General features: G+C 68.6%; 42 protein-coding genes and 8 pseudogenes. 31 read left to right on the top strand and 19 right to left on the bottom strand.

The features are described 5' to 3' along the window. Window positions 1–411 precede the first annotated feature (411 nt). Window positions 412–1,389, bottom strand: coding sequence for an AraC-like ligand-binding domain-containing protein (locus tag ACT2CW_RS48740; RefSeq protein ID WP_445519547.1), 978 nt, complete (start codon window positions 1,387–1,389; stop codon window positions 412–414). Window positions 1,390–1,752: 363 nt separating this feature from the next. Between ACT2CW_RS48740 and ACT2CW_RS48735 the strand changes: the two genes are divergently transcribed. Continuing rightward, window positions 1,753–2,886 carry a hypothetical protein gene (locus ACT2CW_RS48735; protein WP_445519548.1) on the top strand — a complete coding sequence of 378 codons (1,134 nt, stop codon included), beginning with the start codon at window positions 1,753–1,755 and terminating at the stop codon, window positions 2,884–2,886. A gap of 295 nt (window positions 2,887–3,181) precedes the next feature. Next, window positions 3,182–4,482, top strand: a pseudogene (locus tag ACT2CW_RS48730) (IS701 family transposase). A 543-nt stretch (window positions 4,483–5,025) separates the two neighbouring features. Here the strand turns inward: ACT2CW_RS48730 and ACT2CW_RS48725 are convergent. Then, window positions 5,026–5,328, bottom strand: a pseudogene (locus ACT2CW_RS48725) (VOC family protein); the annotation flags it as partial. Window positions 5,329–5,788: 460 nt separating this feature from the next. Here ACT2CW_RS48725 and ACT2CW_RS48720 point away from each other — a divergent pair. Continuing rightward, on the top strand, window positions 5,789–6,622 hold the full coding sequence (locus ACT2CW_RS48720; RefSeq protein ID WP_445521253.1) for a PIG-L family deacetylase: 834 nt from the start codon (window positions 5,789–5,791) through the stop codon (window positions 6,620–6,622). A 238-nt stretch (window positions 6,623–6,860) separates the two neighbouring features. Here ACT2CW_RS48720 and ACT2CW_RS48715 read toward each other — a convergent pair whose 3' ends face one another. After that, entirely contained in the window at window positions 6,861–7,814 is a 954-nt protein-coding gene (locus tag ACT2CW_RS48715; RefSeq protein WP_445521252.1) for a LysR family transcriptional regulator, read from the bottom strand. Between the two features lie 131 nt (window positions 7,815–7,945). On the opposite strand from ACT2CW_RS48715, the gene ACT2CW_RS48710 reads away from it, so the two are divergent. The 5 genes from ACT2CW_RS48710 to ACT2CW_RS48690 all read left to right on the top strand — a co-directional run bounded on the left by ACT2CW_RS48710 (window position 7,946) and on the right by ACT2CW_RS48690 (window position 13,462). Beyond that, window positions 7,946–8,857, top strand: a complete 912-nt coding sequence (locus ACT2CW_RS48710) for an ABC transporter substrate-binding protein (protein WP_445521251.1) — start codon at window positions 7,946–7,948, stop codon at window positions 8,855–8,857. Then, window positions 8,854–9,789 (top strand): amino acid ABC transporter permease, encoded by a 936-nt coding sequence (locus ACT2CW_RS48705; protein WP_445521250.1) that lies wholly within the window; start codon window positions 8,854–8,856, stop codon window positions 9,787–9,789. Before ACT2CW_RS48710 ends, ACT2CW_RS48705 begins: the two co-directional genes overlap by 4 nt. A gap of 8 nt (window positions 9,790–9,797) precedes the next feature. Next, complete coding sequence (locus ACT2CW_RS48700) at window positions 9,798–10,550, top strand: amino acid ABC transporter ATP-binding protein (protein ID WP_445521256.1); 753 nt, start codon at window positions 9,798–9,800, stop codon at window positions 10,548–10,550. 110 nt (window positions 10,551–10,660) lie between these two features. Beyond that, window positions 10,661–11,821 (top strand): NAD(P)/FAD-dependent oxidoreductase, encoded by a 1,161-nt coding sequence (locus ACT2CW_RS48695; protein ID WP_445521249.1) that lies wholly within the window; start codon window positions 10,661–10,663, stop codon window positions 11,819–11,821. 171 nt (window positions 11,822–11,992) lie between these two features. Further along, entirely contained in the window at window positions 11,993–13,462 is a 1,470-nt protein-coding gene (locus ACT2CW_RS48690) for an FG-GAP repeat protein (protein ID WP_445521248.1), read from the top strand. Between the two features lie 150 nt (window positions 13,463–13,612). On the opposite strand, the pseudogene ACT2CW_RS48685 reads toward ACT2CW_RS48690, so the two are convergent. The 3 genes and pseudogenes from ACT2CW_RS48685 to ACT2CW_RS48675 form a co-directional block, all read right to left on the bottom strand. Next, window positions 13,613–14,943, bottom strand: a pseudogene (locus ACT2CW_RS48685) (MFS transporter). A 187-nt stretch (window positions 14,944–15,130) separates the two neighbouring features. Then, on the bottom strand, window positions 15,131–15,976 hold the full coding sequence (locus tag ACT2CW_RS48680) for a hypothetical protein (protein ID WP_445521247.1): 846 nt from the start codon (window positions 15,974–15,976) through the stop codon (window positions 15,131–15,133). Window positions 15,977–16,516: 540 nt separating this feature from the next. After that, window positions 16,517–17,890: a M20 family metallopeptidase gene (locus ACT2CW_RS48675; protein WP_445521246.1), complete on the bottom strand. Its 1,374-nt coding sequence runs from the start codon at window positions 17,888–17,890 to the stop codon at window positions 16,517–16,519. A 51-nt stretch (window positions 17,891–17,941) separates the two neighbouring features. Here ACT2CW_RS48675 and ACT2CW_RS48670 point away from each other — a divergent pair, with 51 nt between their 5' ends. The 4 genes from ACT2CW_RS48670 (at window position 17,942) to ACT2CW_RS48655 (ending at window position 20,851) form a co-directional block, all read left to right on the top strand. Beyond that, the gene (locus ACT2CW_RS48670) at window positions 17,942–18,154 is read left to right on the top strand and encodes a hypothetical protein (RefSeq protein WP_445521245.1); all 213 of its coding nucleotides are present in this window, start codon (window positions 17,942–17,944) and stop codon (window positions 18,152–18,154) included. Window positions 18,155–18,232: 78 nt separating this feature from the next. Further along, a complete protein-coding gene (locus ACT2CW_RS48665) occupies window positions 18,233–18,859 on the top strand; it encodes a hypothetical protein (RefSeq protein WP_445521244.1) in 627 nt (208 codons plus the stop codon). 113 nt (window positions 18,860–18,972) lie between these two features. Then, the gene (locus ACT2CW_RS48660; RefSeq protein WP_445521243.1) at window positions 18,973–19,599 is read left to right on the top strand and encodes a TetR/AcrR family transcriptional regulator; all 627 of its coding nucleotides are present in this window, start codon (window positions 18,973–18,975) and stop codon (window positions 19,597–19,599) included. A gap of 493 nt (window positions 19,600–20,092) precedes the next feature. Then, the gene (locus ACT2CW_RS48655; RefSeq protein WP_445521255.1) at window positions 20,093–20,851 is read left to right on the top strand and encodes a VOC family protein; all 759 of its coding nucleotides are present in this window, start codon (window positions 20,093–20,095) and stop codon (window positions 20,849–20,851) included. A gap of 138 nt (window positions 20,852–20,989) precedes the next feature. Here the strand turns inward: ACT2CW_RS48655 and ACT2CW_RS48650 are convergent. Further along, window positions 20,990–21,136, bottom strand: a pseudogene (locus ACT2CW_RS48650) (IS481 family transposase); the annotation flags it as partial. Between the two features lie 765 nt (window positions 21,137–21,901). Further along, entirely contained in the window at window positions 21,902–23,086 is a 1,185-nt protein-coding gene (locus ACT2CW_RS48645; RefSeq protein ID WP_445521242.1) for an LLM class flavin-dependent oxidoreductase, read from the bottom strand. Between the two features lie 266 nt (window positions 23,087–23,352). Here ACT2CW_RS48645 and ACT2CW_RS48640 point away from each other — a divergent pair, with 266 nt between their 5' ends. From ACT2CW_RS48640 to ACT2CW_RS48570, 15 genes are all read left to right on the top strand, one after another. Then, window positions 23,353–23,685, top strand: coding sequence for a hypothetical protein (locus tag ACT2CW_RS48640; RefSeq protein WP_445521241.1), 333 nt, complete (start codon window positions 23,353–23,355; stop codon window positions 23,683–23,685). Beyond that, the gene (locus tag ACT2CW_RS48635) at window positions 23,685–24,251 is read left to right on the top strand and encodes a flavin reductase family protein (RefSeq protein WP_445521240.1); all 567 of its coding nucleotides are present in this window, start codon (window positions 23,685–23,687) and stop codon (window positions 24,249–24,251) included. The genes ACT2CW_RS48640 and ACT2CW_RS48635 overlap by 1 nt, the downstream gene beginning before the upstream one ends. Continuing rightward, complete coding sequence (locus tag ACT2CW_RS48630; RefSeq protein ID WP_445521239.1) at window positions 24,248–24,706, top strand: nuclear transport factor 2 family protein; 459 nt, start codon at window positions 24,248–24,250, stop codon at window positions 24,704–24,706. Before ACT2CW_RS48635 ends, ACT2CW_RS48630 begins: the two co-directional genes overlap by 4 nt. Before the next feature lie 213 nt (window positions 24,707–24,919). Then, window positions 24,920–25,408: an oxidoreductase gene (locus tag ACT2CW_RS48625; protein ID WP_445521254.1), complete on the top strand. Its 489-nt coding sequence runs from the start codon at window positions 24,920–24,922 to the stop codon at window positions 25,406–25,408. A gap of 117 nt (window positions 25,409–25,525) precedes the next feature. Continuing rightward, entirely contained in the window at window positions 25,526–26,314 is a 789-nt protein-coding gene (locus ACT2CW_RS48620; protein ID WP_445521238.1) for an NAD(P)-binding protein, read from the top strand. 85 nt (window positions 26,315–26,399) lie between these two features. Then, window positions 26,400–27,188 carry a DeoR/GlpR family DNA-binding transcription regulator gene (locus tag ACT2CW_RS48615; RefSeq protein WP_445521237.1) on the top strand — a complete coding sequence of 263 codons (789 nt, stop codon included), beginning with the start codon at window positions 26,400–26,402 and terminating at the stop codon, window positions 27,186–27,188. 845 nt (window positions 27,189–28,033) lie between these two features. Then, window positions 28,034–30,445: a glycoside hydrolase family 31 protein gene (locus tag ACT2CW_RS48610; RefSeq protein ID WP_445521236.1), complete on the top strand. Its 2,412-nt coding sequence runs from the start codon at window positions 28,034–28,036 to the stop codon at window positions 30,443–30,445. Further along, window positions 30,442–30,582 (top strand): hypothetical protein, encoded by a 141-nt coding sequence (locus ACT2CW_RS48605; protein ID WP_445521235.1) that lies wholly within the window; start codon window positions 30,442–30,444, stop codon window positions 30,580–30,582. The genes ACT2CW_RS48610 and ACT2CW_RS48605 overlap by 4 nt, the downstream gene beginning before the upstream one ends. An 18-nt stretch (window positions 30,583–30,600) precedes the next feature. After that, on the top strand, window positions 30,601–32,466 hold the full coding sequence (locus ACT2CW_RS48600) for a glycoside hydrolase domain-containing protein (RefSeq protein WP_445521234.1): 1,866 nt from the start codon (window positions 30,601–30,603) through the stop codon (window positions 32,464–32,466). After that, the gene (locus tag ACT2CW_RS48595; protein WP_445521233.1) at window positions 32,463–36,092 is read left to right on the top strand and encodes a beta-galactosidase; all 3,630 of its coding nucleotides are present in this window, start codon (window positions 32,463–32,465) and stop codon (window positions 36,090–36,092) included. Before ACT2CW_RS48600 ends, ACT2CW_RS48595 begins: the two co-directional genes overlap by 4 nt. Next, on the top strand, window positions 36,089–39,310 hold the full coding sequence (locus ACT2CW_RS48590) for a beta-galactosidase (RefSeq protein WP_445521232.1): 3,222 nt from the start codon (window positions 36,089–36,091) through the stop codon (window positions 39,308–39,310). Before ACT2CW_RS48595 ends, ACT2CW_RS48590 begins: the two co-directional genes overlap by 4 nt. Window positions 39,311–39,493: 183 nt before the next feature. Continuing rightward, the gene (locus ACT2CW_RS48585) at window positions 39,494–40,936 is read left to right on the top strand and encodes an alpha-L-fucosidase (RefSeq protein WP_445521231.1); all 1,443 of its coding nucleotides are present in this window, start codon (window positions 39,494–39,496) and stop codon (window positions 40,934–40,936) included. 5 nt (window positions 40,937–40,941) lie between these two features. Further along, on the top strand, window positions 40,942–41,886 hold the full coding sequence (locus ACT2CW_RS48580; protein WP_445521230.1) for a hypothetical protein: 945 nt from the start codon (window positions 40,942–40,944) through the stop codon (window positions 41,884–41,886). After that, complete coding sequence (locus tag ACT2CW_RS48575; protein WP_445521229.1) at window positions 41,883–42,794, top strand: beta-glucosidase; 912 nt, start codon at window positions 41,883–41,885, stop codon at window positions 42,792–42,794. Before ACT2CW_RS48580 ends, ACT2CW_RS48575 begins: the two co-directional genes overlap by 4 nt. Window positions 42,795–42,804: 10 nt before the next feature. After that, window positions 42,805–45,927: an alpha-N-acetylglucosaminidase gene (locus tag ACT2CW_RS48570; protein WP_445521228.1), complete on the top strand. Its 3,123-nt coding sequence runs from the start codon at window positions 42,805–42,807 to the stop codon at window positions 45,925–45,927. Between the two features lie 122 nt (window positions 45,928–46,049). On the opposite strand, the gene ACT2CW_RS48565 is transcribed toward ACT2CW_RS48570, so the two are convergent. Further along, window positions 46,050–46,439: a TetR-like C-terminal domain-containing protein gene (locus ACT2CW_RS48565; protein WP_445521227.1), complete on the bottom strand. Its 390-nt coding sequence runs from the start codon at window positions 46,437–46,439 to the stop codon at window positions 46,050–46,052. A 32-nt stretch (window positions 46,440–46,471) separates the two neighbouring features. On the opposite strand from ACT2CW_RS48565, the pseudogene ACT2CW_RS48560 reads away from it, so the two are divergent. After that, window positions 46,472–46,773 (top strand): annotated as a pseudogene (locus ACT2CW_RS48560) (winged helix-turn-helix domain-containing protein); the annotation flags it as partial. Then, the gene (locus ACT2CW_RS48555; RefSeq protein WP_445521226.1) at window positions 46,773–47,858 is read left to right on the top strand and encodes a HAMP domain-containing protein; all 1,086 of its coding nucleotides are present in this window, start codon (window positions 46,773–46,775) and stop codon (window positions 47,856–47,858) included. The pseudogene ACT2CW_RS48560 and the gene ACT2CW_RS48555, both read left to right, overlap by 1 nt. A 68-nt stretch (window positions 47,859–47,926) precedes the next feature. On the opposite strand, the gene ACT2CW_RS48550 is transcribed toward ACT2CW_RS48555, so the two are convergent. Then, complete coding sequence (locus tag ACT2CW_RS48550; RefSeq protein ID WP_445521225.1) at window positions 47,927–48,241, bottom strand: VTC domain-containing protein; 315 nt, start codon at window positions 48,239–48,241, stop codon at window positions 47,927–47,929. Window positions 48,242–48,904: 663 nt separating this feature from the next. Here ACT2CW_RS48550 and ACT2CW_RS48545 point away from each other — a divergent pair. Next, window positions 48,905–49,180 (top strand): annotated as a pseudogene (locus ACT2CW_RS48545) (transposase); the annotation flags it as partial. Window positions 49,181–49,209: 29 nt separating this feature from the next. Here the strand turns inward: ACT2CW_RS48545 and ACT2CW_RS48540 are convergent. Both ACT2CW_RS48540 and ACT2CW_RS48535 read right to left on the bottom strand, forming a co-directional pair. Further along, complete coding sequence (locus ACT2CW_RS48540) at window positions 49,210–49,428, bottom strand: PLD nuclease N-terminal domain-containing protein (RefSeq protein WP_445521224.1); 219 nt, start codon at window positions 49,426–49,428, stop codon at window positions 49,210–49,212. Between the two features lie 192 nt (window positions 49,429–49,620). Beyond that, the gene (locus tag ACT2CW_RS48535; RefSeq protein ID WP_445521223.1) at window positions 49,621–50,079 is read right to left on the bottom strand and encodes a cupin domain-containing protein; all 459 of its coding nucleotides are present in this window, start codon (window positions 50,077–50,079) and stop codon (window positions 49,621–49,623) included. A gap of 162 nt (window positions 50,080–50,241) precedes the next feature. Between ACT2CW_RS48535 and ACT2CW_RS48530 the strand changes: the two genes are divergently transcribed. Continuing rightward, a complete protein-coding gene (locus tag ACT2CW_RS48530) occupies window positions 50,242–50,880 on the top strand; it encodes a TetR/AcrR family transcriptional regulator (RefSeq protein WP_445521222.1) in 639 nt (212 codons plus the stop codon). A 418-nt stretch (window positions 50,881–51,298) separates the two neighbouring features. Here ACT2CW_RS48530 and ACT2CW_RS48525 read toward each other — a convergent pair whose 3' ends face one another. From ACT2CW_RS48525 to ACT2CW_RS48495, 7 genes and pseudogenes are all read right to left on the bottom strand, one after another. After that, the gene (locus ACT2CW_RS48525; RefSeq protein WP_445521221.1) at window positions 51,299–52,243 is read right to left on the bottom strand and encodes a C45 family autoproteolytic acyltransferase/hydolase; all 945 of its coding nucleotides are present in this window, start codon (window positions 52,241–52,243) and stop codon (window positions 51,299–51,301) included. A 234-nt stretch (window positions 52,244–52,477) separates the two neighbouring features. Next, window positions 52,478–52,635: pseudogene (locus ACT2CW_RS48520) on the bottom strand (IS256 family transposase); the annotation flags it as partial. 56 nt (window positions 52,636–52,691) lie between these two features. Beyond that, window positions 52,692–53,318: a DUF1349 domain-containing protein gene (locus ACT2CW_RS48515; protein ID WP_445521220.1), complete on the bottom strand. Its 627-nt coding sequence runs from the start codon at window positions 53,316–53,318 to the stop codon at window positions 52,692–52,694. A gap of 149 nt (window positions 53,319–53,467) precedes the next feature. After that, window positions 53,468–53,935, bottom strand: coding sequence for a hypothetical protein (locus tag ACT2CW_RS48510; protein WP_445521219.1), 468 nt, complete (start codon window positions 53,933–53,935; stop codon window positions 53,468–53,470). Beyond that, a pseudogene (locus ACT2CW_RS48505) lies at window positions 53,932–55,181 on the bottom strand (IS256 family transposase). The gene ACT2CW_RS48510 and the pseudogene ACT2CW_RS48505 overlap by 4 nt, the downstream one beginning before the upstream one ends. 1,111 nt (window positions 55,182–56,292) lie before the next feature. Continuing rightward, complete coding sequence (locus ACT2CW_RS48500; RefSeq protein ID WP_445521218.1) at window positions 56,293–56,517, bottom strand: hypothetical protein; 225 nt, start codon at window positions 56,515–56,517, stop codon at window positions 56,293–56,295. Window positions 56,518–57,217: 700 nt separating this feature from the next. Further along, on the bottom strand, window positions 57,218–57,671 hold a 454-nt coding region (locus ACT2CW_RS48495; protein ID WP_445521217.1), incomplete at its 5' end, for a transposase.

Genomic DNA, 57,671 nt, shown 5'->3' with positions numbered 1-57,671 from the left:
CGCCCACCACAGACAGCGGCGAGCTGATGCTGCGATGTGACGCCCCGGTAGAGCGTTGCTCCATTCTTGACACTGACGCGTTCGAGACCACGAGTGCTGATACGGTCACCATCGGCCGACGCTCCTGTAGCCACGAGGACCACACTGCTGATCGACATGGCGATGACTGATAGCAACCTGCCTATGCGGCGCACGAGATTCCCCTCTCTTCAGTTCCGGTCCTTGGGCAGCCACTGCGGTATTCGACGATCCGTCGAGGGCTGGCCTACTGCTGGTGCGCCCGAGTGCTCCAAGAGCCAGTCCTGTCCATGTCACGGCGTGCCGTAGGCGCATGGAATCACTCCGATATCGTTCCCCGCACTGCTGGGCAAGACGACTTCCGTGTCCCCGCGCCAACAACTCAGTGCTTGTCTAGGACGTCATGGCTAAGGACTGTTTGACTGATCGGCTTTCAGAATGCCGAGAGCCATAGCATCCAGCCTTGTCATTCCGCGCAGGGTTGTTGCCAATTCGCGCACGTCTTGGGCGGCAGGTGTCTGTAGTCCCTCGGGGGATCCCGTAGGTGGCCCGGAACAGGCGGGTGAAGTGGGTGGGGTTGGTGAAGCCCCAGCGTTCGGCGATGGCTTGGATGGGGCGGGTGTTCAGGCGGGGGTTGGTCAGGTCGAGGCGGCAGCGGTCCAGACGGCGGTGGCGTATCCAGGCTGCCGGTGATGTGTCGTCTTCGGCGAGCAGCTGCTGGAGGTGGCGCAGGGAGATGTGGTGGGCGTCCGCGATCGTTTGGGGAGGCAGGTCGGGATCGGCGAGGTGCTGCTCGACGAACACGTTGATCTGGGCCCGCAGGGCACTCCTGCGGGCCTCCGGGCTCAGCGTCACCTCAGCCTCCAGGCAGCCGGCGAGCGCGGACGCCAGGAGATCCAGGGTGACCGAGGCGAGGGTGGGGATGTCGGCGGAGATGAATTCGCCGGCGCGCGCGTTGAGGTCGACCAGCCAGCGGGCAAACACCCCGCCCATGCCGCAGCGCCCGCTGATCGGGACTGCGATCAGGCCCTGCACCGTCTTCTCTGGCAGCGGCAGCATCCGGCGAGGACACTGCACGATCAGTTGCGACCAGCTGTCTTGAAGGGCGTGGCGGTGGGCATGGTAGAGATGGCTGCTGTCCAACACCATGAGGTCGCCAGCGCCCATGGCCGTGTCACTCCCGGCCATGGACAGAGCCCCCTTCCCGCCGAGAATGTAGCTGATCTGGTACACCTCGGGGTCGGACTGCCGGATCATTTTCGCTGTCCGCGTGATCTCCAGATGGGGGAAGGCAACCGCCGACAGCTGGACCTCGCCCAAGTCCAGGACGCGTATCTTGGCTCTGAAGTCGTCATGGTCGTTGCTGCGCATCCGGGTGCGCATGTGCGCTTGTCCAGTGGCTTCTTCCCACACTGCGAAGCGTTCCGGCGCTGCCACAGCCTCCGTGCTGAACTCCCTCAGCAGCATTCCCCAGCCCCCCGTTGCCGGTTCCCCTGCGGCTTCGAACGTGGCATGGGGAGGTACACGCAGTCCAGCAGCACTTTGGTCACATGTGCCGCCAGGCACCTCCTGGCAGCAGCGAAGTCTAAAGATCAAGAGCATCGAGGATCAGAAACAGCTTCTGACCCAAGAAGGCCACTACGTAACGTGCGGTCAACAGGATCCTCCACTCTTGTCGGCGCCGTCCCGGTAGTCGGTATGGTGGGTGGTTTCCAAACCGATGGGGGAGTTGACGTGTGGGGAATCAACGGTCGTCAGGGGAAGGCCTTATGCGGCGGTGGCCTCGTGCTGCTTCTGACAGTGGTTCTCACAGGTTGTGGGGGCGGCGATGGGCAGTCCGAGGGTCTGGCCGGATCAGCGGCCGGTGCGCCGAAAGGGTCAGCGTCCGGTTCGTCGGCGGATTCCAGGACAGGGCTGCTCTACCGGGACAAGGAAGTCTCGCTGAGTAATGTCCAGGCGATCAAGAACGGATGCCCGTCTGACTTCAACTTTTACGTGGAGTTCGCTGACAGCGGGCCGCGCGTCCTCGGGCCCCATGAGTCGAACCCGCGCCTGAACGACGAGGGGGACCAGACGGACGAGGGCAGGCCACCTGTCCTGTCCTGGGAGCCTCCCTGCTCCTGGGACAACGAGGTTTTGGACTTCGACGACGTGCCCGTCGCCAAGGTTGCCGCGGACGCCGGGGACCTCGACCAGGCGGGCTGCCAGGATGCCGCCCGGGCAGCGGTCGGCAACGGCACGCACATCGACCGCTACAAGACCGGGGCCCTGGCGCCGGGGGACCGGTTCTGCGAGGACTTCGCCGCGGGCGGCCGCGTGGTCCTCCTGCGCGTGGTGAAGGTGAGCGGATCCCCCGTCGGGGAGCTGACGTTGTCGGCGACCGTGTGGGCCGGGCCGGCGAAGACCGAGGGCGCGCCGGCGCAGCCCGGCGACAAGGTCTACGAGAACCAGCCCGTCACGGTGTCCGACGACGTGGCCAAGGCGCGCGGCTGTGTCCTTGGCAGCCTTGGGCTCGGTTCGGACATGCCGGTCGTTACGTACAGGAGCAGACTGAACGGCGGCGGGGGAGACATCGAGTACTCCCCGAGCTGTCTGGTCGGAAGTCCGAAGATGTGGTTCCGCGGATACGTGGCCCGGGTGGAGGGCACCGCCGACCTGGGCCTCACCGCTTGCCAGGACGCTGCGGCGCGCAGCGAGAGCAACGAACTCGAGATACCGGTCTCCGAACTGCGGACCGGGGACCGATTCTGCAGGTTCGACAGTCTCGACAAGGACGTCGCTCAGCTGAAGGTGACCGCCGTAACCGCCAAGCGCCCCGCCTCGGTGACTTTCTCGGTCACCCGCTGGAAAGCTCCCGAACCGTCGTAACAGCAAGGAGCGCAGGTCCTGACCGGGACGCAGGTCCTGACCGGGACGCTGGCCTTGAGAAGCATCGCCCTCCTGCCTGCTTCGGGCGGATCCGCCCGAAGCAGGCGATCCCCTGACCTGCAAGAGCCAGGCCAGATGAGAAATAGGTTCTATACTCCAGTCTGGTTTCGTGATCTTGCGGCGGACCCGGCTGGGAACGGGTACGGCCACCGCGTGATCATCAGGGGTTGTGTGGACTCCTGAAGATCGTGCGGTGGCCGCAGGCCATAGCGTAGACCCTGCCCGCTGGCGAGCGATGTTCGACCAGGCCATGGCTCGGATCGCTGAACGGTTCGGCCGAGTTGATCCGCGAGCCACCGCCCGCGCCTATCTTCTCGGGCTGCTGTCGAATGTCGAGCGCAAGAACTGCTGGCAGCTGGCTGAACAGGCCGGTCACACCCGGCCCGGGCCGATGCAGCGCCTGCTGCGCTACGCCCGCTGGGACGCCGATACCGTCCGTGATGACCTGCGCGCCTACGCCGTCGACCACCTTGGCACCCACGGCGGTGTTCTGGTCGTGGATGAGACCGGCTTTGTGAAGAAGGGCCGGGCCTCGGCGGGGGTGCAGCGGCAGTACACCGGTACCGCAGGACGCATCGAGAACAGCCAGGTCGGCGTGTTCCTCGCGTTGGCCACCGTGCGGGGGCGGGCGCTGATCGACCGCCCGCTCTATCTGCCCGAGCACTCCTGGTCTACCGATCCCGGGCGCCGCCACGCGGCCGGGATACCCGACGAGGTGCAGTTCGCGACCAAGCCCCGCCTGGCCCAAGAGATGATCGCCGCCGCGCTGGACGCCGGCATCACCGCCTCCTGGGTGACCGGCGACGCAGTCTACGGCCAGGACCCCAGCTCCGCGCCGCTCTGGAGGCACGGGGCCTGGGCTACGTGCTGGCCGTCGCCTGCTCCACCCGGGTCCGGGTCAACCACGGCCGCACCCGGATCCGCGCCGATGTCCTCGCCCGCTGTCTGCCCGCCACGGCCTGGCAGCGGCACAGCACCGGGGCAGGGGCGAAAGGCCCGCGCTACTACGACTGGGCCTGGATCCACACCGGCACCGATCATCACCGCCACTTGCTGATCCGCCGCAACCGGACCACCGGTGAACTCGCCTTCTATCTGTGCTGGTCACCCACCAAGGTGCCCCTGGCGGAACTGGTCCGCGTCGCAGGTGTCCGCTGGAGCGTGGAGGAGTGTTTCCAGGCCGCCAAGGGCCAAGTCGGCCTCGACCATTACCAGGGTCCGGAACTGGACCGCATGGCACCGGCACATCACGCTCGCCATGCTCGCCCTGGCCTTCCTGACCGCCGTCGCCGCCATCACGGCACCGGACCGGACCACCGACCCGGACCCCCCATCCGCTGCAGCGATCCGATCACGTTGACCGTCCCGGAGATCCACCACCTGCTCGTCATTGTCCTCAGCCCACCGGCCGTCACCGCGGCCAGACTGCTGCACTGGTCCACCTGGCGCAGACGCCACCAGGCAACAGCCCAACGCAGCCACTACCGACGGCGGTCCCTTGACGAACTTGCTCCCACGTGGTGCCTGTCGGCGTGACGATCGACGCAGCCGCAGGCATCGCGCGCGCCATCACCCGACCGCAAATCCAGCAAAAGGTTGCCAATGTGCTGGCAGCGAGGCCCGTGTAGCCGTCTGCCAACTGACGGAGGCCGCCGGGCCACGCTGGAAGGAACGGCGGAAGTCCGCGCGGACTCGGATGCAGAAGCCGCGCTATGCCGATCGCTACGGACGTATGCTGGTGCCTGATCCGGGGCGCGTCGTGATTGAGATCGTGATCGAACGAGCCACGGGTCGAGCGGTGCTTCCTCATCTCGAAGGTCGCGGACACCTCGGCGTAGGGTGGGGTCCGGCTCGCGAGCATGGGGTGGTAAAGGGCGCGTCCGCGGGGCCGGGCGGAAGCCCTCCGCGTGCGGGTGCCGGGCGATTGCCTCGGAGCGATGTCCCTGGCCGACCAGTTCGCGGGCGGTCTCGCCCGTGGTGGTTCTCCCTCCGGCCCAGGTGACGGTGACGGTGCCCGGACGTCTCGGGCGGCGGCCTCAAGGGTCGCCTCGGGTGCAGTTGACGTCGTGTGCCGGGCGGGCCAGAGCCATCGGGATCGCGGTGATCGGTGACAAAGGTGGCGCCGAGGCCCAGCAGCCGTTCCACCTCCTGTTCACGCGAGGTCTCTGGGCGCAGACACAGATGGATCCGGTTCTTGATCGTCTTGGCCTCGGGCACCTGGTTGAAGTGCAGCACTGGTCCCTCCGCCAGCAGCACCTGAGCCTCCGGATCACCCGGTTTGTCCTCCGGGTGCAACGGGCGGCCGGTCACCCTGCTCCAGAACCGGGCCAACTCGTAGGCATCCGCACAGTCAATCGCCACGTTCTGCAATACCGAGACCATGTGCGTGAGCCTTCCTGATTTCCACTCCAGACGCCACCGAGTTGCGCTCGTTCTTCGACGCATACAGGTCGGGGTCGAGCTCCTTGCGGGGCCCGGCGGTCCGCGGTTGTGCCGTGTACCCCATCGGCTGACCAGCTCACAGCCGCTGTGTCCGACGACCCACGCAGGCGGTAGCCGTAACGGTCAGCTCACCGGTGTTCCCACCGGCTTCACCGACCTGGATTCTCCGACCGGAGGGCTGCACCCCGGCCAACTGGTCCTCATAGCCCGCGACGCCTTGGGAAGGCCAAGCGGCCACGCCGGGAACAGCCGGTCCGGCCGGCAGCGTTGCATCGACCGAAGGACCGGCGTCGGACGGGTGGGAACAAGGCCATCCGCCCCAACAGGACCGGGCCCCAGGACCGCGGAACGCTCGCCGCGCACTTGGATCAAGACGTTTTTCTTGCAGGAGGACTGTTTCATGACTGACCGGTCCTTGACGCTGATGGCAGTGCACGCCCACCCCGACGACGAGGCCACCGGGACCGGAGGGGTCCTCGCGCGATACGCGGCGGAAGGCATCCGTACGGTTCTCGTGACGTGTACCGACGGCGGTTGCGGTGACGGACCGGGGGGTGTCAAGCCGGGCGAACCCGGGCACGATCCGGCGGCGGTCGCCTTGATGCGCCGTCAGGAGCTCGAGTCGAGCTGTGAGGTCCTGAAGATCAGCGATCTGGAGATGCTGGACTATGCCGACTCCGGGATGACGGGCTGGCCGAGCAACGACGCCCCCGGATCCTTCTGGCAGACCCCCGTGGAGGAGGGCGCGGCCCGGCTCGCGGAACTCATGCGGCACTACCGGCCCGATGTGGTCGTCACCTATGACGAGAACGGCTTCTACGGCCACCCCGACCACATCCAGGCCCACCGCATCACGATGGCGGCGTTGGAGATGACCGAGCTGACCCCCAAGGTGTACTGGACCACGATGCCCCATTCGGGGATGCGGCGGTTCGGCGAGATCATGCGCGAGTTCCATGAGGACATGCCGGAGCCGGATCCCGCCGAGGCCGCCGCGATGGCGAAGATCGGCCTCCCCGACGATGAGATCACCACGTGGGTGGACACCACCGCGTTCAGCGGCCAGAAGTTCGACGCGCTGGCCGCGCACGCCAGTCAGGGCGAGAACATCTTCTTTCTCAAGATGGGCAAGGAGCGGTTCGGCGAGTTGATGGGCATGGAGACCTTCGTGCGTGTCCAGGACGCCACCGGCGCGGCCGTACCCGAGAACGATCTCTTCGCCGGACTGCGCTGACCCGACCGTCCGACCAGGGCCTGGGAATCTCATCAGCCGCACAGCGCGATCGAGCGCGTCACACATCTGGAGGCTTATCCACGCGGGCTGCCCTCCGGCAGCCCGCGACTACCTGGCAACCGTACAGCCGGGAGACCTGCGGGTTGCCGACTCGGAAGGTGCCCAGTCCGCGCGCCAGATCCGGCGACAGCCCAGGTCACCAGCCGACACCAACGTATCGCCGCCGGCGCACCGCTGTTCAGCCGGTGACCACGGGGCACTCGCCTTCGCCCCGCTCGGGCAGCGCGGCCGCGGCGGTGTGCAGGAGGGCGATGGCCTGGGGGAGGAAGGGGTTGGGGTCGGTGGTGCGCCGGGTGGCATAGACCCGACGGGTGTGGGCGGGGTCGGTGAGCCGGACGAGGCGGGTGCCGGACGCGTCGGGTGAGGCGGAGGTGTCCACGACGGCGAGTTCCGGTGCGATCGCCACCCCCAGGCCCTGCCGGACCAGTTCGTAGGGCAGGTTGTAGTCGTTCGTACGGAAGAGCACCTCGGGCAGGAAGCCGCCGGCCGCGCAGATGTGGCGCAGGCAGTAAGCGGCGTCGGTGTCCTCGTGGTAGCTGATCCAGCGCTCGTCCCGCAGGTCGGCGAGGCGGATGTGCGGCCGACCGGCGAGGGGGTGTGCCGCAGGGAGGAGGAGGTAGAGCGGCTCTTCCCGTACCAGCGTGTGTTCCAGGCCCTCGGGCCAGCTGTGCGGTACCACGCCGTACTCGAAGATCACGGCGAGATCCAGCCGCCCCTCCAGCACCGCGGGCACGGTGATGTGCGGGTCGCCTTCCTCGTAGCGGACGTCGACCTCGGGCCGGTCGCGGAGGAACCCCGTCAGCACCGTCGGCACCAGCCGGAACCCCGCGGACCAGAAGCTGCCCAGCCGCAGTCGCCCTCGTTCGGCCGCGGCGTAGGCGCGCATCTCGTTCTCCGTCGCCGACAGGTCGGCCAGCAGCCGTCCCGCGCGCAGGGCGAGCTGGAGCCCGGCCGCGGTGGGGCGCACGCTGCGCGGTGAGCGCTCGAAGAGCGGGACGCCCAGGGCGCGCTCGACGGTGGAGATCTGCTGGGAGACGGCGGAGGGGGTGTAGCCGAGGCGCTGGGCGGCCGTACGGAACGAGCCCGCGGCGACCACCTCGCATATCGCCTGAAGCTGCGGCGGAGTCAGCATCAAATGAACTTAACACTCCGCATGGAAACGTTCATTCTCCCTGTTCTTGCCCAGGCCGCCGCCATCCCGCAGATTGGGCGTTCACCAGCCCCGCGCCGGTCCTCTGACCAGCGGCCCAGAAGGGAGGCACCGTGCTCGGAAGGCATGCGCGAGCCCGCGCCACCGCACTTCCCCTCGCGCTCGCGACGCTGCTCACGTTGACCGTGACGGCCTGCGGCGGCACCACGACCGTCAATCAGTCCAAGGTGCCCGAGCAGCGCGTCGACCCCGCACTCCGCGCCCTGCTCCCTCGGGATATTCGCGACAAAGGATCCATCACTTCGGCCGTCGGCAACGACTACCCGCCGCTGTCCCTCCTGGACATCGACAACAAGACCGTCATCGGCGCCGAACCCGACCTCATTCACGCGGTCGGCCAAATCCTCGGCGTCCGCGTGCGCCTGGTGCAGGCGAACTTCGACAGCATCATCGGCGGTGTCCGATCCCAACGCTACGACGTGGCGATCCAGGCCATGCTCGACAAGAAGGAGCGCCAGTCTCAGGTCACGTTCGTCGATTACATGAAGACCAGCAGCTCGATCCTCGCCTCCAGCAAGGCCGCCGGGAACATCCGCTCCCTCACCAGCCTGTGCGGCAGCCAGGTGGCTGTCGAGCAGGGCACCTCGCAGGTGGACGACGTGGCGGCGCAGGCCGAGAAGTGTGCGGCGAACGGCGAGCCGGAGCTGGAGAAACTGGTCTTCCCCGACTCCGTCGGCTGCTTCCAGGCGCTGTCCACGGGCCGCGCCGACGCGTTCGTCGGCGGCACCCCCACCGTCGTCTACCAGGCGGAGATGTCGCACGGCAGGTTCCGCACGGCCGGTGAGCCGTACCGTTTCCTGCCCTACGGAATCCTGATCAACAAGGAGGAGCCGACCTTGGTACGGGCTGTCCGCGGTGCCCTTCAGAAACTCATCGACAACGGCACCTACGCGAAGATCCTCAAGCAGTGGAACATCGGGTCCGGAGCCCTGAAGCGCGCCACCGTGAACGGGGGTGCGGCATGACCGAGACCCTTATCCGGGCGGACTCCGGCGACGCCGCCGAGTCCCTGCGCCCCGTCCCGCCGCGCCGTCCGGGGCAGCGCGCCGCCGCGGTCGTCGTGGCCTTCCTGCTGGTCTTCCTCCTGGAGGGCTGGATCACCAATCCCCGTATGCAGTGGGGGACCGTCGGCGAGTTCCTCTTCTCGCCGGTGATCATGGAGGGGCTGCGGACCACGCTGCTGCTGACCTTCCTCGCCATGGCACTCGGCATCGTCGGCGGTGTCGTCCTCGCCGTCCTGCGGATGTCCGCCAACCCGATGCTCTCCCGGCTCAGCTGGTGCTACATCTGGCTCTTCCGCGGCACCCCGCTGCTGGTCCAGCTCCTCTTCTGGTATTTCCTCTCCGCGGTCGTCCCCACCATCGGCCTCGGCATCCCCTGGGGGCCGACATTCGTGCGGGCCGATACGAACGACCTCATCACCCAGCTCACCGCCGCCGTCCTCGGCCTCGGGCTGCACGAGGCGGCGTACATGGCCGAGATCGTCCGCGCGGGCATCACCTCCGTCGACGACGGCCAGAACGAGGCCGCCCAGGCGCTGGGCATGTCCCGCGGGCAGACCCTGCGCCGCATCGTGCTACCGCAGGCATTGCGCATCATCATCCCGCCCACCGGCAATCAGGTGATCTCCATGCTGAAGACCACCTCGCTGGTCTTCGCCATCGCCGTGCCCGAGCTGCTGACCTCCATCCAGGGCATCTACTCACGCAACTTCCAGCAGGTTCCGCTGCTGGTCGTCGCCTGCTTCTGGTACCTCGTGGCGACCTCCGTGCTGGGCGTCGGCCAGTACTACCTGGAACGGCGCTTCGGCCGCGGAAACAGCCGCGACCTGCCGCCCACCCCGCTCCAGCGGTTGCGCGCCGCGGCCCGGAACCACCGTAAGGAGAGCGCACATTGACACCAGCCGTGATCAGAGCCGAGAGCGTGCACAAGAGCTTCGGCCGCAGCCATGTGCTCAAGGGCATCGACCTGACTGTCGCCCCCGGGGAGGTGATGTGCCTGGTAGGCCCCTCCGGGTCCGGCAAGTCCACCTTCCTGCGCTGCGTCAACCATCTGGAGACCATCGACCGGGGACGCCTGTACGTCCGTGACGAGCTCGTCGGCTACGAAGAGCGGGACGGCAAGCTCCACGAGCTGAGCGAGAAGGCCGTCTCACGACGCCGCCAGGGCATCGGCATGGTCTTCCAGCGCTTCAACCTCTTTCCGCACATGACCGCGCTGGAAAACGTCATCGAGGCCCCCGTCCAGGTCAGGAAGGTGCCGAAGAAACAGGCATACGAACGCGGCGCGGAACTGCTCGACCGCGTCGGCCTCGCCGACCGGGCGGGCAGCTACCCCGCCCAGCTCTCCGGCGGCCAGCAGCAGCGGGTGGCCATCGCCCGCGCCCTGGCGATGAAGCCCGAACTGATGCTCTTCGACGAGCCCACCTCCGCGCTCGACCCCGAACTCGTCGGGGAGGTGCTGGAGGTGATGCGAGCGCTCGCCGACGACGGCATGACCATGGTCGTCGTCACCCACGAGATGGGCTTCGCCCGCGAGGTCGGCGACTCGCTGGTGTTCATGGACGACGGAGCCGTCGTCGAGACCGGCCCGCCGGCGGACGTGCTGGGCGACCCGCGCCACGAACGCACCCGCGCCTTCCTCAGCAAGGTTCTCTGACCACCCCGCCGGATTCCCCGACCCTCCCCGGCAAGGTTTCCGGCAAGACTTTCCGGCCTCGGGCGCGCTCTCCGACCGCCCCACACCCGACCGCCACCGAAGGAGTCTCCATGACCCGTGCCCTCGTCATCGGTGCCGGAGTGATAGGCGCCGCCACCGCCCACCGCCTGGCCGAGGCAGGTGTCAGCGTCACCGTGCTCGACGCCGGCGGCCGCACGCCGGGCACCTCCAGCGCTACCTTCTCCATCGACGTCACCCATCTGAAGACCCCCCACTCCTACTTTCTGCTCAACCGGCGCAGCGCCGCGCTCCACCGGGAGCTGGAGCGCGAGATCCACGCGGACACAGGAGCCGTTGGCTGGCGCCATCCCGCGCCGCTCGTCCAGTGGGGCCACACCGAGGAGGAACAGCGCGTCCTCCGCGCGCGTGCCGAGCGCCTCGCAGGCTGGGGGCACCCCTGCCGCACCGCCGACCCCGGCGAGCTGCGTACTCTCGCACCTGCCGTCGACCCCGCCTCCTGCCGCGCCACCGAACTCGTCGTGCACGACGACGCCGCCTGGTACGACGCCCCCCTCCTGGCGCGCACCCTCCTCGACCGGGCCGCGGCCCTGGGCGCCGACATCCGCTACGACAGTCCCGTCACCGCCTTGCTGCTGGACGGTGAGCGGGTACGCGGCGCCGAGGCACGGGGCCGACGCTTCGAGGCCGACCACATCGTCAACTGTGCGGGCCCCGACGCCGGACGCGTCGCCGAACTGGCCGGGGTACGGCTGCCGTTGCGCCAGATCCCCGGTCTGGTGGGCGAGTCCGTCCCGCTCGCCGAGCCGCTGCGCGCCATCCTCGCGACCCCCGGCGTCGATCTGCGCCCCGCCCCGGGCAACCGGGTCTGCGCCATCTCCTGGCCGGTCGACGCCCTCCTCGCCCCGACCGCGTCAACTGATGTGCCGCCCGAAGCGGACCTCCTCAGCCGGTGCGCCGCGATCCTGCCCGCCTTCCGCTCCCTGGGGGGTACCCGGATCGGTGTCCGCCCCGTTCCCGAAGACGGCCGCCCCCTGGTCGGCCCGCATCCGCAGGCTCCCGGCCTCTACACCATCACCACCCACAGCGGCGTCACCCTCGCTCCGCTCCTCGCCGCCCTCGCCGCCGCGGAACTCACCACTTCCCTGCCCGAACCCACCCTGGCTCCTTACCGGCCCGACCGTGACACCTCACACCCCATCCGGGACGAAAGCCTGGCAGTGATGAGCGGACACCGCGCTGAAGCCGGTTGATTTCTCACGTCTGATGACCCGGACGCCATCGGCTACGCCGCCCATGTCCGCTCGGATCGAGCCCGCCCACCGTTAACCCGGCGCCAACCACCGGTGAACTCCGTACAACCAGCTCCGCCCGCCGACGGTCACACCAGACGACCCGCACCCGTCGACCGAGTGGGAGCCTCCGTGCCACACAGCAGCCGCATCCTGACGTACGCCATCGCAGCCGGCGCCGTGGCCACCGCGGGGTTCGTGTTCCCGTCCGGCGCCACCGCTGCCGCACCCCGCAGCGCCACGAGCGACTTCAACGGCGACGGCTACGCGGACCTCGCCGTCGGTGTCCCGGACGGGACCGTCGGCGGCCAGGCCAAGGCCGGGTATGTGAACGTCGTCTGGGGCGGTCCGAAGGGCGTCGGCGCCCACGGAAGCATCCGTGTCACCCAGGCCACTCCCGAGGTTCCCGGCACCCCGGAGGTGGGCGACCGCTTCGGCGCGTCCGTGGCCCTGGCGGACCTCGACGGCGACGGCATCGCGGAACTGCTCGCCGGTGTCCCCGGCGAGGACGTCACCGACCGCGGTACGGACGCGGGCATGGTCAGCGCCATAGGCGGCTCGCCGGACGGGCCGGGACCGGGGACGACGGTCCTGACCGGGCCGTCGCCGTCGGCTGCGTACGGCACATCGGTCGTGGCGGCCGAGCTGACCGGCGACGACGAAAAGGAGATCGTGATCGGCGGCACGGACAAGGTCGTCGCCCGTGTCATCCAGGGTGAGGACAGCATGATCACCACCGTCGTCGCCGCCCCGATGGGCGGCCGCGCCCCCGTCCTGACCACCGGCGACTTCGACAGCGACGGTACGGTGGACCTGGCCGTGGCGTACTGGACCGCGGGCAACCCCAACACGCAGTCTCATGTACGACTGTGGAAGTGGGACGCCGACCGGTCCGAGATGGCCAACTTCTGGAACACGGACAACGCCGGCGTGACCGCCCTGGCCGCCGGCGACTTCGACGGTGACGGCCACGACGACCTGGCTCTCGGCGAGTGCCGTGAGATCGCCGACGAGAACATCGACGACCCGTGCGGCCCCGAAGAACTCGCCAGGGGCGGCGGCATCCACCTCCACTACGGAAGCCCCGCGGGCGGCCCGTTCGGCAGCCGCGCCCAGACTCTCAACCAGGACACGGCGGGTGTCCCGGGCGTGGCCGAGGACGGCGACCGCTTCGGCGCCGCCCTCGCGGTCGCCGACGTCAACCGCGACGGCCGCGACGACCTGATCACGGGCGCTCCTGGTGAGGCCATCGGAAGCAAAGCGGGGGCGGGCGCCGCATGGCTGCTCTCCGGCGGCGCTCAGGGCCTGCTCGACGCGGGTGGCGCCGCCACATCCGTCTCCTGGAACCAGGACACGCCCGGTGTCCCGGGCGTCGCCGAGGCGGGCGACACCTTCGGCGCGGCGGTCGCCTCGGGTGACTGCGACGCCGACGGGGTACCGGATGTCAAGGTCGGATCGCCTGGCGAGAACGCCTCCCTGGGCGCCGCATGGCTCTTCCGCGGCGGCTCGGCCGACGGCTCGACGGCCCTCTCGCCCCGTACCCTCGGCCTCCCGAACCTGTCCACGGCCCAGAAATACGGCAAGCCGCTGAGCAGCCGCTGAGCGCGCCCTACGAGCGTCGTACCGGTTCGCCGGTAGCGCGCGGCATGGGTCCTCGGGCGCGGCTGCCTGCCTGCGGCATCGCTTCCGGTCACCCGTGCTCGTCAAGCGTCCGCCAGCTGCCACTCGACAGAGCCCCCACCAGCCGTCGGATCATGACCTCCCGGCCCCCGCGGAGCCGCGTGCCGTCCTGCCGCGTCCGGCCATGGCCAGCAGCAGTGCTCCGGTGATGGCGATGACGACCGCGGTCGTGAACGCTGTCGTCCACGAGTGTGCGTGGTCGACCACGGCTCCGGTGATGAGCGGGGCGAGGAAGCCGGCGCACCCGGCGATGAACTGCACGACGCCGGCGACGGTGCCGTAGCGCGGCCCGGGCACCTCCTCGGCGACCACCGTCCAGTACTGCGCACCCGTGAAGTAGAGCAGGAAGATGATGACCGTCATGAGCGCCACGGCCTCGACGGCGCTTCCGACGAACCCGATGCCGCCGAACAGCGCCGCCGAGAGGATCAGGCAGATCACGATCGTCCAGCGGCGTACGGTGGCGGCGGCGCCGAGGCGGCGTACGAGCCAGTCCGTGGCGATGCCGCCCGCGATCATGCCGATGCAGCCGCCGATCCATGGAATGGCACCGGCGACGGCCAAGTGGTCCAGGTCGATGCCGCGCTCGCTGACCATATAAGTGGGAAACCAGGTCAGGAAGACGTTGAGGATCCAGGCGTAGCCGAAGTAGGCCAGGGCCGTGGCCCAGATGACCGGCCGGGCGACGTAGTGCCATACGCCCGGCAGCGCCGACGGCTCGGTGCCGCCCGCCTTGTTTCCTGCCGTGCCCTCTCCGGCCGTGTCTTCGTCTTCCTGGATGTGGTCTTCGGTATCGGGGGTCTTGCCCGTTGTCACCGCTTCGCCCTCCGGGCCGCGGATCTCGCGCAGTTCCCCGGGTTTCATCCAGGGGTGCCGCTCAGGGGTGTCCCGTACGACGGCGAACCAGCCGACTGCGAAGAGCACGCCGACCATGCCGAAGATGATGAAGGGCGCACGCCAGTTGCCGTTCGTCGCCTCGATGATGGCGACCACGATGGGGGTTCCGACGGCTCCGCCGAGGGGTGTGGCGGCATTGGCGACACCGATGGCCGTGCCGAGCTCCCGCCTCGGGAACCAGGTGTTCATCAGCTTGGCGGTGACGGTTGCCTGGGGGCCTTCGGCGGCGCCGAAGAGAATCCGGATGATCAGGAAGCTGATGAATCCGGCACCCGCCGCCGTGGCGGCGGTGAAGGCGGACCAGGCGAGAACCGCCCAGCCCATGGCCTTGCGGGGCCGAAACGGTCGGCGGCCCAGCCGCCGATGAGCCCGAAGGGCGCGTAGGAAACGGCGAAGATGCTGAGGATCCAGCCGAACGCGGTCTCGGAGAAGCCGTATTCCTCGATGATGTACGGCGCGGCGACGCCGATGGCTGCCCGGTCCGCGTAATTGCGGCCCAGCACCATGAAGTTGGCGGCGAGTACGGCCCAGCGGGTACGCAGTGTGGGTGGTCGGTCGCCGTCGGAGCGCCGGGGGCGCCCTTGGACAGGGTGGGGGAGGGGGAACTGGACACGGGTGGTGATCCTTCCTGGGGACGGTGCGGCCGGAGCGGGGGGACTCCGGATCGGGTGGCGGGGGAGGAGGACGAGTCGCTCAGAAGAAGCAGCGGGCGGTGTCCACGACGCGGTAGTCGTCGTCGACGACGGGCACGAGCTGCCACTTGTCGTGCGCCGTGCAGGGGTGCGAGATGCCGAGCGCGAGCAGATCGCCGACACGGGGGCCGCTGCCCGGCGGGAAGCGCAGGAAGGCGTGCTGGTCGTTGAGAGCGGTGATCCGCCAGTGGCTGAGGGATTCGGCATCACGCGTGGTGGTCCGCGCCCAGGCGTCCCGTGCCCCGGCGTGCCGTGGCCGGTGGGCGAGGGGTACGGGGAGTCCCTCGTCGAAGGGGAGGTCACGGCGGCCGGCGTCCAGCAGCGCGAGACCCTCCTCGGGGGTGGAGATCACCTGGGTCCACACCTCGATGGCGGGCGCCAGCCGCGGTGTGCCGGGCGCTTCCCGGGCCAGCCGCGCGTAGAGCCCGTCGTCGTGGGAGGAGTAGGCGCCACTGCGTAGCAGTAGCCGTACGGGACGGCCGTTCGGGGTGTTCTGGGTCAGGCCCGGCTGCCGGCCCGGCGCCGCGCCGTTCCCACCCCAGCCGTGGGCGAGTTCACGGGCGACGATGTCGTAGTAGATGCTTCCGCCGCAGCTCACCAGCCACTCACCCGTACCGGCACGGGTGTCCAGCAGACCCTCGTCGGCGATACCGGACATGGCGGCCCGGACGGTGCGCAGGAACCCGGGGACCTCGGCGAGAGCCTCGGGGGTGCGGGCGTGGCTGACGCTGCCCTCGTAGGCGGCGACACCGACAACCGCGAGGGCGGGCTCGGCGGCCGCCGCTCGGGCGACGGCCAGCACCTGCGCACGGGTGCGGCAGCCTGTACGGCCGCCCGCGTGCCCCACCTCCACGAGTACGGGGAGCGGTGGGCCGCGCCGGTCCAGGGCCGCGCCGAGGAGGCGGACGCCCTCGATGCCGTCGACGTACGCGGAGAACCCGAACTCCGATCGGCGGCCATCTCACGCTGTATCCAGCGGGCGAATCCGGTATGCATCAGTGGATTGGCGCAATGGATGCGGCGGGCGCCTCCGGCTCGGTGGACACGGGCCTGGTGAGGGGTGGCAACGGTGACGGCCCATGCGCCGAGGGCTTCCTGACGTGCGTACAGGGCGGGGGAGAGCGTCGTCTTGCCGTGCGGGGCGAACAGCGCGCCATGCTCGACGCAGAAGGCCGCGAGTGCTTTGAGGTTCGCGTCCAGCGCGTCTTCCTTGAGCACCATGACGGGCCATTCGAAGCCGTCCTCGAAGAGGCGGTAGCGCTGGGATGGGATCTGCGCGCTGTGATACCGCGCCGCTTGCGGGGGGAGTGCCTTGAACCGCCAGCCGACGTGGCCTTCGGCGAGGTTTTCACTGTGCGGGCCGGCCCGGGTGGCGCCGCGGGGTGCGTCAGTCACCGTCGCCGCCCGGGGCGCGGCCGGAGCCGGTGGTGAGCAGCGTGACCAGTACGTCGGTCGCCCTGGTCAGCTGGCTGAGTTCGATGAACTCCCGGGGGGTGTGGGCTTCGGTCATGGAGCCGGGGCCGAAGACGACGGAGGGTATGCCGGCCCGGCAGATCTTGCTGGCGTCGGTGCCGTGGCCCACGCCAACGCCCGCCGGGTCGAGGCCATGGGCGACCAGGGCACGGCCGACCTCCGCGGAGAAAGCGGCGCCGGCACCGTCGTCCTGCGCGGGGAGGGCGTAGTCGACGACGTGTGGCGGTGCCACCTCCACGAGGCCGGGGAAGCGGCTCTCGAGCTCGTCCTTCAGCTCCCGCCACACCTGCGTGGGCTCCTCGCCGCCCACGGTGCGACGGTCGATGGTGATCTCGCAGCGCTCAGGCAGGACGTTGGGTCCGGAGCCGCCGGATACCTGTGTGGTGACCAGGGTGGGTGCGCCGACCAGCGGCCGCTGCTGCCGGGCCAGCCGGGTGGTGACCTCGTCGCGTAGGTAGCGGACCACCTCGGCGGCCGTCTCGACCGGGTTGACCCGCCCTTCCGGGAGGGAGCTGTGCCCGCCGGGTCCGGTGGCGACGATGCGGCAGCGCATGACGCCCTTGTGTGCCACGACAAGGGCGAGGCTGGTCGGTTCGCCGACGACGGCACCGGCGCAGCGTGCGGCGAATCGACCGCTGCCGTCGCCCGTGGTGTCCGTCCCTCCTTCCGGACCGAGGAGGTGTGTCACGCCTCGGTAGCGGTGCTCCTCGTCGATGACACCTGCCAGCACGACCGTGCGCTCGGGCGGGCGCCCGGAGGCGGTGATACGGGCGAGCGCCGAGAGGAAGGCGGCCAGCGGCCCCTTCGCATCGCAGGCGCCGCGCCCGTACAGGCGGCCGTCGCGGACGTGTGCGGTGAAGGGGTCGAGGGCCATCCCTTCGGTCTCGACGGTATCCAGATGTGTCTCCAGCAGGAGCCACTCGGCGGTGCGGCGTCCCGGCATGGTGGCGACGACGTTGCAGCGACCGTCGGCGACCTCCTCCAGTCGGGCGGTCATGCCCAGGCGACGGCAGTAGTCCGCGACGAATTCCGCGAGGGGAGTCTCCGCCGCGACGGCCTGCTCACGAGGGTTGACGCTGGGTATGGCGACCAGCTCGGCCAGCAATGCCTCGCCGGTACTGCATTGCAAAACGTTGCGTTGCATTTGGCTGACGCCGCCGCCGTGTCGGCGGAGCACCTGCCAGTGGCGGCGGCCGAGACCCAGGTCGGCCAGGGTGGTGTCGAACTGGGTTTCCAGCAGGTTGTGCAGGTGCTTGAGCCAGTAGCCGATCGGATTGGGCGTGCCCATCGATATCCCTCCCGGGCCAGCCGACTGGCGGCACGGGCGCTGGACGCGGGGTTGCTTCGGCGCGAAGCCGACCAGCGTGACGGACGCCGTTCCCTGCTCGTCCTAACCGACGAAGGCGCCGACGCTCTCGCGGCAATCCGAAACTTCCGGCGCCGGGTCATCGCCGAGGCCACAGCAGGCTGGCCCAGCCTCGACCGGGACATGCTGGCCAGGCTGCTGACCCGCTTCGCACAGAACTACGCCCAGGTGACGGCCGCCAAGTAGCGGTGGCAGCCCACCAGGGAGGAGTCAGGTCACCCCGGTCCTCTCACTGGGTGTCGATGTCGAACTAATCTTCTGGCCATGGCCTTACGACCTGACGAGTTCTACGACCACGCGCTTGCCGCTGCGGATGGTGAGCGTCGGCTCCCGCTCGCGCGCATGACAGGGTGGGATATCAGCCCGTTCGAACGGGACGGATTGCGCGTCGCGCCGCTGCGCCCCCCGGTGCTGCCCGAGCCTCCGCGACGCGGCGAGGACCCGTCGAACTGCGGGGCGTGCCGTGACCGAGACGATGGGATCTGGTTCAACGACAGTTGGCGGCTCACCCGGATCACGGGAGTTGGTGTGCCGTTGGTGCTCATGCTGTATCCGCGTGAGCACTATGACATGGCTGACCTGCCCGATGACCTGGCAGCCGAGCTGGGGGTCCTGTGCACTCACATCGTCCGCCACGTGCAGGCTCTGCCACACATTTCGCGAGCCCACGTCTACCGCATCGGAGATGGAGGCGCACACCTGCACATCTGGTTCTTCGCTCGGCCCGAGGGACAGACCCAGCTGCGCGGGTCATGGATGCCCGTCTGGGACGATCTGCTGCCGGAATACCCAGCAGATGTCGCAGAGGCAGATGCGGCGATCGTGGCAGACGCATTGGTCGCCTCCATCGGAGGCCGTCGCTCGGCTGCCGGCGAATCGCCGCACGACTGATCACTGGTACCGCCTGCTCGTGCTGGCCAAGAACACCCGTCAGGCTTCCACACTCCAAGGGCAGAAGCCCGGGCCGGGCCGCGGCCGGGCGGCTGGATGGTAAGAATAGGTACGTGTCGAAAGAGTCCCAGGTCAGCGCTCCGCGCATGCGCAACCGTTGGGGGGAGGGCGAGCGGCTGCGCGGGGAGATCCTCGCCGCGGCCAGCCGTTTGCTGTCCGAGCTCGACGGGGAGGACGGACTGACCATCCGCGGCGTCGCCCGCACCGTCGGTATCGCGCCGGCCAGCATCTACCAGCACTTCACCGATCGTGCCGCGCTCGTGGCGGGCCTCACCGACCACGAGTTCGCCCGGCTGCACACCGCGATGGAGGCGGCCGAGGATCGCGTGGACTCCGGCGATGTGGTGGGCCGCGTGCGGGCGATGCTCCACGCCTCCTGCCGGTTCGCGATGGACAACCCGGGGCACTACCGGCTGATGACGGCCAACGGGCCGCCCCGGACCGCGCCCGGCGTCCGTCAGGCCGGGCCACTGGCCGACGTGATCGACCTGCTCGTCGCCGGCTTCGCGCGCTGCGCCGCGGCGGGGGTCGCACTCCGGGTGCCCGCGGAGCGAGCTGCCGTGATCGCGTTCGTTGGTGCGCACGGTCGCGTCGCCCTCTTCCAGAACTCCGCCAAGCACACCGATGCGGACTCCGTGATGTCGTTCGTCGACGAGTTCGTGTCGCTCATTTTTGCCTGAAACGCGGCGTTTTCTCCCACTTCATCCCAGCCGTTCTTCGCTGCGGTGGCCGATCTTGACCAGGACGGTGGACGAGTGCCCTCAAGATTCCTAACATCTGTTCAGTAAGTCTCTGAACAATCGTTTGGTAACTTTCTGTAGGAGAACTGCGATGTCAAAAGTCGCGCCCGACGTGCCCCGGTACCCGATGACGCGGGCCGTTGCCCGTTCGACCCGCCGCCTGAACTCCATCGCAGGCTGTGGGAGGAGCCGGTGTCCGAGGTGCGGATCTGGGACGGCGGCGAGCCGTGGCTGTTCACGCGGTACGACGACGTCCGCGCGCCGCTGGCCGATCCGCGCGTCAGCTCCGATTCGACCCGGGACGGGTATCCGGCGCAGTGGCCGGGGATCAAGGCCCGTGCCAGTCCGCGCTGCTGGAGCACCCAGACCAGATCGCCGCAGTCCGCCACGGTGACGACGCCCTCGTGGCGAATGCGGTCGAGGAACTGCTGCGCTGCCTCAGCATCGTCCCCAGCGGACGGCGGCGCATCGCACTGGAGGCTCTGGAGGTCGGCGGGCAGCGGATCCGCAAGCGCGACGGGCTGATCGCCGCGGACAACGTGGCGAACCGCGGACCGTCGCGGTTCCCCGAACCGGACCGGCTCGGGAGGAGACAGGACTTGCCCACTACGACGGTGGCGTCTTCGCCGATGCCATCGCGAACACGATCTTCCCGCTCGGCGAGGACGTCTACCTGGAGGTCGAGGCGGTGACGGCCCCCGCAGCCGTGCGGGATGCGGGGGCCGCCTGGTTCGACCGGGCCATCGCGGACGGCGACCGGTGGATGTTCTGGAGCCTGCGCGCCGACACGCTTGAAGAGATGGCCGCGGTCGCGCAGCGGCTCGGCGGCGAAGTGGCGCGGCTTCCGGGACGCATCCAGCCCGACGGCACCCAGCGCATCATCACCACCGCGCCCGGCCCCGGCCGCGCGCTCGACACGTGCTGGCGCCGGGGGCTGCCGAACTGGTTCTACCGGGAGGACCCGGCCACCAACCCGGATCGCGGGGCGACCGAGCGCGGTGATCGCGGGGTGGCCGTGACCCGGCTGGAGATCGGCGCTGACGCCGGGGAACTGCGGGAGCACATCGGTGCCGAGACCTTCGAGCGGCTGCCGCTGGTGGTCGTGCCCGGCCGACCGGGCGTGCGTGCGGTCACGGTGCGCACCGCGTCGGGGCGCGAGGTGACGCTGCGCAGGGACCCGGCCGACTTGTAGAGCCGCGGGGTCTACCTCACCGAGGGCTTCTGGCGCTCCAGCAAACCCAACGGCGCGGTCGGCCGCCGAGTGCGGCGTGCGGCCGCGCGTGTTGTGTTTCGTACCGGTCGGGGTGGTGAGCGGGTCAGCCCGGGTCGTAGACCGGTGGCACGCGCCGTTGTCGGTGAGGCAGCGGCGGATCGGTGTGATGTCGTGGGCGGCGAAGAAGGCAACTGCCCGGTGCCGGAAGGCGACCGTGGTGATGCCCTTCGCATCGTCCAGGGCCTCGGTGTAGGCGAGCCGGGAGGAGCGGCCGAGTGGTCTGGTCCCGCCGTGCGCGCGCCGGTGGGCGTGCCACTTGGCCCGGCAGCGGCGGGAGAGTCCGGCTTCCGCGGCCACATGCGCGATCGGACGTCCGGCGTCGATCCGCAGACACAAGGTCACGCCCTGGCGTATCGGCCGAGCCGGCGCCGGCCGCGTTGATGAGTCCCGACCGGGGCGGGAGTCTGTCTGCTTCCTGCGCGACGGCGACCATGTGTTGGCCGAGATCGGAGATGACCCTTTTCTCACCAACGCCGAGGTCGCTCGGGGGCAAGCAATCAGCGTGTGCGCCAGCCGTCACCAACGCCACCACGCTGTCGTCCGGTCCGTCGTTCCGTTCAACGATCACTCCACGCCACTCGCCTTCGACCCCGCTGCGACACGGTTGCGACGCGGACAACGGGAGGTCACCGTGCGTCGCACATGTCCGAGCGGAGCTTCCCCGCCGCCCCGCGCGGCACCGGCGTGCCCGGCACATCCTGCGCCAGATGCTCCGGGACCCCTCCCGACGGGAGCGGGTAAGCGTGTCGAGCCGCTCCATCCACCGGGGCATGGCCCGTCAGCGCCGTAGGACGTCGGCCATGGCGGAAACGTCGGGCGGCCGGGGAGCGGCGGATTCGGCTCGACGCCGGAAAAGGGGCGGAGACCTCGTGAGCCTCACCCACACGGCCGACCGACGCCTCCGCTGCTCCTCAGTCAGTGCGAACGGACCATGACCGCGTCCGGGGCGAGTCCGAGGGACTGGAATGATCAGTCGGTCGCCACGGATTTCGCTTCCTGCTCGGCGGCGTGCTTGTCGCTCGCCGCCCGGAGTGCGGCCGCCTGACGAGCGTGCAGGTCGTCGTGGTGGCCGCGGGCCCATCGCTCGCTCGCCCGCAGCCGCGCGTTCTGGTTCTGGAAAACCGGCATGACGTGTTCGGCGAAGAGTTCGCACGAGCGCTTCGTCGCATCGAACCGTGCCCATTCGTTGCCCATGATCAGGTACGTGCCGAAGCCGCCGTCGCTCATCTCCTGAAGCCGCCGGATCTGCTCGATCGCGTCGTCCGGTGTGCCGATCACGCCGACTCCGCTGTCGACGACCCATCGGATGCGCTCCTCAGTCGTGGTACCGGCCGGGGAGAACTGCGGGGATGCCGAGACGTTCTGCATGTAGTCGAACCACAGGTCGATACCGTGACGGACGTCCTCGACCGCTTGCTCGCGCGTCTCGGCGATGTGCATGGGCCCCAGCAGCCGCCACGTCGAGCGCGGTGCGGCGGGCGCCCCGAACTCCCGGGCCCGTTCCTCGACGATGCGGCGGTGGCCCGCCAGCGCGTCGGTTCCACCCTGCATCGTCGCGGCGATCGACATGAGGGACAGTCCGTGCTTGCCCGCGATGCGAGGTCCGCTCGGTGACACCACCGCGGCGACGGCGACCTCGAGGTCCGAGTACGGCTTGAGCTGGACCATGGCGTCGTTCAGGGTGTATCGGCCGGTCTTGACCGAGATTGGCTCGTCGGAGTGGATCAGGTGCATGAGGACGTCGACGTCGAGTTCGAATGCGTCCCGTTGCTCCGACGGCTCGATACCGACCATCCGCGCATCGGTGGGGAGAGCTCCGGGGCCGAGGCCGTACATGGCGCGGCCACGGGTCAGATGGTCGACGAAGATCATGCGCTCGGCGGCCCAAAGCGGATTGTGGTACGGGAGGGAGAAGACGCCCGTACCGAGCTTGATGTGCCGTGTCTGCGGCGCGCAGTGCGCGATCATCGTAATCGGATCGCCGATGAGCTCGCACCCGCACGAGTGGTGCTCGCCGAACCACACCTCGTCGAAACCCAGCATGTCGTAGTGCTTGACGAGTTCCACGTCCCGTCTCAGCGCCCATGTGGGGTTCTGGGTGTTGGGGAGGTGAAAGGGGGTGAGGAAGATGCCGAAGTTCATCCGATCAGCCATGATGTCTCCCGCTCTCTCCATCGCGGCGGACCGCGGCGAACAGCGATGAGTGAATCGACTTCAGTTTGAACCTTAAGTGCGGTGCATCAGATCGTCAATAAGCCTGTAGCATGCGCGCTACTTGCGATTGACGGCGCCCGGAGCCACATTTAACTTTGAGCTCGCTTAGGTTCAACCATGCGTCCTGGACGACCCCTGACACCGGCCGGTACCCGGGAACCGCCCGACGTCCGGCCGTCGGACGCCGTCGAGCGAGGGGAACCTTCATGTATGTCCAAGTCGACCTCCGGACACCAGCCGCCACTTCCGTCGAGCTACAGGAAGCCGACGACTTCCGCGCCTTCAAACTCGTTGTCCTGACTCCGGACAGACGCCCGGACGGCCTCGAAGACGCACTCCGGGACGTGGGCTCGATCGGCCCAGATGGGCACGCGTACCTGCGGATCGATGCCATCCGCCGGCTCGCCGGCAACACTGCCGAGGACCTGGCGTGGACGACAGCCTTCGACCAGATGATCGACTACGCGCGCTCCCGCGGGTGGGCCACCTGTGACGCCACGCTGCGCGCACACCAAGAGCTGCGCCAAGGACCGGCGTGATGGCTCCCACCCCCACCCCGCCCTCCGCGGCGATGCCCCGGACCACGCCGCCACCCGACGACTTCCGCCGCGTCATCGGGCACTTCGCCAGTGGCGTCACCGTCGTCTCGACATGGCGGGACGGCCGGCCCTGCGGCACCACCGTCAGCGCGGTCAGCTCCCTGTCACTCGATCCACCGATGCTCCTGGTGTGCATGAACGAGCGGTCCGCCACGGCGCGGGCGATCAGCGCTTCAGGCCACTTCGCCGTGAACATCCTGCGCGAGGACCAGGCCGCGACCGCCGAACGGTTCGCACGCAAGGGCGATGACAAATTCGCGGGAGTGCCCATCTGCCGGGAGCCCGGCGGACTGCCCTTGCTGGTGGGAGCTCTGGCCACTCTGGAGTGCCGGGTGGTGAGGGAGGTCGTCGGAGGCACGCATTCGGTGTTCCTGGCGGAGGTGGACCGGGCCCGCGCCCGTGCAGGGTCTCCACTCGCCTATTTCCGAGGCCGCCTCGGCAGTCTGGACTACGAACTCTGGAGCTCCGCACCGCAACGGGCGACCGCTCGGGAGGAGGACCGATGAGCACTGACCGAGTGACTGGCGGCACCGGCGCCCAGGCGACCGGAGCCGAAGTGCTGCGCCGTTTCATCGACGCCATCAACACCTGGGACTTCGATGCGATCCGCGACATCCTTGACCCCGACTGTGTCTTCGAAATGCCGTTCGCGCCCGGTGACTTCCCTCGCCGCATCGAAGGGCGGGCCGCCACCGTGGAATTTCTCAGCGCCATGCCGGACTTCATCGAGCCGGAGAACCTGCACGATGTAACCATTCACGCCTTCACCGACGATCCGGCGGAACTCCTGGCGCAGTACCGGAGCGCGACGCGGCTGCGGACCACGGGTGCGGAGTACAGCAACTCCTATGTGGTCCGGGCCCGGGTGCGGGACCGCCGACTCCAGCGCTTCGCCGAGTTCTACGACCCGGTCCCGCTCGTCGTGGCCATGGGAGGAACCGTACAAGTGCCCCTGGTGTAACGGACCGTGCCCCGCTGGCACGGTACGGCGCTTCCTGGTGGGCCGTTTGCACGCACTGCTCGATATGGCGGGCGATGGCCGTCGATGCGCTCACTTTCGGGCACCGGTCGGCAGGCCGACAGCTCCGAACGCTACGGAGGGGTGCTCGCGTGGCCCTTCATCAGAAGTGAGGCTCCGTGATCGGCATCGCATCTTCCGGCGGCCGCCGCGCCGCTGGTCGTCGGTTCGTCGACGCTGCGGAACCGGCTGGTCGCCACGGCCGACGCCAGCGGTTTCGTACGGGACGGGCCGCCGGTTGGCGGTGACGCCGAGTACTGGGGCCGTCTGGCGGCCGGTGGCGCGGCGCTGCTGGTCTGCGGCGGTACGACGGTGGCGGCGGAGACCGCGCCGCGGCAGGGGAACATCCTTCAGCTCCATCGTCCGGAGGCGGTCCAGCCGTTGCGGCGGCGGGTGGAGGCCATGCACGCCGAAGGCGCGGTCGCCGTCTGCCAGCTCGTTCACCTCGGCCGGGAGACGCTCGGAGCGCAGTCGTACCGCCCACGCTTTGGAGGCGGGGTTCGACGGCATCGAATTGCACGCCCCGCTCATGCTTATCTGCTGGAGCAGTTCCTCTCGCCGCGCACGAACCCGCGCGGTGACGGTGGATCCGCTGGTCGAATACGTCAACGTCACCGTGGGGGTGCGGACCACGTAGGTCCGTGACATGGCCACCGAACGGCCTGCGGTCCTGGGCGATCTGGCGCGTCTGCGGCCACTCGTCCCCCGGCCGTTCGTGGCGTCCCGCGCCTTCCGCACCGCGGCCGCCCGGTGTTGCTGTGCGTGGTCAACCCGGACCTCGCGCCGCCCGGCGAACCGCGTCGGCCCGCCGCACCGCTGGTGCGCGCGTGGGATCCGGCACGCGCCACCGGAGAGCGCGTCGCCGTCGTGGGGGCGGGACCCGCGGGCCTGGAGTGCGCGCTGAGTCTCGCCCACGCCGGGGTGGCGGACGTCGTCCTCTACGAGGCCGCCGACCGGCTGGGCGGACAGCTCGCCACGGCGACTCTGGCGCACCACCGCACCGGTTGGGCCGCGCTGCTCATGGCCTCGTCGGTCGCGCTGGCGCGGGGAGTTCCGTCGCTGGCCGGCGCCGCCCATGTGCTCGTGGCCGACGACGGGTTCGGCTGGTGGCCGGGGTGCGACGTCGTGGAACTGGCCGTGGCCGCGGGGGTTCCCCGCATCACCTTCGTCACGCCGGGAACGGCCTTCGCCGGGGCGATCCCGCCCGAGAGCCGCGTCCAGTTGCTGGAACGTCTGTCGGGCGCCTGCGAACTGGACATTCTGCCGCTGTGCACGGCGACCGGCATCGGCCCCGAGGGCGGCGTCACCGTCGCGTACCGCGCCTCCGGCGGGACCACCACCGTGCCCGCGGACCGGGTCGTCGTGGTGGGGGAGCGCCGCCCGCGCACCGCCCTGGACTGTGCCGTCCCCCCTGGTGCTGACGGTTGGCGACGCCGTGGTTCCGCGACGTGTGGCGCACGCGATCGCCGAGGGGCGGGAGGCCGCCGTCAGAATCGCCACCGCTGTACGACACCGTGTGACGCCCACGCCAGGGGTGGTAGCCCTTCCTGACGGTCGAAATGATCGCGGATGAGGACGCTTGTTCTGGCGAGATAAAATCTCGCGGGCCCGCACACCACGGAACGGGGGTTGGCGCATGGTGGCGCCTCAGGCCAGATGGAGCGCGTTGCTGGAGATGCTGACGCGCGAAGGACGGATCGAGGTCGAGGCCGCCGCCGACGCGCTGCGGGTCTCCGCCGCCACGATCCGCCGTGATCTGGACGAGTTGGCGCGCCAGCAGATGGTCGCTCGTACCCATGGCGGTGCCGTGATCAACGCGATCGCGTATGACCTGCCGCTCCGCTACAAGGCCGCGCGCAACGCTCCGGAGAAGGAGCGGATCGCCGAAGCGGCGGCGGGTCTGGTGAAGGCGGGCGCGGTGGTGGGACTGAACGGCGGCACCACGACCACCTCGGTCGCCCGTGCGCTGGCAACCCGGCCGGAGCTGAGCCGGGAGGGCGCCGCGCACTCGCTGACGGTGGTCACCAACGCGCTGAACATCGCCAACGAACTGGTTGTTCGTCGCCATGTGAAGCTCGTTGTCACCGGGGGCGTGGCTCGCCCCGCCTCGTACGAGCTCACCGGGCCGCTCGCCACCGAGGTGCTCGCGCAGATCACGCTCGACCATGTCTTCATCGGTGTGGATGCGATCGACGTTCGGCACGGTGCGACGGCTCGGGACGAGGGCGAGGCAGGCATCAACCGGGCACTGGCCCGGTGCGCCGAGCAGGTGGTCGTCGTCGCTGATTCCTCCAAGCTTGGGCGGCGGGCCTTCGCCCGCATCTGTCCGGTAGAGGACGTTCATGTGCTGGTGACCGACAAGGCGGCGGGCCCCGAACTGACCGAGCCGTTCGTCGCCGCGGGCGTGGAGATCGTCCGGGCCTGAGCGTCGTCGATGCCGTCGCCTCCTCCCGTTCCCAGGGGATGCTCGTGAAGTACACGTTTGAGTATCCAGACCGGAACGGCAGGCTGAACGTCGCGTTGACCAGGGCTCAGGGCGAGGGCTGCACCTGCTGTGACGCGGGCGAGGTGCCGGTTCACCGGATACGACTGTCGCTGCAAGGAACTGATTACTTCTGTTTATAACGTCCAGGAAGCAAGCAACCACAGTCATCATTTCGCGAGTTCACGGCATGACGTCGAGGGCCGCCGGTCGTCGCTCGATCACGTTCGCGGTCTCAGGCATGTCTGAGACCGTCCGCACCGGCGGCCAGTTTGGTCCCCCCGGGGCCTGATCCGCGGGCTGACCCGTCGTGGTCGGGCCGCCGGCCGGCGCGCGGGGCACGGCACGCGGCGTGGACCCGGACGATTCCGTGCATTTGACCCCATTCGATGATGTGGCTCCAACTCCCGGTGCCGCACCGGCACATGGGAGAGGAGCCGATCGAATCGGCTCTGTTCACGCAGATTTTACCGTCGGCTCTTCCGGGGGACGCGGCCTCGGGAAACAGGCGCGGACCGGCGAAGTCCACCGCCGTGAGGGACGACCGTAAGAGCTGAGGGGTCAAGAAATCCTGGAGGGGGAACGTGAGGGAGCGTTGACATCTGACGTATATGGCCAGAACATCAACACAAATAAGCATGACCAAGCATGACTTTGCAGTGCCACTCAAAGGCGCCGGCCCGCTCCGCAGGAGGACGTGAGTGCACACCTACCCACGCAGACCGCGTAAACCCGGCAGATTCGGCATGCTCCTGGCCGTCGCGCTGGCTCTGACACTCACACCGTCCGTGACCGACCCTCTCGCCACACCGGCCCGGGCAGCCACCGTCGCCCAGCCGAAGGTGACCCACCACGCGGACACCCTGACCATGAACGTGCCGGCCACCGAGAAGACCCCCGGCTACACCGTCGACATCGCCACCGGCGAGCTCGCCGTCACCACCGAGCGCGCGGGTAAATCCGTGCTCGGCACCGCGGGCGGCGACACGGGGGGCCTGCGCTTCCGGTCCGGCGGCCAGTGGCAGCACGCGACCGAGGTCACCGACTGGACATGGAAGGACGGCGTCCTCACCCTCGCCGCAGACACCACGCTCGACGGTGCCACCGTCACGGCGCGGCTGACGCCCGCCTCCGACCGCTACCACCTCGACTGGGATGTCGAGGGCGGCAGTCCCGACCAACTCGGCCTCGCCTATGACCTGTCATCGGCGGGCCACTGGTACGGCCACGGCGAGGCGGAGACCCCGCAGGGCGGCCCGGGTGTCGACCAGCCCTGGCCGCTCGACACGGGCGAGGTCGAACACGGCACCTTCGGCCCGGCCTCCTACAACATGATTGACCCGTTCTGGTACACCTCCACCGCGGCCGGCCTCCGGGTCGACACCGGAGATGTCATGAACGTGGCGATGAACAAAGGCAAGGACGGTCTCGGCCGCTTCACCGTCGAGTCGTCCGACACCTACAAGGCCACCGTGTTCGTCGAGTCAACCCCGCTGGAGGTCTACCGCGACTACATCGGCCTCGTCGGCAAGCCGGCCAAGAGCGATGCCACGTATGAGCAGTACGCCAAGCCGCTGTGGAATTCCTGGGCACAGTTCTACACAAAGGTGGACCAGAAGAAACTGCTCGACTATGCCACCGACCTCCACGACAACGGCCTTGACGGACACACCATCCAGCTCGACGACAAGTGGGAGTCGAACTACGGCAACCTGACCTGGGACCCCAAGACCTTCCCCGATCCCAAGGGCATGTCCAAAAAGATCCACGACATGGGGTTCGACTTCGGCCTCTGGGTCACCCTGTGGATCAACCTCGACTCGGAAAACTACCAGCACGCGGTCGACAACGGCTATCTCCTCATGGACGCCGAGGACACTAGCAAGCCCTGCCAAGTGACCTGGTGGAACGGCCAGGCCGGAATCATCGACCTGGCGAACCCCGATGCCAGGGCCTGGTACGAGGGCAACCTCAAGAAGCTCATGAGCGACTACGACATCGACGGGCTGAAGTTCGACACCCGCTTCTTCGACGAGAGGTGCGCGCCGCGCGAAGGCCACCGGGCCACCGACTACCAGAAGCTCGGCACACAGCTCGCCGACGAGTTCGACCTCCAGGGCGCGGGCATCCGGGTGCACTGGAGCGAGACGGCCCACGAGGCCGGCTTCGTCACCCGGCAGGTCGACAAGGGCACCGGGTGGGACTCACTGCGCGCCTCCGCCACCCAGAACCTGGCGATCTCCACCATCGGCTATCCGTTCGTCGAGTCCGACATGATCGGTGGCTCCGGTGGCCAGCCCGCGCCATCGAAGAACGTACTGGTGCGATGGGCGCAGTCCGCCTCGCTGATGCCGCTCATGTACTCCTCGACGTCGCCAGTGGACACCAATGACACCACCACCGGGCAGAAGGTGGATTACGACGAGGAGACGGTCGACCTCTACCGGCAGGCGATCGAGACGCACGAGAAGCTCGCCCCGTACATCTGGGACCAGGTGCGGTCCACCCTGACGACCGGCGATCCGATCATGCGGCCCCTGTTCTTCGACTTCCCGAAGGACAAGGAGAGCTACACCGTCACCGACGAGTGGATGCTCGGCCCGGCCGTGCTCGCCGCGCCGAAGCTGAGCGCCGGCGTCACTCGGAGCGTCCATCTGCCTCCCGGCGTCTGGTACGACGTCAACCAGGGGAGGGTGATCCATGGCCCCAAGACCCTCAACGGATACGCGGCACCGCTCGGCGTCACCCCCGCGTTCGTCAACCTCAAAGCCAAGGGCGCCGCCAAGGCCATCAAGGCACTGAAGCGCGACGACGCCCCGGCCGCCTCCGTCCTGATCAGCCCCGAAGCTCCGGCCACCGGTTCCAGCACGCCCTTCGAGGTGACCACCGAGTCGACCAACTGGTCCACCCGAGCCATCAAGGACGTCAGGGCGGCCCTGAACCTCCCCGACGGCTGGACCGCCACGGCGGCCGGCCCCACCACCGCGAAATCCCTCACGGCCGGGAGAACGCTCACCACGACCTGGACGGTGACCCCGGCCCACGACGCGAAATGGGGCGGTCACGATCTCACCGGGACAGTCACATACGACCGCGCCCAGAAGGTCTCCGACACCGTGCGGGCGCAGGTCAAGGCGACCCCGGGCAGTGTGGCGGCCCGTATCGGACGACCACCGCGTACGCCAGCAAGGACAGCGTGACGTGGTCGGAGGTCGGCACCGCCCAGGTGCCGTCGGCCACCGGCACCGGTGACGCCGGGATGGTGCCCAGCGCGGCCAATGCCAACTATCCCAGCGAGGACATCGAGGCCGTTTTCAGCGGCTTCTCGGTCACCTGAGAGAGGGAACACAGACCCATGCCACGCAGGTCCTCGCTCGTCTCCGCCTTCCTCGCGGGTGTCGTGGTGGCCGCGAGCACCACCGCGATCGCCGTCACCGGTACGTCCACCGGCACCGGCCTCGCTTCCAAGGCCACCACCCCATGGTTGACCGTCAAGGTCGCCGACGCGATGGGCACCAGGGACACCATCACCTGGGTGCCCACCGGATCCTTCGCCGGCTCCGCCGAGGAGCGGGTCCCCCGTTACCCGATGACCGCCATCCGGGGCAAGGACACCAAGCAGCTGGCGCTCTCCGCGGTGCGCAACGAGCAGATCTCGGCGCAGCTGGCGATCGCGTCCGGCCATGATCTCGACAACGTCAAGGCGGTGGTCGGCGATCTCACCGGGCCCGGTGGGGCCAAGCTGTCCGGCGATGACACCCAGGTACGGTTCGTGAAGTACGTGCCCGTGCAGCGGTCCAAGAGCGAGGTCGACTGGTCCGCCACGATCGACCAGGTCAGCTCCGGCAAGGAAATCTCCGGCGACCGCAACCCCGATGTGGTCGGCGACCCTCTCGAAGAGCGGTCGTCCGTGGATGTGCCCGCGTACGCGGCGCAGCCGCTGTGGTTCACCTTCCGTATCCCCGAGAAGGCTCCGCCCGGCACCTACAAGGGCACGGTGAAGGTCGCCGCCGACGGCCGTACCCAGGCCAGTTACCCGCTGACCATCGAGGTCGCGGACGTGAGCGTGCCCGACCCGGAGGACTACGACTTCTTCCTCGACGTATGGGCGCAGCCGGAGACGATCGCCAAGAACCACGGCGTCAGGCTCTGGTCCGACCGGCACTGGAAGCTGATCGAGAAGTACAGCCGCGATCTGGCTTCCCGGGGCCAGAAGGTCATCAACACCACCATCGTCGACAACCCCTGGCACCACCAGTGGTCGCTCGGCACCCGGGAGTCGCAGACCGCCACGCCGTACACCAGCATGGTGGGCTGGACCTGGAACGGAAAGACGTTTTCCTTCGACTTCAGCCGCTGGGACACCTATGTCCGGACCGCCAGACGCGCCGGGCTCGGGCCCGACATCGGTGCCTTCTCCATGCTGGCCTTCCAGGACAAGGAGCACCTCACCTACACGGACACCCGTACCGGCAAGACCGTCTACGAGAACGTCGATCTGGGCGGAGACCGGTGGCGGGAGGCGTGGGGGGCGTTTCTGTCCGCCTTCGAGAAGCATCTGAAGGCCAAGGGCTGGCTGGAGAACACCTGGCTGTCATTCGATGAACGGCCCATCGACACCATGACGGTGGTCAAGGACTTCGTCCATGAGGTCGCGCCGGTCTTCGACGACCGTATCTCCGTCGCCGGGTCGATCAGCACAGAAGGCGTCGCCTCGAACCTGTCCGTCGACTGGGGCGGTATCGACGCTATGACGAAGGAGAAGGCGGCGGAGCGGCGCGCGGCCGGAAAGATCACCACCTTCTACGTGTACGGCTCACCGGCTCATCCCAACACCCTGTCGTACTCTCCTGCGGTCGAGTCACGCATGCTGCCGTGGATCTCCGCCCAGCGGAACCTCGATGGGTTTCTGCGCTGGTCGTACAACAGCTGGACCAGCGACCCCTTCGAGCAGCCGGTGCACATCTTCACCCAGGGCGATGAATACCTGGTCTACCCCGGCAAGGACGGGCCTATGTCCAGCATCCGCTGGGAGCAGTTGAAGGAGGGCATCGAGGACTACGAACTCATCGCCCAGCTGCGGAAGAAGGACGGCGGCGCCGACAGCGACGCCCTGACCGAGGCCCTCGCCATGGCGACCCGGCACCTCGACGGTCGTACGAAGGACGTCACCGACATCGAGACCGCGCGGGCCGCGGTGGTGAGGGGACTGGCGTCATGAGAGCGCGATGGGTCTCCGTGGTGCTCGCCTGCGTGCTGGCTGTCATGCCCCTGACAGACCTCCCCGCCCAGGCGAAACCGGGGGAGCGGGAACACACGGTCACATACGACCAGTACTCCGTGAAGGTCGACGGCGAACCCTTGTACCTCTGGGGCGCCGAGTTCCACTATTTCCGGCTGCCCAGCCCCGACGCGTGGCGCGACGTACTCCAGAAGATCAAGGCGGGCGGATTCAACGCGGTCTCGCTGTACTTCGACTGGGGATACCACTCGGCCAAGCCGGGCAGCTACGACTTCACCGGCATCCGTGATGTGGAACGACTGTTGGACGAGGCCGAGAGCGCGGGCCTGTATGTGATCGTCCGCCCCGGCCCGTACATCAACGCCGAGGTCTCCGGCGGCGGCATGCCCGCCTGGCGCAAGACCCAAGCGGGCGTGAACCGCACCTCCGAGCCGGAGTACCTGGGGGCGGCCCGGGAGTGGATGAGCAGGATCAACCCGATCATCGCCCGGCACCAGCTCACCCGGGGCACCGGCACGGTAATCCTCTACCAGGTCGAGAACGAGTACCAGGGCGGCCGCCAGGACGCCGACTACATGCAGACGCTCATCGACTGGGCGCGCCAGGACGGTATCGACGTCCCGACCTATCTCAACGACGGCGGCGCCAACAAAAACTGGGTGCGCGGCAAGGGTGCCCCGGACATCTACGGCTTCGACGCCTACCCACAGGGCTTCGACTGCAAGGACCCCCACACCTGGAAGAACCTGCCCGACTACTCCTACGTCAATGAGTGGAAGCCCGAATCGCCCCTGATCATCCCGGAAGCGCAGGGCGGCGCCTTCGACCCCTGGGGCGGCACCGGATACCAGGATTGCGCGAAACTCACCGGCACCGACTTCACTCGGGTGTTCAGCAAGATGAACATCGCCGCCGGGGTGAGCGGTCAGTCCTTCTACATGACGTACGGCGGCACCAACTGGGGCTGGCTCGCCGATCCCAACGCGGTCTACACGTCTTACGACTACGGGGCCCCGATCAACGAATCCCGCCAACCAACCGATAAATACCAGGAGTTCAAGCGCCTCGGATACATGGTCAACTCGGTGAGCTCACTGGCGCGCACCGACAAGGCCGAGGCGCCCGCCCCGTCCGACGACGCGCTCCGCATCGACCGGCGGGTCAACCCCGACGACGGCACCCAGTTCTTCACCGTGCGGCACGCTGACACCCGGGTGAAGGACATGGACCAGACCACTCTGTCCCTCTCGGGCAAGGACGGCGACTACTCGCGTGTACCGCAGCAGGGCGCGATCACCGTCGACGGCCGGGACGCCAAACTCCTCGTCGCGGGCTACGACCTGGGCGACCAGCGGCTCGTCTACTCCACCTCGGAGATCATGACGCACGCCACGATCGGCGACCGGGACGTGGCGCTGCTCTACGGACGTGAGGGCGAGGCCGGCGAGACCGTCCTGCGGTACACCGAGCGGCCCGAGGTGACCGTCCTCGACGGCGATGTCACCTCCACCTGGGACGCCGAGCGCGGCGACCTGCGGCTGAACTACACACACAAGGGGCTTGCCCGGGTGCTGGTGAACGGCCTGGAACTGCTGATCGCCGACACCGCCGAGACCGCCCACTGGTGGCGGCAGGACACCGCTGCGGGTCCGGTTCTCGTACGAGGTCCGTCCCTTGTCCGTAGGGCCGAACAGGCGGGTGGCACCCTGAAACTGACCGGTGACTCCACCGAGGCTACCAAGATCGAGGTCATCGCGGACGCCAAGAAGGTGACCTGGAACGGCCGCAAGGTCGCCGCCACCCAGACGCCCCGCCCGGTCGAGCTGCCCGAGTTGACGACGTGGAAGTACAAGGAGGAAGCACCGGAGACCGCCCCGGACTTCGACGACTCCACCTGGACCAGCGCCGACCACCTCACCGCCAACAACCCGGAGCTGGCCGGGTCGCTGCCGGTCCTCGCGATGGACGAGTACGGCTTCCACCACGGCAACGTCTGGTACCGCGGCAGGTTCGGGACCACCCGTGCCGCGACCGCGCTCGCACTCGACGGCAGGACCGGTCCCACCGGCCAGTACGCGGTATGGCTCAACGGCCGCTACCTCGGCAGCTCCGGCAACGGCTCCCACACTTTCGACATCCCGGCGGACACGCTGAGGGACAGCGGCGACAACGTGCTCTCCGTCCTGGTGGAAAACGCGGGCCACAACGAGGAATGGGGTCACGACTATTCCAAGGAACCGCGTGGCCTGCTCGGCGCCGACGTGATCGGCGGGGCCTCCACCCTCACGTGGAAGATCCAGGGCGGCCGCGGCGGCGAAGACCCGGTCGACGCCGCTCGGGGCCCTTACAACAACGGCGGGCTGTACGGAGAGCGGGCCGGCTGGTCGCTGCCGGGATACCCCGACGGTGGATGGAAGAGCACCACCCTCTCCCGGCAGACCGGGAAAACCGGGCCCGGCGTGCGCTGGTACCGCACCTCGACCCGGCTCGACCTGCCGCTGGGCCAGGACAACGCGATCGCGCTGGACCTCGCCCAATCAGGGGACGGCGGCACCGCATACCGCGCCCAGATCTTCGTCAACGGCTGGCTGATCGGGCGCTACCTACCGGACACTGGGCCGCAGACACGCTTCGTCATCCCCAAGGGCGTCCTGCGCGAGCAGGGCACCAACACCATCGCCCTGGCGGTCTGGTCCACCGACGAGGCCGCGGGCCCCGGCTCGGCCAAGTTCGTCGACCTCGGTGCCTCGGCGGGCGGGATCAAGGTCGGTACGGTGGCCGCGCCCTCGTACAACGCCACGACGTACACCATGCCGGACTCGGGCGCTCACGTCACCGTCGACGCCGAACCTTTCCTGAGCACCGGCACCGCCGCCAAGGTCCCCGTCACCCTCGGCGTGCTGAAGGACGCGCCGACCGCCCGGAACGTCGAGCTGGCGCTGAAGGTCCCGGACGGCTGGACCGCGACCACCGACGACACCACCCGCTTCGACCGGGTGCGGCCCGGCGACACCGTGACCGCGGACTACACCGTCACCCCGCCGGGTGACCCGGTCCACTACGCCGTCCTGTCCGCGACCGCCACCCTCACACAGACCGGCCGCCCCGGCACCGTCACTGGGGCGCGGGCCGTGCAAGTGCCGCCGCCCGAGCTTTCCGCCGACGCCTATGTGAGCGACCTGCCCCTGGTCAAGGCGGTCAGTGGCTGGGGCCCGGTGGAGAAGGACGCCTCCAACGGGGAGTCCGTCGCGGGTGACGGGCGGAAGCTCTCCGTCGGCGGCACCGCCTATGACAAGGGACTCGGCGTGCACGCGAACAGCCAGATCCGGGTCCACCTCGGCGGCGGCTGCACCTGGTTCACCGCCACCGCCGGGGTGGACGACGAGGTCGGCGACAACGGCAGTGTCTCCTTCCAGGTGGTCGCCGACGGCCGCTCCCGCACCACCAGCCCGGTGGTGCGCGGCTCTGACGGCGGCATCGACATCGACGTGGACGTGACCGGCGCCCGCTGGCTGGACCTGCTGGTCGACGGGGACGGCGATGTCTCCACCGACCACGCCGACTGGGCCGACGCCAAGCTGACCTGTACGGGAGGCCCCTCGTGAAACTCGCGCGAGTCGGACAACTGCGTACCGCACTGGCCGGAACGCTGGCCGCCGTACTGCTCGCGGTCCTGTCCGCGGCGGTGCCCGCCCACGCCACGGTCCCGGGCGCCGCAGCCACCAAGGCCACGCCTCATACGGTCAGTTACGACAAGTACTCCGTCAAAGTCGACGGCCGCCGACTCTTCGTCTGGTCCGGAGAGTTCCACTACTGGCGGCTCCCCAGCCCCGACCTGTGGCGTGACGTACTACAGAAGATCAAGGCAAGCGGTATGAACGCCGTCTCGATCTACTTCGACTGGGGCTTCCACTCCCCGGCGAAGGGCCATTACGACTTCACCGGCGTCCATGACGTCGACAAGCTCCTCGACATGGCCGAGCAGGCCGGGCTCTATGTCATCGCCCGCCCCGGACCGTACATCAACGCCGAGACGGATGGTGGAGGCTTCCCCGGCTGGCTGATGACCCAGAAGGGACAGGCCCGCTCCACCGACCCCGAATACCTCGCCGCCGCCCGAGAATGGCTCCGGAAGATCGACCGGATCCTCGCCCGCCGCCAGGTCACCGACGGCACCGGACCGGTGCTCCTCTACCAGGTCGAGAACGAGCTGTACGACCCCGACGGCCGGAACTACATAGTCGAGTTGAGCAAGCAGGTGCGGGCCGACGGCATCACCGTCCCCCTCGTCGGCAACGAGCCGATGCCGCAGTACGCGGGCGGCGAGGGCCTGGACTTCGTCGGAGAGCTGGACCAGTACAACTCCTTCTGCAAGGGCGAGTGGTGGCTGCCCGCCCTCAAGCGGCAGCAGGACGACGCACCGCTGGCGATCTTCGAGGCCGGTACCGGCTGGTTCCAGACCTGGGGCGACACCGGCTACGACAAGTGCCGGGAGAAGATGGGCCCCGCCTACCAGAAGATCGTCAACAAGCACGAGGTCATGCAGGGCACGACGATCGAAAACCTCTACATGGCCTATGGCGGCACCAACTGGGGCTGGCTCGCCGACCCGCGCCAGGTCTACACCTCCTACGACTACGGCGCGCCGATCAGCGAGTCGCGCCAGACCGGCGCCGACTACGACGAGATGAAGCGGCAGGGCCTCTTCTACACCACCACAGGACCACTCACCACGACCGATCCAGCCGAGGCGCCCGCCTCGTCCAACGGCGCCGTGCACATCGAAGCCCGCGCCAACCCGCACACCGACACCCAGTTCCTCTACCTCCGGCACGGCGACCCGATGGCCGACGCCGACGCCACCACCACCTTCGACTGGAAGACCCCGTACGGCACGTATCCGGTCACCGCGCGGCTGAACGGCAAGACCGGCAAGATCCTCGTCGCCGGCCACGACCTCGGCGGTGGGCAGCGGCTCGTCTACTCCACCAGCGAATTGCTGACCAGCACCGGGACCGGTGACCGCACACGAGCCGTGCTGTACGGCGGTGAAGGCGACCCCGGACAGACCATGCTCCGTTACCCCGCCGAGCCCAAGGTCACCGTGCTCGACGGCAAGGCCTCCGCCACCTGGGACGCCAAGCGCGGCGACCTGAAGCTGGACTACACCCACTCCGGCCTCACCCGGGTCCTCCTCCAGGGTGGCGGCCGCCCCGAACTGCTGCTGCTCATCGGCACCGACGATGAGGCCGCCGGTTTCTGGCGGCAGGAAACGAAGGCCGGTCCGGTCCTGGAACACGGCACCGAGCTGGTCCGCACGGCATCCGTCACCGGCCGGACGCTCGCGCTCACCGGGGACGCGCGGAAGGCGGGGCCGCTGGAGGTCTTCGCACCGCCCGGCGTACGGAGCGTCACCTGGAACGGCCTGCCCCTGAAGGTGAAGCCGACCGCGTCCGGCAGCCTCCGTGGCACAGTGCCCGGCCCGAAGGGCGTCCCCCTGCCCGAGCTGACCGGCTGGAGAACGTCCACCGGCAACCCCGAGGCCGCCCCGGACTTCGACGACTCCTCATGGACGTACGCCGACAAGCTGACCACCGACAACCCCACCGCGCCCGGCACCCTGCCGGTGCTGTACCAGGACGAGTACGGCTACCACTACGGCTATGTGTGGTACCGCGGCCGCTTCAAGGCGACCGGCACCGAGAAGTCCCTGACCCTCGCCGCGAACGCCACCAATCCGGAGACCTCCTCGGGGGCGGTGGGCGCGTACTCGGTGTGGATCAATGGAGAGTTCGCCGGTACGAGCCGAACCGGCCGCCACACCTTTCCCCTTCCCCGTGGCATTCTGCGCGCCGACGGCAAGAACACCATCGCCATCGCCTCGTGGAGCGAGGACACCAAGAGCGGCGGCCTCGGAAAGGTGGATCTCACCACCCTGGGCAATGTCACCTCCTCGCTGCGGGTCCCCGATGTGGCCGCTCCGGCCTACGACGCCGCCAACTACACCGACCCGGCCGCCCCGGCCCGGGTGACCATCGACGCCCCGGACACCGTCGAGCCGGGCGGCAGCTACCAGGTGACGGCCTCGGTCTCGGTACCGGAGGAGGGCAAGTCGCTCCGCGACCTCACCCTGAGCCCGGACCTGCCGGACAGCTGGATCGCGACCCCGGCCGACCCGGTCCGCCTCGGTACCCTGGAACCCGGTGCCTCGGCGAGCGCGCGATGGACGCTCTCCGTGCCGTCGGCCCAGAAGGCCGGCACCGCCGCGATCGTCGGCGCCACCGCCGATTTCATCCGGCGTGGCAAACCCGGCAGGGCGGCCGGGGAGGAGGTGGTGGCGGCGCAGCCACCGCCGCTCACGGCCGGCGAACACTACGTCAGCGATCTGCCGTTCCAGTCCAGCAGCAACGGCTGGGGCGCGGTCGAACGCGACCAGTCCAACGGCGAGAACGCCGGAGGCGACGGCCTGCCGCTCACCCTGCACGACACCGGCTACGAAAAGGGCCTCGGTACGCACGCCGCAAGCAGTGTCCAGGTGTGGCTCGGCGGCACCTGCACCACCTTCCACGCGGCCCTCGGCCTCGACCAGGAGACCTATGGCCGGTCCGACGGCCCGGCCACCGTCACGTACACCGTTCTCGCCGACGGAATGCCCGTCTACGAGTCCGGTGCCGTCGACCGGGACACCGCGACAAAGAAGATCGACGTTGACGTGGCGGACGCGCGCCGGCTCGAACTCATCGTCTCGGACGCCGGAGACGGCAACGCCCTCGACCACGCCGACTGGGCCGATGCCAAGCTGACCTGTGGCGGCGGTGGCTGATGTCCGGGGGGAGACGAGCCCTTCGCCGCTGCTCGGCGGCGCTGATCCTGGCCGCCCCACTGCTGGGAGCGGCACCGGCAGCCGCCGAATCCGGGACGGCCATCACCCTGGTGACACCCGGGTGCGACCGCCGTGCCGGACGACCGCCACGACCACCGACGTCACCGAGTGAGAGGCACCTCCATGGCACTCAGTCGCAGACACCTCCTGGCCACCGCGAGCGCCCTCGGCGGGGCCGTGCTGCTCTCCCCGCCCGGGGTCGCCCAGGCACTGGGCCGGCCCGGGCGCACCGGCATTCCCGACTACACGGCCACCAAGGCGTCCCTCGACACCCACCCGGTGCCGCGGTGGTACAAGGACGCCAAGTTCGGCATCTTCATCCACTGGGGGGTCTACTCGGTACCCGGCGGCACGGGACGGCAGAACGCCGCCGAGTGGTACCTGTGGTACCAGAGCTTCAAGAACACCGCCGAGTGGAAGTACCACCGCGACACCTACGGCGAGGACTTGGTCTACGACGACTTCATCCCGCGGTTCAGGGCCGAGAACTTCGACCCGGACTCCTGGGTGAGGCTCTTCGAGCAGGCGGGCGCCCAGTACTTCGCCCTGACCAGCAAGCACCACGACGGATTCGCGCTCTTCCCGAGCCGGGTCACCGACCGGCACTCGGTGGCGTACGGACCGAAGCGTGACCTGGTCGGCGAGCTTATGACGGCCGCCCGCGGGCGCGGCACCGTACGGCCGGGCCTCTACTACTCGCTCGGCGAGTTCTTCAATCCGGCGATCGGCCGGCCGATGAGGAATTTCTATACCGACGCGGAAATCCCGATGGTCGGCTACAAGCCGGTCGAGGACTACGTCGGCGACTACGAGCTGAGACAGCTCTACGAGATCGTCGACCGCTACGACCCCGATCTGCTGTGGGCGGACGGCCAGTGGTTCCGGCCGACCGGAGATCCGGCGTGGCGCAGCGAAGAGCCCATGGCGCACTACTACAACCAGGCCAAGAACCGCCGGAAGCCGAAGGGTGTCGTGGTCAACGACCGGTTCGACACCCACTTCGACTTCGCGACCTATGAGCAGCGCACCAACCCCACGATGGACCCGCAGAAGTGGGAGTGCTGCATCACCATGGGGTACTCCTGGGGCTACAACAAGCACGAGCTGGAGGAGGACTACAAAACGTCCGAGTTCCTGATCCACCTGCTCGCCGACGTGGTCAGCAAGAACGGCAACCTCCTGCTCAACATCGGCCCCAAACCGGACGGCACCATCCCGGACATCATGCAGACGCGATTGCGCGACATCGGAGCCTGGCTGGACGTCAACGGCCCGGCGGTCTACGGGTCGGCGCCGTGGGTGCGGGCGGAGGAGGAGGGCAGCCCACTCGGCATCCGGTACACGGTCACCCCCGGCAAGTTCAACATCATCGCGCTGGGCGCTCCCGGCGGAACCTTGTCGGTACCGGCAGACATCCCGATCAGCGTCGGCTCGCGGATCCGGCTGCTCGGCCACCACGGCCCACTGCGGTGGAGCCGCCGGGACGGAAAGATCCACATCACCGTCCCGTCCGGCCTCCCCAGCGACATCGCCAACACCTTCACCGTCGACTGGGACCGGGGGTGACCCCGATGACCGGAAGACGTATGGATACGGAACTGGACACCCGCGGGCCCACGCTCTCCGTCACCACCGAACCGGCGGCCCCGGCCGGGGGCGACGCTTTGACGGCCACGACGGTCCTCACCAATGACTGCCCGTTCCCGCTCGGCGGCGCCGTCCTCTACCTGATCGATCCAGGGGCCGCGACGGCCACGCGGACCTTCGCCCTCGGCGACCTGCGGCCCGGCGCGAAGGTGAGCCGCAGCTGGCGGACGCAGATGCCCGTCGGTGTGGCCGGGGAGGTGTCGTTCACCGCGCACCTGGTTTTCGACGTCGTCGGCCACAGCGCCGACTGCGCCCGATCCGCCAGGACGTTCACCATCCCCTATGAGCCCAACGGTGCGCGGGAGCCGTATCTGACGCATGCCACCACCGACGACGCCAAGTACGGCCAGTACGGCACCCAATTGGTGATCTGGTCGGGCGGCCGGGACCTGTCCGGCGGCACCGACGAGAAGGGGAGCATCTACGTCCCCGGTGCTGCCGCCGAGTCCTGCGTGGTGCGGGCCAAGGCGGTCAGCCTGAGCGGCAGCGACAACCCCTCCGCCAAGTACGGACTGGCCATGGCCAACGACCTGACCGCGCCGGAGATGGGCGGCTACGCGGTGCTGACCATGTCGAAGCAGTACGGGCTGGAGTTCGTGACGGACAGCGATGGTGACGGGCGCCTGGACACCTGGGCCGGTGGCGGCGCCTCGTACCATCCCGCCTGGCTGCGACTGGTGCGCTCCGGCACCACATACACCGCGTACGCCACCAGTAACACGCTCAAGTGGGACGAGATCGGCACCGCGACCGTGCCCTCGGCGAGCGGCGCGGGGGACGCCGGTGTCGTCGCCAGCGCGGTCAACCTCAACTACCCCGGCACGACCGTCCAGGCGGTATTCGACCACTTCACGGTGGAGGCAACGTGAGCGGCAGCCCGAGCAGTCGGCCCTACCGGCCCGAGGAGGACTTCCTCGGCCCGCCCGTCTCGCTGACGGTGTCGTCGACGAGCCCGCAGGCGGGTTCGCTGGTGACGCTGACCGCGACCGTCACCAACACCGCCGCGATCGCGCTGCGTGGCACGGTGCTCTACCTCGCCGTGGACGGCACCGGGCGGCCGTCCCGTCTGGGCGGCCTGGTGCCCGGTGCCACGGCCACCCGCAGCTGGCGGACCCGGCTCGCCGACGACGCCGAGGGCCTCGTCTCGTTCACCGCCCATGCGCTCTTCGACGTCCACCGAGGCGGCTCCGACTGCGCCCGCGCCACCTCGTCGGTGCGGCTGCCGAACCTGTCCATCGCCGGTGCCTTCGACAACGCGGGCATCGCCTCCGACGACGCCCTCACTGTCGCCGACATCGACGGGTCGCGTTCCAGCCTGTCCGCCCAGGCCCTGGCCTCGGTCGGGCTGACGCCGGGGGCGGTGGTGACGTACGACGGGACGGCCTTCACCTGGCCGGACACCCGGCCGGGGAACAAGGACAACGTCGTCGCCTCCGGGCAGACCGTGCTGCTGTCCGGCTCTGGCTCCCGGCTGGCCTTCCTCGGCACCAGCACCTGGGGCGAAGGCAAGGGCGAGGGAGCCATCGTCTACGCCGACGGCACGCGGCAGGCGTTCTCCGTCGCCGTCCCGGACTGGTACGGGGCGAACGGCTCCGCCTCGGTGGTGGTGCCGTACCGCCACATCTCCACAGGCCGGGACGACACCCCTGTCAGCCTCTACACGTTCGGAGTCGCACTTCGGGACAAGGAGCTGCGGGCCGTTGTGCTGCCGAAGGTCAGCGACGGCCTGGAGCAGGGCGTTCCCGCTCTGCACATCTTCGCGATGACGGTCGCCTGAAAGGACATCCATGAACAGCGATGAAGGCATCAGCCGCAGACGCGCGCTGACCGGAGCGGCCGCCGTGGGCGGCGCGCTGCTGCTGGCCCCGCCGCGGGCAGCCCGGGCGGCCTCCGCGAAGGGCGGCCCCCGGCCGTTCGACACGGCACCGGCCACCGCCGCGCTGCGGCGGCTGGTGCCCCGCCATCACCAGCAGATCACTCTGCGCGCGGTGGTCGGCGGCGACGGAGAGCGCTTCCGGGTCACCGGCCGGGCCGGGCGCATCACGGTGGAGGGCACCAGCCCCGCCGTACTGCTCACCGGGTTCAACCGCTACCTCGCCGAGGCCGCGAAGGCCGACATCTCCTGGAACGGGGAGCAGCTGAACAACCTGCCCCGGCAGCTGCCCCTGCCCGGCGCGGACATCACCGGAGCGGCGAATGTCGCTCACCGGTTCGCGTACAACGACACCAACGAGGGCTACACCGGCGCCTACCGGGACTGGCCGGCCTGGGAGCGCGAGATCGACGTGCTCGCGCTGCACGGCATCAACGAGGTACTCGTGTACATCGGTGCCGACGCCGTCTACTACGACACCTTCCGCGACTTCGGCTATTCCGACGCCGAGCTGCGGGCCTGGATCCCCGCCCCGTCCCACCAGCCCTGGTGGCTGCTCCAGAACATGTCGGGGTTCGGCGGTCCGGTGTCCAAACACCTCATCGACCAGCGGGCCGCCCTCGCCAAGAAGATCATCAACCGGGTGCGGGAGCTCGGCATGACCCCCGTGCTGCCCGGCTACTACGGCACCGTGCCGGACGACTTCCTGGCCAAGCACCCCGGCGCGTCACTGGTCGCCCAGGGCACCTGGGGCGCCTTCAAACGCCCCGACTGGCTCGATCCCCGTACGGACCTCTTCGCCGAGGTCGCAGCCGCCTTCTACCGGCACCAGCGCAGCCGGTTCGGCGACAGCGCGATGTACAAGATGGACCTGCTGCACGAGGGCGGCAACGCCGGTGATGTGCCGGTCGGCGAGGCGGCCAAGGCCGTCGAGGCGGCTCTGCGGAAGGCACACCCTGGGGCGGTGTGGGCGATCCTGGGCTGGCAGACCAATCCGAGCCCGGAGATCCTCGGCGCGGTCGACAAGAGCGGGATGCTCGTCGTCGACGGTCTGTCCGATCGCTACGCCACCGTCACCGACCGGGAGAGCGACTGGGACGGCACCCCGTACGCCTTCGGCTCCATCTGGAACTTCGGCGGCCACACGCCGATCGGCGCCAACGCCCCCGACTGGGTGGACCAGTACCCGAAGTGGCGGGACAAGGAAGGCAGCGCGCTCGCCGGAATCGCGATGATGCCCGAGGGCGCCGATAACAACCCCGCCGCGATGGCCCTGTTCACCGAGCTGGCCTGGACGCCCGGCACCATCGACCTCGACGACTGGTTCGCCTCCTACGCCACCTCCCGGTACGGCGGCGAGGACCCGCACGCCGTCGCCGCCTGGAAGGCGATCCGTGCCACCGCGTACAACATGACCCGCGCGGACTCCTGGAGCGAGGCGCCGGACGGACTGTTCGGCGCCCGGCCGAGCCTGGACGCCAACAAAGCCGCCGCTTGGGGCCCGGAGGCCGACCGCTACGACACCACCGCCTTCGACACGGCCCTCACCGAACTGCTCCAGGTGGCGCCGGGACTGCGCCACAGCTCGGCCTACGCCTACGATCTGGCCGACGTGGCGCGTCAGGTGCTGTCCAACCGCAGCCGGGTGTTGTTGCCCCAGATCAAGGCGGCGTACGAGACCGGTGACCGCGGCCACTTCGACCGGCTCACCACCACCTGGCTCAGCTGGATGAAGCTGATGGACAAGGTGCTGGCCACCAGCGGTCAGCACCTGCTCGGACGGTGGCTGGCCGACGCCCGTTCCTGGGGCGCCACCAGGGCGGAGAAGGACCGACTGGAGTACGACGCACGGTCGATCCTCACCACCTGGGGCGGCCGGGCGAGCAGCGACGAGGGGTTGCACGACTACGCCAACCGGGAGTGGTCCGGACTGGTCGGGGGCCTTTACCACCTTCGCTGGAAGACGTACTTCGACGAGTTGTCCGCGGCGCTCGCGACCGGTCGGCAGCCGGCCGGGATCGACTGGTTCGCGCTGGAGGACCACTGGGCCCACCAGCACGACAGCTACCCGGTGCGGACATCGGGCGACATCCACAAGCTGGCCCGGCGGGTACGGGACACCCTGGCCGCGGCCCCCCACCAGGTGACACTGACCGCGTCCGCCAACCGGGGAGCGGTGGCCGAGGACCGCCCGGCCACGGTCACCGTGGCGTTCACCAACCGCAATGGATTCGGCCCGGCGACACAGGTGAGCTTGTCCGTCGACGCACCGGAGGGGATGGCCACCGAGCCGATCGGCACGGCCACCGCGGCGTCCGTCGCCCCGGGAGAGACCTTCTCGGTCGGCTTCCGGGTCACCCTCACCGCGGCTCCCGGTGCGCTGGTCTCCCGGGTGCCGGTGGCCGCGTCCTACCGCAGCGGCGGGTCGCGGGGCTCTGCCGCGGCGTTGGTCCGCCTGATGGCGGCCACCGGTGTCCAAACGCCCTACCGAACCGCTTCCTTCAACGATGCCGTCTTCGGCCAGTCCGGGGACGCGCTCGCCATCGAGGGCGGGGGCGCCGATCTGTGGGGTGGCACCAACGAGTTCGCCACGATCCACCAGGTCGCCGCGTTCCGCTCCTCCTCGACCGCTACGGTCCAGGTCACCTCGCAGGACAGCACCGGCGGCTGGGCCCGCGCCGGGCTCATGGTCCGTAACGACCTCTCCACGAACGGAGACGGCTCGGCCGGGTACGTCAATCTGGCGGTGACTCCGTCCAACGGATGCGCGCTGTCCTGGGACTCCGACGGCAACGGTACCTTCGACTCGATCGAACTGGCCGACTCCTTCACCGCTCCGGTGTATCTGCGGCTCACACGCTCGGGTGACGCCTATACCGGTGAGTGCAGCGGTGACGGCGTCGCATGGACCACGGTCGGCACGGCCACCCCTGGCGGCGCCGCCGACGCCCAGGACATCGGGGTGTTCATGACGGCCGCCAACGGCTGGACCGGCACCCGCGGAATAGCTGCTTTTCAGGGCTTCTCCGTCACCTGAGCAGGACGAGGTCCGTGCGGTTCCGCGATCCCCATCGCACCAGCTCTGGAACATCGGGAGAGGACAGCGGTGAGCCGGGCTCGGGTGGTCATGGTAGATGTCGGTGCTTCGCGACCCGGTTCTCACATGACCGCCTCGCGGAGGACGGTGTCGACGGTGCGGTGGGCGAAGGCGGTGAGTTCTTCCCGATCCTGCCTCCCGAAGGTCGTGGACCAGAGCGCGAAGCGGCCGAGGAGGGCTGACCAGAGGGTCGTGGCCGCACCCTCCACGCCGTCGGGCCAGCGCACACCTTCTCCCTCGCAGGCCCGGAGCGCGTCGAGCCACTGCTGCCCAAGAGCGAGGGCGGGATGGTCCTCCCGCGGAATGCCGAAGGCGGCGGCGTCGTGGCCGAACATGAGGCGGAAGACGCCGCGCTGGGTGCGGACGAACGCGTAGAAGGCCTCGGCCTGTGCACGCAGCCGCAGGCGGGCGTCGGCTCCGGCGGCGGCCGCTTCGGCATCGGCGTCGCGCATACCGGTGACGAGGCGCTCGTAACCGTCCTTGGTTCGACCTGCTCGCCCACTTGGCCCGCCGCGCAGGGCCAGGTCGTTCTCCCGTCGTGAGCTCCTCGCCGAGGTCTGGCAGCAGCCCCTGGGCGGCGCCGACAAGACGGTCGACGTCCATCTGTCCTGGTTGCGGCGCAAGCTGGGGGAGACAGCCCAGGCGCCGCGCTATCTGCACACGGTCCGCACCGTGGGAGTGAAACTGGTGGCTCCCGCACCCGCACCTGCTCCCGCTCCTGCGCCCGACGGCGGGACCGGCGAGACGGGCCGGGCCGGCGGGGCAGGTGGGGCGGGGGAGCCGTAGTGCGGCGTCGGTTGCTCCTGCTGACCGGGGCCACCACCGCCCTGGTCCTCGCCGCCCTGCTGGTGCCCCTCACGCTCCTCACCCGGACACACGTCGCCGACCGGTCCACCGCCGAGGCGACCGCCCGGGCCCAGTGGGTGGCGTCGGCGGTGGGGCCCGTACTTGCGAGTGGTGCGCAAGTGGCGAAGGGTGCCGAAGAGACCGTGCGGAGCGCCAGGGGCGCCGGCCTTCCCCGGACGTCGCTCATCCTCGCCGACGGTGCCGTCGCCGGTGCGCCCGCACAGATCACGAACGCGGTCGGGCTGGCACGCACCGGACGGGCGTTCACCTATGCGCCGTCCGACGGTGGACGGGTCGTGCTGGTCCCGGTGCACGGTGCTCCGGACGGCACCGCGGTGGTGCAGGTGGCCCTGAGCCCCGGGCAGTTGCATGACGGAGTCATCGCGTCCTGGCTGGTACTGGCCGGGATCGGCGCGGGCCTCGTCCTGCTGGGGCTGCTGCTCGCCGACCGGCTGGGCGCGCGGCTGGTGGGTGCGACGCGCTCGCTGGCCAAGACGGCGGACCGGCTGGCCGCCGGTGATCTGACGGCTCGGGCGGAACCGGCCGGACCACCGGAACTCCGCCTGATCGGCGACCAGTTGAACCGTCTTGCCGCCCGTATCGACGAACTCCTCGCCGCCGAACGCGAGAACGCCGCCGATCTCGCCCACCGCCTCCGCACCCCCGTCGCCGCACTCCGGCTGGACGCCGAGACCTTGGGTGACCCCACCCCGTCCGGCCCCCTTCGCGTTCCCGCCCCGCACGACGCGCTCGCCGCCGCGCTCGACGCGTTGATCGGCAACGTGCTCGACCACACCCCCCAAGGCACGGGGTTCCGCGTCACGGTCCGGGCGGCGGGTGACACAGCGGAGCTCCTGGTGGAGGACGAGGGCCCCGGCTTCCACTTCGGCGGTGCGGGGCCCATCCCACCGTGCGCGGCATCAGCGGCGCGGGTTCGACCGGGCTCGGCCTGGACATCGCCCGCCGTACCGCGGATGAGGCCGGCGGCACGTTCACAGCGTGGAGTGCGCCGGGGGCGCGGGTGAGGCTTTCCATCCCCAGGGCCGCCGGCTGATCGCCCGCTCCGGCGGCGGTCGCCCGCCCCTCCGGCCGGCTACGGGAACACCCTCCGCACCGCCCGCGCCCACGCGTTCGCCCTCAGCTCCGGTCGTACGGCCGCCAGTCCGGCGCTGTACTTGGTGAACCCGGCTGGCCGCACCCCGTATCCGTGCAGCATCCGGTCCGCCTCGGTCAGGTGCCCTCGTGTCTTCGTCTCGACGAGCACCAGAGCATCGTCGGCGAGGGCTTCCCGGCCCGTCGCCTCGTCGCGAACGACCAGCCCCGCATCACAGGTCACCCGCTGCCCGTCAGCCACGAACGTCACCCGCCGGTAGTCCGTGCGCAGGGAGGGCACGAGACCGTACGGCACGTCGGGCGTGCCGTACGATTCCCGCCGAGGAGGTCCGGATCACCCGCAAGACGCTGCTGGCGCTGCCCGATCCGCAGCCGCCCGCGCCGCCGACGCCGAGGCTGCCGGACCATCCGGCCTACCAGCAGATCATGGCAGTGTTCGCCGCAGCCGACATGCCGCTACGAGCGCGGCAGGTGTGCGAGGCGATGGACCTGGAGATCGCGCCCAACAACATCAACAACACCCGCCTGAAGCTCGAGCCGGCTCGCCGAGCGCGGGATCCTGGTCGAGACCGAGCAGGGCTTGTTCACCCAGCCGCGACCGTAACGGCCAGGCGACGTCACGGCCGGTCCGCACACTCCTCCCGAAAGCGCGAAACGGGCATCAAGTCACGTACCGCCCTCTAATAGAAGCGCTCGCGGGCGCACCACCCCATCAGCCGTCCGTGGCCCCAGCTATGCCCAGGGTCCTCGCTCTCGTGAAGAGCTCCACGGCTCCGGCTGATCGTGAGGTGGCCCTGAGAATGGCTCGAACCACGGAACGGTACGGCGACCGAGTTCGAAATGGCAGGGTCCGGACCTGCGTCGCTCTTGTCGAAGCACTCTCGGCGCTGCATACAGACAGACCTCTCGCCCGGCCCTGCCAGGACTGGCTCAATGGCCAACCCACAGCGCCTATTAGGCGTACGACTCCCGCAGCAACCGCTCCTACCTGCGCAGACACGGGATCAAGGCAACGATCCCTGTTCCGGCGGACCGTGTCCGCAACCGGCTCAAGCGTGGATCGCGCGGCGGCCGCCCGCCGAAGTTCGACAAGGACGACTACAAGCAGCGGCACGCGGTCGAGTGCGGGATCAACCGCCTCAAGCGCCACCGCGCCGTCGCCACCAGGTACGACAAACTCGCCGTCCGCAACGAAGCGACCGTGCTGGTCGCAGCCATCAACGGATGGCTCTGAACAGCACAGGGAGAGCCATGGGCGGGGGCTCAGGACACGGGCACCCGGTCTTCCGCGGAAGTAGAGCGCTTGCCCAGGTTGCGCCAGGCGATGGCACCGAGAATCGGGAGCAGGACCATGACGATCAGCCAGCCGGCCTTGGGCAGGAGGCGAATGCGTGGCGCAGGGGTCCTGATGCAGTCGACCAGGGCATAGACGTACAACGCCCCGACTATGAGGTAAATCGTGTAGACCAGCGCTGATGTCATCGGGTCACCATATGTGCTAGAAGCTTCTGCCCCACTTGGGTGCGGCACGGCCTGGCCTCACTACCCGACCATGCTAGCGGCCGTCGCTCAGTGGGGGGGGGAACAGGCCCATTACGGCCAGGCAGCGCGGCAGCCTGCAATAACGACAACGGCCTGACTACCCGCAGCTAAGATCCACTTTCGCAACAGACCCTAGGCGGCCGACCGCCAGTCGGGGAGGTCCTCGAAGTGCACGTCGTAGCGGTGCTGCTCGGGGAGAAGTGAGGCGAATTCCGCCTCGCCACGGCTGATGGCGGCCAGCTGCTCGAAGTAGCCAAACCGTTCGATGCCAGGGCTGAGCACGACGACCACGTCGGCCACCTCACCTTCTGCCGCCCCAAAGACGTGCGGCAGGCCGGGCGGTACGACGACAAGCCCACCCTTTCCCACCGTGGTCAGAGTGTCGCCGAGACGGAACAACATCGTCCCGTCCAGCACATAGAAAAGCTCGTGGGAGAGCTTGTGGTGGTGCGGGGGTGCCCCGTCGGCGCCGGTTGCGAGGGTGAGCCTGCTGGCGCTGACCGCACCCCCGTCGGCGAGCAGCTCGAACGCGCCGTCCGTGAGTGATGCCCCGGCCGCCTCACCGGGTTGCACCACCAGCGCAGTTTGCATGGCCTCCATAGTGACTCCTCCGATCGGACGTGTCGCCCGGTGATCAGTCTGGCGCGCCAGTCACCTCGCGAAGGACGTCGCCGGGACCGCACCTGCTGTACATGTGCAGTTATAGCCTACAGCAACTGTACATGTACAGTCGCGGAGTGCCAGAATGCCGGTATGGCAGCGACGAAGACCCCACCCCTCGACACCGGCGTCCCCGGAGCGCCGTCGCCCGGTGCGACGCGTTCGCGGGACGGCGAGGCGTCACGTGCCAGGATCCTGATGGCCGCCCGTGCGGCCTTCGACGGCAAGGGCTACGCGCAGACGTCGCTACGCGAGATCGCTAGAAACGCAGGGGTCAGGCCCTCACTGGTCGTGCACTTCTACGGCTCGAAGGCGGGTCTGCTGGCCGCCACAGTCGAGTGGCCCTTCGATCCCGACACGGTTGTCCGTCGGGTCCTCGCGATGGGCCCCGACCACATCGGCGAGCGTCTCGCCGACGTGTTCCTGGAGACCTGGGAGCAGGACGGTCGGCCCAATACGGCTCTCACTCTGCTGCACGCGGCCTGCGAGCGTCCGGAGGCGGCCACGCTCATGCGGGAGCTGTTCACCACGTGCGTGGTGGATCCGATCGTCACGGCCATCGCCCCCGAGCGGGCCGAGCTCCGGGTCTCTCTGGTGGCCAGTCACCTGCTGGGCCTGCACGTGGGGCGCTACCTGCTGGAGTTCCACGCGATCGCCGGGGCGGATGCCGACGTACTCAAGCAGGCGCTGGCGTCCACCATCCAGCACATGTGCACCGGACCGCTCTGGTAGGCGCCCCCCGGGCCCAGGCAATCGCAATCTGCTAGCGGGTTGAGACGACACCCCTGCGATGCGGGCCGTGCTGCGGAGCGGCACGAGACACTTGAACTGGTCCAGGCAACAAAGAAACCCCGGGCCGACGCCTGGGTTTCTTTCTGCATGGAGCGGGTGACGGGAATCGAACCCGCGCTCTGAGCTTAGGAATCAGACGGGGCCTGGCGATCATTAAACCGGCGCTGACCTGCCGGAACGGATAGAAGGTGGTGTCGTGACTGGACTCATCGAAGACCCTGATTGACGGCAGTTCACCGCCCGATCGGGCACGCATCGGGCACGAGTAGGCGCCGTGGTCGCCTTGCGTGCCCGTCCTGGCGTCGGGGTTTGGCGCAGAGACGACCTATCAGAGGCGTTGGTGTGTGCAGACTTCCGATCAGCTGGCCCGGCCTAAGGTCACGGTGCGGGATCCGGGTGTGAAGTCGTCGAAGGACTGTTGCCAGGACTCACCGGGCCAGTAGTACGTCACCCGGCCCTCGACGGGCCGGTAGTGGGCGGTGTAGAGCGTTCTCGACCCCTGCTCGTCGACGGATCGATACAGCGGCGGCTTCAGCATCGCCGCCACGTCCGCGCCCGCGGCGCGGATGGTTCGCAGCCGCTCCTGTGTTTGCAGGGCTTGCTCCTGCTCGTCGGTCACCGGCAGGTGCTGGTGATTGGCGGCGCAGGCGTCCGGTGCCACCGTCGGTGACATATCCGGTCCCACGAACACCGTCACCGCCTTGGTGGGATCGACAAGGGTGAGGTTCTGGGGGACGGCGACCGGCAGGGACCGCAGCCTGTCGACCGCCTGATCGACGGTGTCGCACGTCTCCAGCAGGTAGCGCACGAGGATGAGAATGGCGAAGCCGCGTCCGTAGGCGGAACGTCCGCCCCAGGTGAGCGAGGCCGCCAGACCGGCGTCGTTCATCCCGTCCAGCATGCCCCACAGCATGTCCTGCATCCCGATCACGGGGCGCAGGAAGCAGGAGGAGACGATGGTCCCCTCGCACTGATCGGGCGGCAAGTCATAGTTGCGCAGCAGAGTGCCGTTCTGGCCGATCTGGGTGCAGGACTGGGAGAACGGCCGCAGTGCCGCGTGGGTGAGGAAGACTTCCGCCTCGGGCCGGTCGAGTTGGCCGGCCAGGCGGTCCAGAACCGGGACCAGTTCCGGCATGTGCGCACGGAACAGCGCCCGAACACGATCCGCGCCCTGGGGAGTCCTGCCCTCCGCAGTCAGCAGGCCCTCCATCTCCTGCCACAGGGCCCGGGCGTAGGTGGCCCACCGCCCGTCGCCGCCGTCGCCGGCCTCGATCGCCTGGAAGGTCTTGTGCTGTTGCCGCACGGCTGCCACTCCCCTGTGAGAATCGGACGAGGTGAGGGCAACCTAGCCAATTGGGCAGGTATTCACCAGGTGGCTGCCATCGGCGACGGCCAGGCGCTGGATCTTGTGAAGCCGCTGAACGCGAGCGTGGCCGAATCCGGGTAGGCGATCGTGTCCCGCGTTGGAGAAGCCTGGGGTCAAGAAGGCGGGAGCGGCAAAGCAGCTGTCATTCACTGTAATTCGTGTGACGCGTGATCAGGCGGCGGCCCCCGGACGCTCGATTAGGACGCCGCTATCGAACCGGGTGTCGGCCCGCACGAGGCGACCAGATGGGGTGCAGTGACCGCCCGCCAACGCTGCTGAGCGGACTCGATCGGCTTGAAGGCCATCGCCAGCGCCGCAGCCGGGCTGCCCGCGGCCCGCCGGCTCTTGCTCCGGGCTGTGGGAGCTGCGCCTGCCAGGCCCTGAGTCACGAGCCGTCGCGCAGTTCGCGCAGACGCCCGCGGGTGAAATGGATGTCGTCGAAGGTGACCATGCAGCCGTCACCGGTCGGCGATTGCGCCTCGAAGCCGATGGAGGCGGGCCTGGACGTGTCGTCGAGAGTGAAGAAGCGGATCATCCGCCAGGCCTTGCCGTCGAGGGATGCGTGGTAGGCGAAGGCGTGATCAATCCGGGAGATGCGCAGCCATACCGTCCGGCCGTCGACAGCGAAGGCGTTGGCGTCGTCCGCGACGCCGCGGGCGACTACAGAGACGATCATGGGCTGGCAGTCTGGGGAGTATTCGAAGCAGAGCTTTCCCCAGTGGCGGTCATCGATCCACAAGAGCAGCACGCCGGCGTCGAAGGTGGACTCGAAGTTGACGGTGATGCGTGCGCTGAACTGGAAATCACAGTCCGGGGGGACGCCGAGCAGGGTCGCTGCGTTGAGCATGGACTCGGCGTTGAGCTGAGAGTCCGCTCCCGGATCGATGAAGATGTCGCTATGGGCGCTCGCTGCGGCAGTCACCGTGGCGGTCGCCTCGTCGATGGTCCACGCCTCGCCGGACGACGGCGAGAGAGAGAAGGGCAGTCCGGGAACCTTGCGGGAGATGGTCATGTGGTCTCCTCCTGCGGTCTGATCATTGACGAGCCGTAACGCCGGTACGCAGCGTGCCTGGGTCAAGGTGTGCGGACCCTGTGTGCATCGAGGATGAGGCCGTGGAGCGTACCGCGGAGCAATAGTCAAGAGCAGTGGGTGGGCTGAGTTCAGCTTTCGCTGCGGTGGTTGAGACTGGTCTTGGCGGTGTTGCGGATCCGCTTGGTGCGGCCCCCTTCGGCGAGGATCTTGTTCGCCTCGGTGTTCGTCGTGGCGGAGGTCTTGAGCTGGAGCCAGTTGGACGACGCGAGCAGGTCATCCGGCGGCCAGGGCAGTTCGAGCGTGACGGCGCGGAAGAGTGACCACTCCCGCAGGCGCTGAGTAAGGAAGGGGTGGTCGATCGTGGCCTGGGTCATCGCCTGCGCCCACTCCTCGTAGGCGGGACCGGGATGGAGGTCGGCGGCCCGCCGGTCCAGGTGCCGCAGCACGGCGGACTGGGCCATCGTCTGGTCCGGATCGGTGAGCACGCGGCTGACCAGGTCGACCTCGTCCGCGTCGGCGGCCTGCTGCAGATGTTCGAGGTGGGCCGCGAAACGGACGTGTTCGTCCGGGTTCTGCAGGATGTCGTCGAGGTTCACGCGGCCTGCTCCCCGCGCTCGACCAGGACACCGTTCTCGAACCGCGCGCCGGCGCGGACCAGGGACACCAGGCGGGCGCCGATGATCGCGCGCCATCGCGCCTGAGCGGACTCGACCAGCTTGAACACCATCGCGAGCGCGGCCGCAGGACTGCCCGCGCCTCGCGTGACCTTGGTGCGGAGCTTGACCGTGGAGAACGTCGACTCGATGGGATTGGTGGTCCGCAGGTGGATCCAGTGCTCGGCCGGGAAGTCGTAGAACGCGAGCAGTTCCTCCCTATCCATGGTGATCTTCGCGATGGCCTTCGGAAACTTGGCTCCGTAGGTCTTCGCGAACGCACCGATCGCCCTCTCGGCGTGGGCGCGGTCCTCGGCGTTGTAGATCTCCTGCATCGCCTTCGTCGCTCCGGGCTGGGCGGACTTGGGCAGGCAGTTGGTGACGTTGCGGGATTTGTGAACCCAGCACCTTTGCGGGCGTGCGGCCGGGAACACCTCGGCGAGCGCCCGCCACAGGCCCATGGCGCCGTCGCCGATAACCAGCTCGGGGTCGCGCATGCCGCGTCGGCGGCAGTCGCGCAGCAGGTCGGCCCACGCTTCGGTGGACTCCCGCAGGCCCTCGGCCAGGGCTATGAGCTCCTTGGTGCCGTCCAGCCGGACGCCGAGCAGGACCAGGACGCACGAGTGGGCCTGGCCGAGGCGGACCTTCGGATGGACCCCGTCGGCCCAGACGTAGACGAAGTCGCGATCGGACAGGTCACGGGTCTGGAAGGCGGCGTGGTCGTCGCTCCACTGCTTGCTCAGCCGGGTGACGGTGGCCGGCGACAGCCCGGCGGTGCCGCCGAGAAACTGCTCCAGGGCGGGTACGAAGTCCCCTGACGACAGTCCGTGCAGGTAGAGCAGCGGCAGAACTCGGAGATCTTCGGGGACTTGCGGCACCACGGCGCGAGGATTTTCGAGGAGAACCGCTTGCGCTCACCGGTGGTCTCGTCGACGCGGCGGTCGTTCACCCGCGGGGCGGTGACCTCGACCGGTCCGGCTGCGGTGACGACAGTCCTCGCCCCGTGGTAGCCGTTGCGGACCACCAGGCGACGGCCTCGTTCGTCGATTTCGGCCGCCAACTCGGCTATGTACTGGTTGACTTCCGCTTCCAGCGCAGCAGCCAGCACCCGGCGGGCACCCTCGCGCACGATCTCGTCGATCAGGGAGCCGGACTCGGTGGTGCCGTCGCCGGTGACTACGCTGAGTATTGGGCGTGCCTTCCCGACCCGCGCTGCAACGCGGGCCTACTCGGAGACTTTAAGGATCATTCGGGAAGGTACGCCCTCCGCGTGCCTCCCGGAACCGATCCACAAGTCTTGAGCATTGCTCCGAGAGGCATGGCCGATCATCTGCGACCATCGAGCACAGCGCTGAGGGGGGCCTATGGAATGGGCGAAACTCGCTATAGATGCCGTCAAGGTCGCAATTTGGCCTTTTAGGTGAACATGTGCGAGAAGCGGGTGGAAGCCTGGATAATGCTTCTGTTTCACGAGTAGAGACGAGGGAGAATCTATCGGATTCCGATGAATATACGCCAAGGGGAGTGCCTGACATCAATTCTTTCCGGCTCGTAGGTCGGCCTCTCCTTTCCAGGAGTGAGCAGGTAAGAGCGGCACTCCGAGGGTATTGGGCGAGACGGATGCTGCATGCTTGCGGTGGGCCATTGACCCTGTGGCCAATCATGTTGGAGGTGGAGTGTGGGAGATGCGACCGGAATCGCCTCACCTCGACCTATACATTGCAGGAATCATGGCGGACACCATTGGCCACCTCTATTCAGGAATGTATGAGGAGTTGACAGTCATGGCTGAGGGGAAGTGATGAGGTCGGCGGAGCGGGTTCCACGACGCTGATGAGCACTCGCTGGCGCAGTTGGCTGCCATCTTGGCGTATGTCTTCCCTCGCCTGTTAACCGAAAGGATTTTGTCCGAAAAGGGGTAGGCACTTCGAGTGCGGTAAAAAATAGCCATGCGTCATAGTTGATAACTCCGCTAGAGAGTCTGTTAATTCAGGTGGACGCGCGGTCGAAGTGCCGCTACGGCGCGAATTGGGCAGCCACAGTGACGCAGTGGACATAGCGGAAGTCGCTATGGGTGCTGCTCATTGGAAGTCCGGCCTATACCAGGTGGATCGGCTCTCCTTTAGGGGTGAGTTCAGAGGTGAGCCGCCTGGACTGCTGAGTCCCTCTTCACGGGATCTCCGGTACTCGCCTGCTAAAGCGCCGTGATTCCCCTGAGTCCCCCTGTTCTGGCACGCAAGTGGCACGGCACCAGACTCATGCCTGGTGGTGTCGGATTGATCCTTGCTGTACCTTCCCGGCTACTTCTCCGGGTGTCGGTTCAGGGATCCTGGCGCTCCCATTTGACGGGAACGGGCGTTCCATCCTGCCGTGAATATGTCTGATAGAAGGACTTCGATCTCAGCGGCCGTTTCCTCCATGCTGGCAATGGTGATGGGGGTAGTCGACATGCCGATGGACTTCCTCAGGGGCTTGAGCGCCTCGAAGCCTTCACCCTCTTTTTCTGGGAGGAAGATCGAGTGCACGACATGATTGCGCTTGTTTTTGAGGTCGTTGGGCCCTGGCCAGGCATCTCTTTACTTCTGCCTCGTCCTCTGGCGGAACCTCTCTGACTTGAAGCGCTAATTTGCACAGATCAATGAGGCGAACGGTGCCCTCCGCGTTGGCATATGCGATCAGGGTAGGTTAGAAGGCGAGGGAACCAAGCAGGTTGCGCAAGCTGCTATCAAGGCGGGCGCCAGCGAGTGTCACTCGCCCAACGGCTTCGAGGAAAGGATCGCGCTCTCTGCTGACTTCGTCTGATGCCATGAGTGGCATGCTACGGGCGCAGAGTTGCGCGTATGTCTCATTTTCCCTTCTCCCTGCGTGCAACCGACTCGCTGCCTCAACCCACCACCACCCCAGCTTTCATCCCGTCTGCCGTCGACCCACACACCGTGGAGCGGGCGTGGTTCATGGCGTCCAGGTGGAGCGCGCCACTGTACGAACGACCTGGACGCCATGGCCCGTGTCTGCTCGGCTTTGCCTGGGTCGACGACAGACGGGATGGGAGCTCCCGCGCACGCCACCGATGACCTGCACGCGCGTATGGCGCCTCGTCCGGCCGTCGCTCAGTGGGGGAACAGGCCTATACGGCTAGGTAGCGCGGCAGCCTGCAATAACCACAACGGCCTGACTACCCGCAGCCAAGATCCACTTTCGCAACAGACCCTACTGAGGTTTTCGTTAGTTCTGTGGTGAGTGGTTATGAATTGTCAGTCCCGTGTGGGTGAGGAAGGACCATGGGAGATGTTTGTCGGAGCAGACCCGGTGGATGCCTCGTTCGGTGGCATCGGCGACGTCGGCGAGGTGGTCGCCGGTGAGGTTGGCCAGCTCACGTGTTTTGATCGCCGACCACAGCAGTTCCACTGGGTTCAACTCAGGTGCATAGGCGGGCAGCCGTTCCAGCGTCAGCCAGTCCTGTCCGGCCACCCAGGCTCGCATGTCCCGGCTCCAGTGCGCGGACAGCCCGTCCCACACCAGCACCACCGGCTCACCCGCATAGAACGCTTCGACCTGCCGCAGCACTTCGATTAACGCCATGGTGTCGTAGCTGCCCGGCTTGAGGTGGAAACACAGCCGCGGACCACGGCCGGCGTCCGCGGCGTGATATCCCAGAGCGGCGGCCATCGAGGCGCGT

The organism is Streptomyces sp. NEAU-174, from assembly GCF_052665095.1.
Note: the sequence above shows the minus strand (reverse complement) of the source record. Positions and strands in the feature narration are given on the sequence as shown.

Coding starts and splice junctions, on each gene's coding strand:
- ACT2CW_RS48580 (WP_445521230.1), top strand. CDS start 40,942: ATGACCGGAAGACGTATGGATACGGAACTGGACACCCGCGGGCCCACG.
- ACT2CW_RS48635 (WP_445521240.1), top strand. CDS start 23,685: ATGGCTCCCACCCCCACCCCGCCCTCCGCGGCGATGCCCCGGACCACG.
- ACT2CW_RS48585 (WP_445521231.1), top strand. CDS start 39,494: ATGGCACTCAGTCGCAGACACCTCCTGGCCACCGCGAGCGCCCTCGGC.
- ACT2CW_RS48540 (WP_445521224.1), bottom strand. CDS start 49,428: ATGACATCAGCGCTGGTCTACACGATTTACCTCATAGTCGGGGCGTTG.
- ACT2CW_RS48515 (WP_445521220.1), bottom strand. CDS start 53,318: ATGACCATCTCCCGCAAGGTTCCCGGACTGCCCTTCTCTCTCTCGCCG.
- ACT2CW_RS48565 (WP_445521227.1), bottom strand. CDS start 46,439: ATGCGCGACGCCGATGCCGAAGCGGCCGCCGCCGGAGCCGACGCCCGC.
- ACT2CW_RS48535 (WP_445521223.1), bottom strand. CDS start 50,079: ATGCAAACTGCGCTGGTGGTGCAACCCGGTGAGGCGGCCGGGGCATCA.
- ACT2CW_RS48600 (WP_445521234.1), top strand. CDS start 30,601: ATGCCACGCAGGTCCTCGCTCGTCTCCGCCTTCCTCGCGGGTGTCGTG.
- ACT2CW_RS48645 (WP_445521242.1), bottom strand. CDS start 23,086: ATGGCTGATCGGATGAACTTCGGCATCTTCCTCACCCCCTTTCACCTC.
- ACT2CW_RS48695 (WP_445521249.1), top strand. CDS start 10,661: ATGACCCGTGCCCTCGTCATCGGTGCCGGAGTGATAGGCGCCGCCACC.
- ACT2CW_RS48720 (WP_445521253.1), top strand. CDS start 5,789: ATGACTGACCGGTCCTTGACGCTGATGGCAGTGCACGCCCACCCCGAC.
- ACT2CW_RS48530 (WP_445521222.1), top strand. CDS start 50,242: ATGGCAGCGACGAAGACCCCACCCCTCGACACCGGCGTCCCCGGAGCG.
- ACT2CW_RS48570 (WP_445521228.1), top strand. CDS start 42,805: ATGAACAGCGATGAAGGCATCAGCCGCAGACGCGCGCTGACCGGAGCG.
- ACT2CW_RS48740 (WP_445519547.1), bottom strand. CDS start 1,389: ATGCGCAGCAACGACCATGACGACTTCAGAGCCAAGATACGCGTCCTG.
- ACT2CW_RS48705 (WP_445521250.1), top strand. CDS start 8,854: ATGACCGAGACCCTTATCCGGGCGGACTCCGGCGACGCCGCCGAGTCC.
- ACT2CW_RS48615 (WP_445521237.1), top strand. CDS start 26,400: ATGGTGGCGCCTCAGGCCAGATGGAGCGCGTTGCTGGAGATGCTGACG.
- ACT2CW_RS48630 (WP_445521239.1), top strand. CDS start 24,248: ATGAGCACTGACCGAGTGACTGGCGGCACCGGCGCCCAGGCGACCGGA.
- ACT2CW_RS48665 (WP_445521244.1), top strand. CDS start 18,233: ATGGCCTTACGACCTGACGAGTTCTACGACCACGCGCTTGCCGCTGCG.
- ACT2CW_RS48675 (WP_445521246.1), bottom strand. CDS start 17,890: ATGGGCACGCCCAATCCGATCGGCTACTGGCTCAAGCACCTGCACAAC.
- ACT2CW_RS48595 (WP_445521233.1), top strand. CDS start 32,463: ATGAGAGCGCGATGGGTCTCCGTGGTGCTCGCCTGCGTGCTGGCTGTC.
- ACT2CW_RS48715 (WP_445521252.1), bottom strand. CDS start 7,814: ATGCTGACTCCGCCGCAGCTTCAGGCGATATGCGAGGTGGTCGCCGCG.
- ACT2CW_RS48640 (WP_445521241.1), top strand. CDS start 23,353: ATGTATGTCCAAGTCGACCTCCGGACACCAGCCGCCACTTCCGTCGAG.